The sequence below is a fragment of the Mycoavidus sp. HKI genome (assembly GCF_020023735.2).
Lineage (GTDB): Bacteria > Pseudomonadota > Gammaproteobacteria > Burkholderiales > Burkholderiaceae > Mycoavidus.
On the sequence record NZ_CP076444.2, the window covers coordinates 1,596,913 to 1,654,583 of the forward strand.

A 57,671-nucleotide genomic window follows, 5' to 3' on the forward strand; every position below is an offset into this window, starting at 1 on the left:
GCCGCCGGCAATTCTGCCCCCACTAACGCGCACGGCACCTTACAACCAACCGCAACATTGGGCGCACCACAGACAATCTTCAGTAATTCGCCCGTACCAACATCAACTTGGCACACATTCAGCCGATCCGCGTCAGGGTGTTTAGTGACTTCTCGTATCTGACCAACCACCACCTTTGAAGTCGGTGGCGCAACAGCACGCAGCGCCTCAATTTCAAGCCCTGCCATAGTAAGCGCATGGGCCAATAACTCAGCCGACAAAGGTGGGTCAACAAAGTCCCTTAACCAGGAATGCGGGAATTGCATGAAAAACTCAGCTTAAAAGTGGGAATAAATAGGTAGAAAGTTACGCAAACTGCTGCAAAAAGCGCAAATCGCCTTCAAAAAAGAGCCGCAAATCTTGTACGCCATAGCGTAACATCGTCAGTCGCTCCAAGCCACTGCCAAAGGCAAAGCCGGTGTAACGCTCTGGTGCTAACCCCATATTACGGATCACATTTGGATGGACTTGGCCCGCGCCAGAAATCTCCAGCCATTTGCCGGCATTTTTACCGTGCTCAAACATCATATCGATTTCAGCAGAAGGTTCGGTAAATGGAAAGTAAGAGGGGCGAAAACGCACACGTAAATCATCGCGCTCAAAAAAGCGCCGCAGAAATTCCGTATAGACCCCTTTCAGGTCAGCAAAGCTAATGTTCTCATCAATCCAAAGCCCTTCAACCTGATTAAACATCGGCGCGTGAGTTGCATCGCTATCGACACGATAGGTCCGCCCAGCCGCAATCACCCTGATTGGCGGGCGATTCATCTGCGCATAGCGCACTTGCATCGGGCTGGTGTGCGTGCGCAATAGCAAGAGTTCGCCATTGGCATCGCGCGCATCGATATAAAACGTATCATGCATTGAACGTGCCGGATGGTTAAGCGGGCTATTGAGTGCGGTGAAATTGTACCAATCCGTTTCAATTTCAGGGCCGTCGGCTAGATCAAAGCCAATTGAGCGAAAGATCTGTTCAACCCGCTCCCAAGTATTCATCACCGGATGCAGGCTGCCTTTACTGGCGCCTCTTGCCGGCAAAGTCACATCAATCGCTTCCGCCGCCAGGCGCTGCTGCATCAGCTCATCCGCTAATTGCTCGCGGCGCGTGCGCAGCATCTCTTCAACCTGCTGCTTGGCCAGATTAATCCGCGCCCCCTCAAGCTTGCGAGTATCCGCATCAAGCTTGCCAAGGGCTTTTAAAAGTTCAGTCAACTGCCCCGCTTTCCCTAGAAAACGGGCTTTCTCGTTTTCTAGGGAAACCGCATCTGCCGCTTGTGCGAAAGCATGGCGAGCATCGGCAACAATCTGCTCCAAATTCATCGGTTTTCCAAAATATAACTTTAATGCAAGCGCCACAATGAAAATGGGGTTCAGTGAGAACCCCATTCTTAACGCGATAGAGAGTGCCCCAACACGATGGTGCGAGGCCTCTCAAACTAGGGTAACAAACTAGTTTACAACCACTGTTCTAACCTGCTCAACAATCGCTGCAAACGCGGCTTTGTCCATCACCGCCATATCGGCTAAAACTTTACGATCCAACTCGATCGCTGCTTTTTTAAGGCCATTGACGAACACGCTATAGGTCATATCATGTTCGCGCACAGCTGCATTGATCCGGGTAATCCACAAAGCACGAAAAACGCGCTTTTTATTGCGACGGTCACGATAGGCATACTGCCCAGCTTTCATGACAGCCTGTTTGGCTACTCGATAGACATTTTTACGACGGCCACGATATCCTTTAGCGGCATCGATGACTTTCTTATGACGGGCCCGCGCGGTGACCCCACGTTTAACTCTAGGCATGGTTTTCTCCTATTTATGTGAGTGTGAGATCAAGCGTATGGAAGCATTGCACGTACAGAGCTAACATCAGCTGCATGTACTTCGGTCGTGCCACGCAGATGACGTTTACTTTTCGTCGACTGTTTGGTGAGAATATGGCGCTTAAAGGCTTGGCCCCGTTTAACGGTGCCTCCTGGGCGCACCACAAAGCGCTTGGCAGCGCTTTTCTTGGTTTTCATTTTAGGCATTAAAACTCCTGTTTTTTGAACGTGAAACATAGGTGTACGGCTCATGTGCGCCGTCCTTATATGACCTCTGTTCACTTATACCGGCAATCAACTCGCCGAACCTTTCGGCCCCTACGCAAACCCTCTGCGTAGTGGCCAAAATTTTGTACTACCCAAACTTTGTACTAGATAGCCGTTAAGCTAGGCCAGTTACTTTTTCTTCTTAGGCGACAACACCATCACAATCTGGCGCCCTTCCATCTTCGGCATTTGCTCGACCTGGCCATGTTCTTCAAGGTCTCCACGCAAACGCTCAAGCATCCGCATACCAATTTCTTGGTGAGCCATTTCACGGCCCCGAAAACGCAAAGTGATTTTGGTTTTATCGCCTTCTTCAAGAAAACGCACCAAATTACGCAACTTAACGTTGTAATCACCCTCATCCGTTCCCGGACGGAATTTGACTTCTTTAAGCTGGATAACCTTTTGTTTCAGCTTTGCCTCGTGCGCTTTTTTGGCTTCTTGGTACTTAAATTTCCCATAATCCATTAAGCGGCAAACCGGCGGCGCCGCTTGCGGCGCAATTTCGACTAGATCGATCTCGGCTTGTTCTGCTAAACGCAAAGCTTCGGCCAGCTTCACAATGCCAATGGCCTCGCCATCCACACCCATCAAACGCACTTCAGGCGCTGTAATTCCGCTATTTAGGCGGTGTGAAGATTTATCTGTAGCGATGTTATTTCCTTTTTCAATTAAAAAAACCAACTATGCTTAGCGCGCTCACCTCAACCAAGCGCTTTGCATAGCCATCCTATTTTATAAAGCGGGCTTTTTAAACCATATTATTTAAAGCACGACACCTCATTACGTAAACTTTCAAGAAAGTCGCCAATGGGTATCACACCTTGGTCTACGCCACCACGGGCGCGTACTGCAACCGTTTGAGCATCACGTTCCCGGTCACCTACAACCAACAAATAAGGGATCTTCCGTAACGTATGTTCGCGTATTTTATAGCTAATTTTTTCATTGCGCAAATCGGCCTCAACTCTAAAGCCTTGTTTTTGCAATGTTTCAGCGACCTCGCCCGCATACGCTGCTTGACTTTGGGCGATATTTAGCACCATCACCTGAACCGGCGCCAACCATGCTGGCAATGCGCCAGCGTAATGTTCAATTAAAATCCCAATAAAGCGCTCCAGCGAGCCCAATACAGCCCGATGCAGCATGACTGGCCGGCGGCGGCTATTATCTTCTGCCACATATTCAGCATCCAGTCTTTCCGGCAACACAAAATCCAGTTGCAATGTGCCGCATTGCCATGAGCGGCCTAACGCATCTTTAATATGATATTCAATCTTCGGCCCGTAGAAAGCGCCTTCGCCCGGCAACTCTTGCCAGTTTAGGCCGCACGCAGATAAAGCCTGGCGCAAGCCTTCTTCTGCACGCTGCCAAACTTCATCAGACCCGGCGCGCTGCTCAGGACGCAGCGATAATTTGACCTCAATGTCCGTAAAACCAAAATTTTTATAAATATCCATCGCCAATGTATGAAAGGCGATTGATTCAGCAACCACTTGCTCTTCGGTACAAAAAATATGCGCATCGTCTTGCACAAACCCCCGCACGCGCATTAACCCATGCAACGCACCTGAAGGTTCATTGCGATGACATGAGCCAAATTCCGCCAAGCGTAATGGCAAATCTCGGTACGAGTGGAGTGTGTGATTGAAGACTTGGACATGCCCCGGGCAACTCATCGGTTTGATTGCATAATCACGTTTTTCCGATTCAGTCGTGAACATGCCGTCGCGATAGTTCTGCCAATGGCCTGAGCGCTCCCACAGCGCCCGATCAATCACCTGCGGCGTGCGGATCTCACGATAGCCTGCGCTGGTAAGTCGGGCCCGCATATATTGTTCAACCTGCTGCCAGATTGACCAGCCCTGCGGGTGCCAAAACACCATACCCGGCGCATTGTCTTGCAAATGAAAAAGGTCAAGCTGCTTACCGAGTTTACGATGATCACGCTTCTCGGCTTCTTCTAGCCGATATAAATAAGCGTCTAATTCCTCTTGACTCGCCCAAGCAGTGCCGTAAATGCGTTGTAATTGCTGATTACGCGCATCGCCCCGCCAATATGCCCCCGCCACCTTCAGTAATTTGAAAGCCTTCAATTTACCCGTATTAGGAACATGCGGGCCACGGCATAAGTCGGTAAAACCGCCATGCGAATACAGGGAAATGGAGTCGCCCGGCGGAATGGATTCGATAATTTCAGCTTTGTAATGCTCACCGATATCATTGAAATAGCAGATCGCTTGCTCGCGCGGCATGACCTGGCGCGACACGGCTTCATTGCGCTTAACCAATTCGCGCATGCGTTTTTCAATTGCCTCAAGGTCCTCTAATGTAAATGGGCGGCTATAAGCAAAATCATAATAAAAGCCATTTTCGATCACCGGTCCAATTGTCACCTGAGCTTCTGGAAATAAATCTTTGACCGCATAAGCGAGCAGATGCGCGGTTGAATGGCGGATGATCTCTAGGCCATCTTCATTCTGGCTAGTAATAATGGCTAACGAGGCATCACGCTCGATGATTGCTGAAGTATCGACTAGCTGCCCATCAAGGCGCGCGCCAAGCGCAGCTTTAGCAAGCCCGGGACTAATTGCAGTCGCAACTTCAGCCACCGAGACTGGGCGCTCGAACTCCCGCACTGAGCCGTCAAGTAAATGTACCGAAATCATCAAACGCTCCTAGCCGCGATTCAGAAGCTAGCTGCCTCTGGCGTAACCATACAAAAAAGAAGGACAAAAAAATGCGGCCTCAACAACGTCTGGTTAAGGCCGCATTAATATCAATTAAATGAAAACATTCGTTGGTAGGCTCGATTGGACTCGAACCAACGACCCCCACCATGTCAAGGTGGTGCTCTAACCAGCTGAGCTACGAGCCTAAAGAAGCAAGCATTTTAAAGGCTTTTTGTATAAAAGCCAAGGCCTTGCCTTGCTATTCGAATAATTCAGCGTGCGTGCCGGCTCGTACAAAGCTTACTTGCTGCTGTTTTTTTCCAGATCATCGAACAATTCGGTAGCAGTTGCAAAGCGCGCATGGTGCGTACGCACAACCTCGTCAGCCTCAGCCATCGCGGCACGCGTTTCTGCGTTCGGCACCTTGAGTGCGAAAGGAAGTTGCTTTTCTGCGACGATGCGCATCAGAAATACACGTATAGCATCGGATATAGATAATCCCATCGCGGCCAGCGTTTCCACGGCCTGCGCCTTCATTTGTTCATCTACGCGGACATGAACCATTGTAGTAGTAGCCATTACAGCCTCCCTTGATCAGTTGAGATACATTGTATCTCAACTATTTAATTACGCAAGGCTCACAGTCAGTTGTGTGAAGAGCCATGATCCGCCCAACCTATAACAAACCAAGCAATGAGTGCTGAAACTACAAATCGAAAAAATTGGATCCTTATGACACCGATACTTAACGACCCATCTTCACTCCCCACCCCACGCTAAGACAGCGCCTCTTTGGAGCAGAAAGGAGATATCGTTTTTAAAACGTGTATTATTTTTTGCCGGCTGGACGAGACTGAGTAGTTACATTCGGCTTGGCGGGAACAGGCGGCTCTACGGCCGTGCCAATCATCAGTCCCTCTTGTTGGAACTTAGCCACTGACCGCTGGCCTAAGCCCTTCACGCGTGCGGCTAAATCAGCCGCATCCTTATACGCACCATGTTGATCACGCTCTTTAACAATGGTCTCCGCTTTGACAGAATTAATCCCTTTTATACTTTGCAGAGTTGCGGCATTAGCAGAGTTGACATCAACTCCCGCATACGCGGGATGAATCACGATAGTAGAGGTCAGCGCCAGTACAGATACAATAAATAGCAGATTTTTGAGCATTTTAGCTCTCCTTTAAGGGGTGTTAACACGACACATTTGCTCATTTGCATCGCTTCAGGAGAACCAGTGTATGGCATCTACACGGCTAATTATAGCTGGCCAATTAGCCAATTTACATAACGTGCTACACCTTGCTCGACATTCAAAAATGGCGCGTTGTAGCCCGCTTTGCGCAACTGTGTTAAATCAGCTTGGGTCAGGCATTGGTATTTGCCGCGCAGCGCATCTGGAAAAGGAATATATTCAATCAGGCCCTGCGCCACCAGTGCTGCAAGCGGTAAGGCGGCTTCACCGCCCAGCGTGCGCAAGGTATTGACTACGCTCACCGCAATATCATTAAAGGGTTGTGCCTGGCCGCTGCCCAAATTAAAAATACCCGACTGCTGAGGATGATCAAAAAAATGCAAATTGACCTTGACCACATCTTCAACCGAGACAAAATCACGCTGCTGTTGGCCGGCTGCATAGCCATTATATTCGCCAAATAATTTCACCCGGCCCTGCGTACGAAACTCATTAAAATTGTGCAACGCGACCGAAGCCATACGCCCTTTATGGGCTTCGTTTGGCCCATAAACATTAAAATAGCGAAAACCAACAATCTGCGTTTGCGCCGTGGGCAATTTGCGGCGGACGAATTGATCGAATAAGAATTTCGAATAGCCATAAACGTTCAGTGGGCGCTCGCAAGCACGCGTTTCAGCAAAGGTGCTAGACCCGCCATAGATCGCGGCGGATGAGGCGTATAAGAAAGGAATCTGCTGTGCGCCACATATTTCTAGCAAGGAGCGGCTATACGCAAAGTTGTTCTCCATCATATAGCGGCCATCAGCCGCCATCGTATCCGAGCAGGCGCCTTGATGAAAGACCGCGCGTATTTTGCCAAAGGCGCCACGCGCAAAGCGTTCGATAAATTCAGCTTTATCGAGATAATCGGAGATTTCGCACTCGACTAAATTCTTGAATTTTTCAGCGCGCGTCAGATTGTCAACCGCAATGATGTTATGTTCGCCACGTGCGTTTAACGCTTTTACCAGGTTACTACCAATAAAACCGGCTGCACCAGTCACAATCAGAGTCATCAATATATTCCGTAGATTAGTTTAAGCTCATCGTAGTGACGGTATCTGTTCATCTACGTGGCATCAAACTTGATTTGCTTTTTTATGAAAAAAGTTCATCGTATTTTACAGCCGCGGTACCGAGCTTGCCAACGACAATGCCGGCCGCTCGATTCGCATGGATGACCGCATCAACCAGCGGCACACCCGCGGCTAGCAGCGCCGCCAAGGTAGCGATCACGGTATCTCCCGCGCCGGCTACATCATAGACTTCACGGGCTACCGTATTAATATGAAGTGCGCTGTCAGCATAATAAAGCGTCATGCCTTCTTCTGAGCGCGTGAGCAATAAAGCGTCAATATCCAGCGCTAGGCGCAACTGCTTAACGCGTTGTTTAAGATCCTCTTCCGACTGCCAACTGCCCGTCACTGCGCACAATTCGGTGCGATTTGGTGTGATCAAACTGGCCCCGCGATAAGGCGTCCAATCGTCGCCTTTTGGATCCACCAATACCGGCTTGCCAGCAGCACGCGCGGCGGCAATCATCTCTGCCACGTGGGCCGTTAAGTACCCTTTGCCATAATCAGACAGTAATACTACATCTTGCGTAGCAAGCAATGATTTAAAGCCCGTCAACCCAGCTGGTGGCGCTTCATGGGTTAATTTCTTTTCAAAATCAACGCGTAATAATTGCTGCTGGCGCGACACAACGCGTAGTTTCACTGTAGTCAGTCGTGCGTCATCCTGCTCAAGGTAAGCACCGACACCACTTTCAGCAAGTAACTTAAGCAGCTGGCGGCCCGCTTCATCATCACCAATCATACCAATCAGGTTGGCTTGTGCGCCAAGCGCCGCAATATTGCGCGCAACGTTGGCCGCCCCACCCAAGCGTTCCTCACAATGCTGTACATGAACTACCGGCACCGGCGCCTCAGGCGAGATGCGGGTTGTATCGCCAAACCAATAACGATCGAGCATCACATCCCCCACCACTAACACGCGTGCTGGGACTAAGTGTTCTCGTAACACCGGCGCGCGGTGGTCAATTTGCACAGGCAATGCCTTATCTACAGCCACCATATAGATCTCCTTGAGCGGCACAGGTAGCAGGTAAGTTAAGTGACTCATCAGTACGCCCGATTGCATGATATTCAATCTCTAGCGCACCCATCGCAGCAGGCTCATATAAATTACGGCCATCAAAAATCAACGGCGTTTTCAGTTGCGCGCATAACAGCTGGAAATCAGGGCTCTTGAATGCATCCCATTCTGTCACCACCACCAGCGCATCCGCGCCCTCGACAGCCTGCATGGGTTCAGCCGCAAATGACAAACGTGCAGATGCGGTCGGCTCAGCTTGCAAATCAAGCGCAAAAACGCGCTTGGCTTCGTCCATGGCAACCGGATCGTAAGCCACCACCGTAGCGCCACGCGCCAATAAGGCAGCAATCAAGACTCGACTTGGGGCTTCGCGCATATCATCGGTGTCAGGCTTGAACGCAAGCCCCCAAACGGCAAACCGAAAAGCGGATAAATCTGCGCCCAAGCGGGCGACAATTTTCTGCGCTAGCACCTGCTTTTGCGCATCATTGACTGCTTCAACCGCAGACAGGATATGTAAAGGCTGATCATGTTCGCTAGCGGTACGAATCAAAGCTTGTACATCTTTTGGAAAGCAAGAGCCGCCATAGCCGCAGCCCGGATACAGAAAATGATTGCCAATCCGCGGGTCGGCACCGATACCGCGGCGCACCGCATCAATATCAACACCAATGCACTCAGCCAAATTAGCCAGTTCGTTCATAAAAGAAATACGAGTGGCCAACATTGCATTGGCCGCATATTTGGTCATTTCGGCCGAGCGTACGTCCATTTGCAGCAAGCATTCATGATCGCGGTTAAAGGGCGCATATAGGCTTTTCATCATGTCAGCTGCGCGCATGCCATTTTGATCATTCTCGCAACCGAGTACAATCCGGTCCGGCCGCATAAAATCATCAAGCGCGGCCCCTTCTTTCAAGAATTCAGGATTTGACACGACTGAAAACGGATGCTCTACCGCGCGCTCTGCTAGCTCAGCGGCAATAGCGTGCTGGACACGCTGCGCCGTGCCAACTGGCACCGTCGATTTGTTCACAATGACCTTAAAGCCATTCATGTGCTGGCCAATATTGCGAGCTGCGGCTAGCACATATTGCAGATCAGCCGAACCGTCTTCGTCTGGCGGCGTACCCACTGCAATAAATAAGATGTCTCCGTGCTCCGCCCCTGCCGCCAGATCAGTCGAAAATTGAATCCGCCCAGCCGCCCGATTGCGCGCAATCATTTCTCGCAACCCTGGCTCGTAAATAGGAACGCCACCATTATTCAGCAGGTCAATCTTATGCGCCGCGACATCAATGCAAAATACGTGATTACCCGTCTCCGCCAAACAAGCTCCGGTGACAAGGCCAACATAGCCCGTGCCGATAATAGTAATTTTCATGCGTTTTTATTTAATTTGATAAAATTCAATAGAGTGAATACAGTCGGCTGCAGGTTTAAATCCTAACCTAGCTATGTGCCATAGGTTCTGTACGGCATGACGCGTAGGTTTCCCAACCGCGGCAGCCTGGGCATTGCCAATAAAAAAACCGGGCGCGAAAACCACAATCCCGGCAGATATAACGCGGCAAATTTTTTGTGCGCTGAATTAATAGCCTGCGCATTAACTCAAGCTCGCTACGACGCTCCATTTCCGCGTTGGCAAGTTGCGCCTCAAGCAATCTAATCATGCCCGTTAGGTTTGGCGCTTTTTGCATTTGCGCGCGCGCCAGTGCATGGGCGGCCTCAACCCCTTGATGCGCAGCAATATACGGGTAAGCAAGATCCAATAAATCATGCGATGCATGACGCTCAAGATAGTCAATCAATAAGCGACTGCCTTGTTCCGCCAGGCCCAGTTTCTCATGAGCGCTCATCAGCTTTTCAGCGACCAGGGGTAAATACGTCGCGTTCTCTTTCTCAATCTGCATCCAGGCGTCAATCGCCGCGGTTAGGTTGCCCAACGCGAGTTCAACTTGACCCTGTAAAATCATGGCGCGCGCATTGGCCGGATGAGCCACCAGCGAGCGCTCAAGTTCACTACGCGCCTGCTCGAGCTGTTTACGCTGCAACGCCTCTTCAGCCAGCTCACAATAAAACTGTGCGATCTGTTGGCGGCAAGACTGTACGCCCAGCACTTCGAGTCGCTCGGCAATCGCAATCGCCCGCTGCCAATCTTTTTGAATACTATAAATCGTTAATAAGCTACGCTGCGCTTCGCTGGCATATATTCCTGCTGCCAACTGCTCGAATGCAGTTTCGGCGCGATCGAAAAGGCCCGCCTTCAAAAAATCTTGGCCCAATTCATACAGCGCATGATCTCTTTCCACTACTGGCAAATCAGTGCGATTGAGTAAGTTTTGATGGACGCGGATGGCGCGCTCGGTTTCACCCCGGCGGCGAAATAAATTACCTAGCGCGAAATGGAGTTCGGTAGTTTCTGGATCGAGTTTGGCAACCTCAATAAAAGCATCAATTGCTTTATCATGTTGCTCACTCAGCAGAAAATTAAGGCCACGAAAATAAGAGCGCGGCAGGTTTGTGCCTTCTGCCAGCAAATGTTTGAGATCAAAACGCGCTGCCATCCAGCCCAAACCGAAAATCAACGGAATAACCAGTAGCCACCAGAAATCAAGATCCATGCGTCAACTCTTACTTACTTTTGTTATTAGATCAGCGGCGGCGGCAATTCATCGCGTGCCATCGATAGCTCGCGCGCACGCTTGAGTTCGCGCTTAAGACGCCCAATTTGAAACTGCCGCTGAAAATTTGTAGGAAGAGTAAAAAGTAACCCTGCCAATATACCCACGACAAAAAAAGCAAAGCCGATAATAATCAACGGCGCCTGCCAGCTGTAACCCGCGAAGACATTCAGTGTTACGCTTTGCGTATTAGCCAGGGCTAATAATAACAACACTGCAAAAACAAGAAGGCGAACCAGCCAGACTAGAAAGCGCATGCGAATCAGCTCATGAATGCTTCGGTTATGAAAACAGACAGGCTTTAATCGCCCATCAGCGCGGGTAGCAGAAACGTATTATAAACGAAGCGGCTACCGTCTGGAGGACAGCAAAGCTCAATATTGCCAGTCACTGTAGCTATCATGAAGATATGTTCACGCGCTATGAGGATAATTATTGATTTTACTAATTGAAATTAAAAATTGATTATTCGATAGGAAAATCGAATCGGAGGGGAGTGCTGCCAGCCCGGCGATCAACTTGCTCACGCAACGCTTTACCTGGTTTAAAGTGCGGCACATATTTCTCTTGCACGAGCACTTGTTCGCCTGACTTTGGGTTACGGCCAACTCTTGGGCGACGACAATTCACAGAAAAACTACCAAAACCACGAATCTCGATACGATGGCCTTGAGCGAGCGCTCCAGACATCGCATCGAGCACCGCGCTTACCGCAAGACTTGTGTCTTTAAGCACAAGCAGCGGAAAGCGCGTAGCCAACTGAGCGACCAATTCAGATCTGGTCATGCTCGTTTACTGATTTTGACTATCCAGCTTGGCTTTAAGCAGTGCACCAAGATTGGTCGTACCGCTTGCTGCCGAGCTATTGTCGCGTTGGTTTTGGTTTACGTCTGGCTGTATACCGGCCTCTTTCGCCTTAACAGACAGATTAATGCTACGCGTTTTACGGTCAATATTGATGATCATCGCATCGACAGCGTCGCCTTCTTTAAGGGCAGTGCGGGCATCTTCAACGCGCTCACGGCCGAGTTCAGATGCGCGCAAGTAAGCTTCAACCTCGATTGCAAGCGTCACAATAGCGCCTTTGGCATCAACCGATTTAACTGTACCTTGCACAATCGAACCTTTGTCGTTCATGGCAGTATAGTTATTGAATGGGTCGCCTTCAAGCTGCTTGATACCGAGTGAAATACGCTCTTTCTCAACGTCAATGCCCAAGACAATCGCTTCAACTTCATCACCTTTCTTGAATTTGCGCACAGCCTCTTCAGCCGACTCGTTCCAGGATAGGTCAGACAAGTGCACCAAGCCGTCGATCGCGCCAGGCAAACCAATAAAGACACCGAAATCAGTAATAGATTTAATCGCACCTGAAAGCTTGTCGCCTTTTTTGTAGTTGCGGCTAAAGTCATCCCATGGATTAGGTTTGCACTGTTTCATACCAAGGCTAATCCGACGACGCTCTTCATCAATTTCAAGCACCATCACTTCAACCTCATCACCCAGCTGTACAGCTTTGCCCGGGGCAACGTTCTTATTGGTCCAATCCATTTCGGACACATGCACCAAGCCTTCAATCCCAGACTCAACTTCAACAAATGCGCCATAGTCGGTAATGTTGGTCACTTTACCAAATAAACGTGTGCTAGATGGGTAACGGCGTGCAATACCTTCCCATGGATCGCCACCCAGTTGTTTAACACCCAGCGAAACGCGGTTCTTTTCTTGGTCGAATTTGAGAATCTTGGCAGTGATAGTTTTACCCACTGTCAGTGCCTCGCTCGGATGACGCACACGACGCCATGCGATATCAGTAATATGCAATAGACCGTCAATGCCGCCCAGATCAACGAATGCACCGTAATCCGTAATATTTTTAACCACACCTTCAACCACTGCGCCTTCTTGTAAGGTTTCAAGCAGCTTCGCGCGCTCTTCACCTTGCGAAGCTTCGATCACAGCACGGCGTGATAGAACCACGTTATTGCGCTTGCGATCTAATTTAATCACGCGGAATTCAGTTGTCGTCCCTTCATAAGGCGTTGTGTCTTTAACTGGACGGGTATCAATTAATGAGCCCGGCAAGAAAGCACGGATGCCGTTGACCATGACGGTCAGACCACCCTTAACTTTGCCGGTGATCGTGCCGGTGACCAGCGCGCTATCGTCCAGGGCTTTTTCAAGCGACAGCCAAGAAGCCAGACGTTTAGCTTTATCACGCGACAAAACGGTGTCGCCATAACCATTTTCCAGCGCATCGATGGCGACGGAAACAAAATCACCCACTTGCGCCTCAAGCTCGCCGTGATCATTCAGAAATTCTTCGAGCGCTATATACGCTTCGGATTTGAGGCCTGCATTGACAACCACAAAATTGTGGTCAAAACGTACCACTTCGGCAGAAATCACTTCGCCCGCACGCATATCCTGGCGGGTAAGTGATTCAGCAAACAGCGCAGCGAAGGATTCGGTGGGAGGAGCAGAGGTTGAGGTTTGCAAATCGGACATAAATTTAAAGGTGTACTACGCGCACTATGTTGAGAATTGCTTAACGCAAAATTGTGCACGGGGTTAAGGGTTAATTATCAAGCCACTGTCTTCATAACAGCAGCCAACCTAAGCATGACCGTACCTATGGACCCGCCTATACATGGATATGGGCGTGAAACACGGGGACCGATAATGCAGCAAACCACTCGAGTATCTTGTCAGTCACTTGATCAGCGCAAAGACGAGAGGTATCGAGCACTCTTGCATCTTCAGCAGGCTTAAGCGGCGCGTTCACACGCTGAATATCACGTGCATCGCGCTGAGCTAAATCTTGCGAGAGGGTTTCTATACTAGCAGGAAAACCTTTTTCTATCAATTGTTTATAACGCCTTTGCGCGCGCGCCTCAACGCTGGCCGTTAAAAAAATCTTCAAATTCGCGTCTGGAAAAATCACCGTACCCATATCCCGACCATCGGCCACTAGGCCCGGTAATGTGCGAAATGCTCGCTGGCGGGCAATCAGCGCCTGCCTTACCGACGCATGCGTGGCAATTTCAGAGGCTCGATTGCCAATCGCTTCCGCGCGGATTTCATCAGATACGTTAGCGCCATCCAACTTGACATAGCCCTCTCTAAAGACGACATGCAGCTCGCGGGCTAATACAGTGAGGGCCGCAACATCCTCTACCGCAAGCTGGCGCCGCACGCTCGCCAACGCAAGCAGGCGGTACAATGCGCCGCTATCCAGGTAATCAAATCCCAAACGCGTGGCCACCCGCTGCGCAACCGTCCCTTTACCAGAGGCCGTTGGCCCATCAATCGCAATCACTGGCACATGCAGTTTTGTATGCTGTTTTGCGTGTTCTCTAACTGTTGTCATCGTACGACTGCGCCAAAGCGCTCAAAATAATCAGGAAATGTTTTTGCAACACAGTTGGGATCGTTAATTTTAATCGGCACCCCAGCCAAACTCACGAGCGAAAAGCACATTGCCATGCGGTGATCATCATACGTATTAATCTCGGCCCCGGCGGTGAGCGTGGCGGGTGGAGTAATCCGCAAAAAATCGGCTCCGGCGTCAACTGTGGCGCCTAATTTACGCAGCTCTGTCGCCATCGCGGCTAGCCGATCCGTCTCTTTCACGCGCCAACTGGCGATATTGCGCAAAGTGCTCGTGCCTTCGGCAAAAAGCGCGAGCACAGCAACTGTCATGGCAGCATCAGGGATTAAATTAAAATCCATATCAATTGCCTTGAGCCGGCGCGGGCTATTGGTAACACCACTGACTTCAATCCAGTCAGGCCCCATCATGACGTTAGCACCCATCTCGGTCAACACATTGGCAAAGCCAATATCGCCCTGGATACTCTCGGCCCCAACCCCGGTTACTCGCAGCGGCCCCCCGCCGATGGCACCGGCGGCCAGAAAATAAGAGGCCGATGAGGCATCGCCCTCAACTGCGATCTGGCCTGGCGCTTGATAAGATGAACCTGCGGCTAGAGTGAAACGCTGCCAGCCCTCACGTTCTACTTGCACGCCAAAGCGCGCCATCAAACTGATCGTCAGGTCAATATAGGGCTTTGAAATCAATTCTCCATCAACTTTAATAATGACGCTGCGTTGCGCCGCCGGCAGCAATGGTAGCGCCATCAACACCGCACTCAAGAACTGACTCGAGACATCGCCCCGCACCGCGAGTTGCTGATGAGGCGCGATGATAGAAGTGGCCGGATCTGCTTTGCCTGCCACGGCCTCATGCCTCTTTTGCATAGGTCCGATCATCAGCGGCGGAAAACCTTCGCGCCCTGAATACTCAATCGATGCACCTAGCACACGCAAACTATCGACTAAATCCCCGATGGGTCTTTCATGCATCCGCGGTACACCTGAAATCTGATAGGCGCTGTCGCTCTCCCCCGCCTGCAGAGCGAGCGCGGCACTTAACAAACGCACCGCCGTACCGGCATTGCCAAGAAAAAGCTGCGCTTTTCTGAGCGGGAAAACACCCCCAACTCCAGCCACGGCATAACCCTGATCTTGCCGCAGACAATGCACGCCAAGCGTAGCTAACGCCTCTAACATCACGCGCGTATCATCCGCCTCTAACAAATTAGTGATGAGCGTTTTTCCATGTGCCAGCGCCGCTAGCAAAAGCACGCGGTTCGAGATGCTTTTTGAGCCCGGTAACTGCACCGTACCCCTTGCCTGGGTATACGGTCCTAAATCAAGATGCATATCAATGCGCCCGTGGGTAAGAACCGAGGATTTTAATAAAGGCTGCGCCTTGCTCTAATTCTGCAAACGCGGCCGCTAACGGGGCATCGGCATAATGTCCTTCAAGGTCGATATAAAAATAATATTCCCAAGCGCCGCTTTTGGCTGGCCGCGACTCGAAACGCGTCATCGAAACGCCATGACGCGCCAAGGGTTCGAGCATCCGACACACCGCCCCCGCTACATTTTTCACGGCTAAGATCAGTGAAGTTTGATCACAACCACTGGGCGTACTCGAGCGCCCACCAATCACCACAAAGCGAGTACGGTTATGCGGATCGTCTTGCATCATCGCCTGCACGGTCACTAAATTATAATGGGTAGCGGCCCGTTCGCTCGCAATCGCCGCCACGCTCGCATCAGCCGCCGCCAATTGAGCAGCAGCAGCATTGCTAGCCACGGCTTGCCGCTCGAGCTGCGGCGCATGCATCGTCAGCCAATGCTGGCATTGCGCCAGTGCTTGTGCATGGGCGCACACACGCGAGACGCCAGCCAACGTACCCGTGCGCGTTAATAGGCTATGCTGGATTGGCAAGACCACTTCGCCAGTGAGCGCCAGCGGAGAATGTAACAGCAAATCAAGCGTGCGCGAGACTGCACCTTCAGTTGAATTTTCAACCGGAACGATACCAATATTGGCCGCGCCCGCTTCCACTGCTCGAAAGACTTCATCGATCGACAGACAAGGCAAGCCCTCTACCGCAGAGCTACTATATTTATGCAGAGCCTCTTCACTATACGTGCCAACCGGCCCGAGAAAAGCCGCCGTGAACGGCTTTTCAAGAGCTCGGCTGGCCGCCATGATTTCTCGCCAAATCACAGCGATGTGCTTAGCCTGCAATGGCCCTTGGTTGAGCGCTTGCAAACGCGTGAGTACCGACAATTCACGCTCAGGGCGAAATACCGGCGTCTTAAAATGCTTCTTGATTTCACCGACTTCAAGTGCCAGCGCCGCACGTTGGTTTAATAACGTGAGCAGCTGCCCATCGATCAAATCGATACTATCTCGTAGAGGCTGCAAAGCCGGCTGTTCATCATCCATGCTATATCAAAATATTAAACGGCAAGAGAAAAGGCAGGGTATGGATTCGGTTGACATCCGTTGGCTAACCCTCCTAAGCGTGGCGTTGCTCAAAGGCTTGCATATAATCAACCAGCGCCCGCACTGCTGCGAGCGGGACTGCATTATAAATTGAGGCGCGCATGCCGCCAACCGAAGCATGTCCTTTTAAGTGCAGCAGGCCGCAGGCGCGCGCGCCCGCCAAAAAATCATCGTTGCGTGTTTCATCCGCAAGATAAAATGGGACATTCATGCGCGACCTGACTGCCGGCTCGACCCGGTTAATATAAAAGTCGCTGGCGTCAATCGTTTGATAGAGCAGTTGCGCTTTCTCAATATTGCGCGCCTCTATCGCCGCGAGCCCACCTTGCCGTTTAAGCCATTTGAATACAAGACCCGCGATATAAATAGCATAAGTAGGCGGCGTGTTATACATTGAATTATGCGCGGCAACGGTCTTCCATTCAAACGCCGAAGGACAAATCGGCAGTGCCCGATCCAATAAATCTTCACGTACAATCACTAAAGTAACGCCGGCCATGCCTATGTTTTTCTGCGCGCCCCCATAAATTACGCCATATTGGGTGATGTCCAACGGGCGCGATAATAGATGCGATGAAGCATCCGCCACCAGCGGCACCTCGCCTAAATCCGGGATCTCAAAAAACTCAACGCCATTCACGGTCTCATTGGTGCAGATATGGACATAAGCCGGATCAGCAGACAAATGCCAGTCAGTAAACGCAGGAATACCAAGCCGCTCTCTATTTTGCGGGGAATTGAGTCTGCTTGTTTCATTCGTCGCAGCAATATGCGCTGCGCAGTAACGGCTTGCTTCCAATTGCGATTTACGCGACCATGTACCCGTCACCACATAGTCCGCCGCTGTGCGCGCGCCCAGCAGATTTAATGGGACCAAGGCATTTTCGGCAAGCGCTCCGCCTTGCAAAAAAAGCAGGCGGTAATTTGCCGGCAGCATCAGTAATTCAGCCAGATCAGCCAATGCAGTTTGATGAATTGATTCAAATTCACGGCTACGGTGACTCATTTCCATCACACTCGTGCCTGTGCCTTGCCAATCCAACATCTCATCGGCGGCTTGCTGAAGTACTTCAACGGGTAGGGCCGCCGGACCGGCAGCAAAATTAAATGGGCGCATCTGCATCACTCGTATTCAAGGGCGTTTCAGGACAATCGTTTTTTGTCGATAGGATTGTCGAGCCACATAACGCAACCTCATCCTGCGTCATTTAAAACCGCATGACTGTTATCTGTTCTTGTGCCACCGAGGAAATCAGAAGGCAAAAACAAGCCCGCTTTAGGACCTAAATTAAATAATTATGGCCGTTTTGCACGGGTATGCAAAACGGCCATTCTTTTTAAAAACTCATCAACCGCGTTACTTGGCCGTGCTATTCGCCTTGCTTGCAGGTTTTTTAGAAGTCCGTGACTTAGCGACCAATGCAACTTCTTTATCAGCCTGCTCGCGCGCCGCTTGGATCGACGGCGGCATGTACTTTTGCATTAAGCTGTTGAGCACATAACCACCAACTTGGTCTTGCACTTGCAGAAACTTAATGCCTGCTTTACTTTTATAGAATTTAGTTAAATCTTTAATTTCACCGGCGGTGTAATACTTCGCATAAGCATCGCGCTGTGCTTGCAGCGCATCCTGATGAAATTGCGGCGTTGTAAACAATTGGCCGGCTTGCTCAGCAAGTTTAGCTAATGCGCTTTGCCGCAACTGTGGCACAGCTGCGCGCTTTTGTGCATCAGTGAGCTTTTTATTCTCCGACAATGCATCGGACAAAATAGCCGGCACTAATTGTTTCATTTGCATCTGAGCGCTGTTACCAATTGCCGTAGCATGCTTATCCGCGTCGATAGCCTCTAGCAAATCTTTAATGGCCGCCTGCTGAGCCGGATCAAGCGGGGCTGCGGCAGGAGCGGCGGAAAGCGCCTCACCTTGCAGCGTCAGCGGCTGAGCAATAGAAAAAGCTGGCGCCAACAAAAACCAAGGGGCTAGCAACATCCATGACTTAAACTTTATTTGCATTGATTGCTCCATAAAAATCAATCGTTTTCAAGGCTAGAACCTGCCTCAGGGTTGGTCTCGGTATTAGCATCGACCTCTGACTCGGTGTTAGCGTCGACCTCTGTCTCGGCATTAACGTCGACCTCTGTCTCGGTTTCAGCTACCTGTTGCAGTCCCGATAACGTGGTTCCTTTGTCCAGGGTAATGAGTGTAACACCTTGTGTGGCGCGGCCCATTTCTCGTATGCCGGCAACACGCGTACGGATCAATACCCCCGCCGTTGTAATCAGCATAATTTCGCTTTCCGGCTCAACTAATATTGCCGCCACCACTTTACCGTTACGCTCGCTAGTTTGAATCGCAATCATCCCTTTGGTACCGCGCCCATGACGAGTATATTCAGCAATTGGGGTACGTTTGCCGAAGCCATTTTCAGTGGCTGTCAACACCGACTGCCGCTCATTCTCCGCCACCAGCAAGGCGATGACCTGCTGCCCTTCTTCTAGCCGCATACCACGCACACCACGGGTACCACGCCCCATCGGCCGCACATCATTTTCGCTAAAGCGCACTGCCTTGCCGCTATCTGAAAAGAGCATGACATCGTGCTCACCATCGGTAATCGCCGCGCCAATTAGATAATCGCCTTCATCCAGATTGACCGCAATAATCCCTTTTTTGAGGGGGCGGCTAAAGGCTTCAAGCGGTGTTTTCTTGACCGTGCCAAGCGAGGTTGCCATGAAGACATAACGCTCAGGAGAGAATTCCTTCACCGACAGCACGACCGTGATCCTTTCACCCTCATTCAATGGAAACATATTAACGATTGGCCGCCCCCGCGCATTGCGCGAACCTTGCGGCACTTCATAGACCTTAACCCAATACACACGGCCATGATTGGAAAAGCACAGAATGTAATCGTGCGTATTCGCAATAAACAAGGTTTCAATCCAATCGTCTTCCTTCATCGAAGTTGCTTGCTTACCACGCCCGCCACGCTTTTGCGCGCCATATTCGGATAAAGGCTGCGCCTTTACATAGCCGCCATGCGACAGCGTCACGACCATGTCTTGCGGCGTAATTAAATCTTCTGTATTGAGCTCAGTTGCATTGAATTCAATATATGAGCGACGCGCATCGCCAAACTCTTTTTTAATGGCTGTCAGCTCGTCACTAATAATGGTGCGAAGACGCTCCGGTTTCGCCAAAATATCAAGCAGATCGGAAATTTGCTTCATCATCTCGCGATATTCCGCCAAAATCTTATCTTGCTCGAGTCCGGTCAGCCTCTGCAAGCGCATTTGCAGAATTTCTTGCGCTTGCACATCCGATAATTTATAGCGGCCGTCAGGCTGCATCCCAAAGCTTGGGTTTAAGCTTTCTGGCCGATACGCGGCGCCACCGCCCGGCGTATCGCCCCCAGCTCGCAGCAACATGTCACGCACGAGCGGCGAATCCCACACACGCCCCATTAACTCTTGCCGCGCGCTCGGTGGTGAAGGGGCCGCCTTGATGATGGCAATAAACTCATCGATATTCGCTAAGGCAACCGCCAGTCCTTCCAAGACATGCCCGCGCTCACGCGCCCGGCGCAATTCATACACCGTGCGGCGCGTAATTACCTCACGCCGGTGTGCTAAGAAACACTGCAGCATCTCCTTTAGATTAAGGAGCTTTGGCTGGCCATCGACCAAAGCGACCATATTCATGCCAAAGGTGTCTTGCAGTTGGGTATTTTTGTAGAGGTTATTCAGTATCACCTCTGGCACTTCGCCGCGCTTGAGCTCAATGACCGCGCGCATCCCGCTCTTATCCGACTCATCGCGGATATCGGAAATACCTTCAATGCGTTTTTCGTGCACCAGCTCGGCAATGCGCTCAAGCAACATTCGTTTATTGACTTGATACGGCAGCTCGTCAATGATGATCGCATTACGCTGGCCACGATCGATTTCTTCAAAATGCGTTTTACCCCGCATCACGACACGGCCGCGGCCGGTGCGATAGCCATCACGCACGCCAGCAATGCCATAAATAATGCCCGCAGTCGGAAAATCAGGCGCAGGAATCACCGCAATTAAGTCATCAATCGATGCCTGTGGATTTTGCAGCAGAAGCTGGCAACCATCCACCACTTCGTTCAAATTATGGGGCGGAATATTCGTGGCCATCCCAACGGCAATGCCGGATGAGCCATTAATCAACAAATTGGGCATGCGCGCGGGCAAGACCACGGGCTCACTTTCACTGCCGTCATAATTGGGCTCAAAGTCGACCGTCTCTTTATCCAGGTCAGCCAGCAATTCATGGCCGATTTTAGCCATGCGGATTTCGGTATAACGCATCGCCGCAGGGTTATCCCCATCGACCGAACCAAAATTACCCTGACCGTCAATCAGCATATAACGCAACGAAAAATCCTGCGCCATCCGCACAATCGTGCCGTAGACCGCGGCATCGCCATGCGGATGGTACTTACCGATGACATCCCCAACAATCCTGGCGGACTTTTTATAAGCACGATTCCAGTCATTGTTTAACTCGTGCATTGAATACAATACACGCCGATGTACGGGCTTAAGACCATCATAAACACTGGGCAGCGCCCGCCCTACAATCACACTCATGGCGTAATCGAGGTAAGAGCGGCGCATTTCTTCTTCAAGCGAGATGGGTAGAGTCTCTTTGGCGAATTGATCCATTTATCAGGCTAGTTTGTTCTATGGCAAAAAACCGCGCGAGCGGCGATTGCATTAAAGATAAGGGGCTGTATCAAGAGCCAAGTTAAAGATGAATAACGCGTAATTTTAGCATGCGCAGCTTGCTGTCATGGCCCAGTTGCCTTGACTCAGCTGTTGCGCGCTTGCCACAGTTACCGAATCGCACCCCTCTTTAGAAAAAATGTTCACCGGCTTAGCGATGCGATATGGCAGAATAACTCTGCGCAAACAGACATTGCAATGCAATTTATTGAGTATTTTCAGCTTGCTTTCAATGCCCTTCTGCGAGCATCATTTTTCTAATCATCAGACGCGCAGAAAACCTGCGGTAACTTCAAACTCGAGAGGAGAAATATGAACACACTTTCCAAGCTCGCTGTCATCGCAGCTGCTGCAGTAATGGCTGCCTCCGCTTCGGCGCAATCCGTACAGCTTTCACCCCAAGTAAACACCGACAACTGGGCCAACGGCAGCCAAGAATATGTGTGGACGAATGGCACCAATGAGCTATGCTGGCGTAGTTCGCCTTGGACGCCCGCGACGGCCAATCCAAAATGCGATGGCGCTCTTGTCGCTCAAGCCACAGAAACACCCCTTATCGTGCCACAAATCACCAGCCAAAAAGTCACCTATCAAGCCGATACGTTGTTTGACTTTGATAAGGCCATCTTGAAAGCTAGTGGTCAAACTGAACTTGATGCACTCGCCCAAAAAGTCAAAGGGCTGAATCTTGAAGTCATCGTCGCCACGGGCTATACCGATAAAATCGGTCATGACCGTTATAACGATAAGCTTTCGATGAAACGTGCACAAGCCGTGAAAGCATATCTAGCGAGTCAAGGTATTGACGAAAACCGCATTTACACCGAAGCTAAAGGCAAGCGCAATCCTGTAGTCACCGATTGCCACCAAAAGACACGGAAAGATTTGATTGCCTGTTTGGCTCCAAACCGCCGCGTTGAAGTTGAAGTGGTAGGCACAACCACGCCAGCCAATCAGCCTGCTTATTAAGCTAAGCGGCATATCATGATGTGAAAGCCCTGCTGCTGCAGGGCTTTTTTTACGGTCCAGATTAAATCGATGATCAACGCTGATCCACACGAACTCAGAAAATTTAGCGCTCTCGCCCATCGCTGGTGGGACCCTACGGCTGAATTCAAACCCCTGCACCAACTGAACCCGTTGCGGCTTGATTGGATCAACTCCTATACGCAACTGAGAGACAAACGCATCCTAGATGTAGGGTGTGGCGGAGGTATTTTGGCTGAATCAATGGCTCAGCTTGGCGCGCAGGTCAAAGGCATCGACCTCGCTTCTGATGCATTGAGCGCCGCTGAATTGCATCGTCTCGACAGTGGCGTCATGCTAGAGTATGAAGAAGTTTCAGCCGAAGCCCTCGCCCTGCGTGAGCCTGGCGCCTATGATGCGGTGACCTGCATGGAAATGCTAGAGCATGTGCCCGATCCTGGCTCCATTGTGAGCGCTTGCGCTAAGCTTGTTAAGCCTGGCGGCTGGGTATTTTTTTCAACCCTTAACCGCAGTTTGAAATCTTATCTATTTGCAGTCATCGCAGCAGAATATATTGCCCAAATGCTGCCGCGCGGCACCCACGACTACGCACGGTTTATCCGCCCTGCTGAATTAAGTTCATACGCGCGTGCTGCTGGGTTGCGTTTACACGCATTTAAAGGCGTAAGTTATGCTCCAATGAGCCAACACTTTACACTTTCCAATGACACCAGCATCAATTACATGCTGGCTTGTGTCCGTGTATGAGCGATACCTCATTTATCTCACCCAGCGCCGAGCGGGCAATCCTTTTTGACCTTGATGGCACGCTGGCTGACACAGCGCCCAATCTTGCGGCGGCAGTCAATAAAATGCGCCATGCACGTGGCATGCCAATGCTACCGCTTGGACAATTACGACCATTTGCTTCTGCCGGTGCGCGCGGGCTGCTCGGCGGCGCGTTTGGGATTGATGCAACACATCGTGATTTCGTGGCAATGATTGAAGAATTTTTAGCCAACTATACCGCTGATCTTGACAGTGCAACCGTGCTTTTTCCAGGTATTGAGGCGTTACTTGCTGAACTTTCAGCGCATCACGTGCGCTGGGGCATTGTGACGAACAAAATTGCTCGCTTGACGCAACCGTTGGTAGAACGGCTGGGCCTGAATCACGCAAGCTGCGTTGTCAGCGGAGACACGACAGCTCACGCTAAGCCACACCCAGCGCCGCTTTTATACGCGGCTCAGCAACTGCAGCTTACGCCCACTCAAATTGCCTATATCGGTGACGATTTACGCGATATCCAAGCTGGCCGAGCAGCCGGGATGAAAACCATTGCTGCGGCTTATGGTTATAGTGAACACTCATCTGAAAAATGGCAGGCCGACTATATTATTGACTCTCCCGCGGCATTACGGACTTTATTGTTTAAGAGTGAAACTTCGGCCTGATAATAAACACACTTAAAATTTCAACCTAAGCCGCGCCCACACCATCCGCCCTGGCTCGTGGATTGGCACCGAGTTATCCGCCGGATAACCAAACCCTGCATTCCCTGCTCGATTTAAATGCTCTGCATAATTCTTGTTCAACACGTTCTCAATACCCACGGCCAACTGAGTAGTTTTATTGATTCGATAACCCGCATTCACTGACAATAAACTAAAGTCCGCACTCGGCCCCCAATCCTTGCCAACCACATTGCCTTGCTCTAAGGCGTATCGATGCTGCGCGGCAACCACCCGCCAGATTGCTCCAGCCGATAAACGACTATCATCATAACGCAGCCCAAAACGCATCTCTAACGGCGGCATCTGAGGCAGCGGCTTGTTATCACGCGTATTTTCACCCCAAGCATAGGCCAGGCTATTCTCCACACGCCAATGCGTCGCTAACTGCCAATTCGCCCCCAACTCGCCGCCCATCATGCGGCCATTGATATTAGTCGCCTGTGCGTCTCCCGCTTTTGCATTCAGTGCTTTAAACACAATAAAATTATGCACATAACCCAAATAAGCCGAAGTCCATACTTGTAGCCGATCCGTTGCATAGCGCGCACCTAAATCAAGCTGGGTGGTTTTTTCAGGCTGAATACCGTCAAATGCATTAAACGAGCCAGTCGGGCCTAGCTTAGGCGAAAAAAGCTCCCAATAATCAGGAAAACGCGCAACGTGACCCACCCCTATATACGCCATAGCAGGCAAACGCTTTAAATCACGTTCATAACGCATAAATGCACTGGGCAAAACGGCATGGCGCTGCTGATTAGCAGTGGTAGACAACTGTCGGTGATCTTTAGTCTGTATCCAGTCTAGGCGAGCACCGCTCACCATGCGCGTTTGCTCGGTCATATACCAGGTCAGTTCGTTAAAAAACCCTACCTGGGAAAAACTGACTTGTTTGGCCCATGGTACGCTTTCGTCAACTTTAATAGCACGTGATTGGCGTTGATGAATCTGCGCATCCAGACCGCTCACCAGTTTAACGTCATTGCCCCACGGTAAAGTAGCGGCAAAACGCGCGCCTACAATCTGGCGTTCTAATTCAGAAGCCATGGGTTTGCCTTGTGGCGGAACCTGGCGCAATGTATAGTTATCCATTACGTGGTCTGCTTGATTGTAATAAATCTGTGCTTCCAGCGTATCCAATAAACCACTTAAATGGCTTTTCTCAAAACGCAAACCAAAACTATTGCGCCTAAAGCGCACCCCATCCATACCACGCCCAGCATACCGGGCCGCGCCATCACCCGTACCTGCGCTCAACTCTAAGCGCGTATGGTCCGCGGGCGTCCATCCTACCGCTAGATCTGTATTCCATTTATCCCAGCCAGATGGCACGGACCTACCAGCGCCATCTTCATAGTCACCTGCATGCGCCTGGTTCACCATCAGCCGCAGATACCCTTCTGGGGTACCCACCGTTAAATCTGCTCTTTGCTCGTTACGGCCCCATGCCCCACCTAGCACACTGCCATCAAAACGCATGCCTGCGGTATCAAACCGTTGTGGGCGGCGATCAAAACGAATCGTACCAGCTGAAGCGCCTGGACCTCCGGTGACGGTTTGAGGCCCTTTAATGACCGTCAGTTCATCATAGTTTTCAGGCGCAAGATAAGAAGTCGGTGCATCCATTCTGTTACCACATGCACCCAATAACGTGCTGCCATCTATCAGAATATTTAAACGCGAACCAAACATACCGCGCAATACAGGATCCCCATTCGCCCCACCATTTCGGATCAGCGAAAACCCAGGAATTTTTTTTAAGTAGTCCGCGCCATCGCTCACCGGGGCCTGATTAAATTCCTTAGGGTCCGCCACCACCTTCAGCGGCAGAGTGGGCCGGACAGCCGTCACCACTACTGCCCCATGCGTTAAACCATCGCGTATTTTTTCTTCGGGCTGTGCGCTGACCAGTAGCGGCAAGGCGGTAGCAAAAGCCATAATAAAACTAGCGGTGTATCGATGAGAGTGCTTCATTAAAAATCTGCAAAATTAAAAACGCGAAGCATAGCATTGATCTCGCTATAACCTTAACCAGCAAGCCTCAGAGCCATCATAGAAAACTCTCTCTAAATCGGCTACTGCGGGTGCTAGGCGCTTACTTCGTATTTGGCTCACCGCATAAAGGAATCGAACTGCTAGAATATGCGGAAACAGATATTGCACGCTTTTTGGTTAAGCATGCGGCACCGATTGCCAATTTTGTCGGAACGCTACTGAGTTAGTTTAATAGTGCAAATGCAACCATTACGCAGCCATTTTTTTAGCAACAAGGCAGAGGCTGAGCGCGCGCTTGCCTTTGACCACATTAACAAGAATAGAAATTGATAGATTCCAACCTTAGCACTACAGATTTAGCCATGCGTCGCGTGCGCAGTTTTGTTACGCGCGCTGGGCGTATATCAAACGCCCAGCAACGCGCATTTGACACTCTTGCACCACGCTTTGTCTTACCTTGCCCGCCCACCGCCACAGCGCTTGATTGGCCAGCTATTTTCGGACGGGACGCACCCTGTGTATTGGAAATTGGCTTTGGTATGGGAACCGCGACGGCGGAGATTGCCGCCCATTTACCCGCTACTAACTTTTTGGGTATTGAGGTCCATCAGCCCGGAGTGGGCGCATTGTTAAAGTTAGTCGACGACCACCAGCTTGAAAATATCCGTATCATCCAACACGATGCGGTCGAAGTCATGGAACGCATGATTAACCCTGCGAGCTTAGACGGCATTCATATCTTTTTTCCGGATCCATGGCATAAAAAACGGCACCATAAACGCCGTTTGATACAAGCCCCTTTCGCCGACCTGCTCGCCTCTCGTCTTAAACCCGGCGCTTACTTGCATTGTGCGACGGACTGGCAAAACTACGCTGAGCAAATGCTCGAAGTACTCAGCGCCCAGCCTTTACTCGAAAATACCGCGAACGACTATGCGCCCCGCCCGGCTTATCGCCCAGTCACAAAGTTTGAGGAGCGCGGGTTGCGACTCGGGCACGGCGTATGGGATTTGGTCTTTCAGCGGCGCGCAGATTAAACCCGCTAGCGTGCCGCTTGGACTGGACTGCATCAAATGATCATGCAGTCCATTTAATTACGCCGGTATAGGCTGTCAGTAAAATCAATAAGCCAAAGCCAATCCGATACCAGGCAAAAACTCTAAAATCGTGAGTTGCGATATAGCGCAACAGCCAGCGCACACAAATAAATGCGCTGCCAAAAGCCGCCACCAACCCAAGGATAAAAGCGCCTATATCCACCGTATCAAAAAGCGCACGCATTTTATACAGTTCGTATACGGTGGCGCCAAACAACAAGGGGATTGCCAGGAAAAAAGAGAATTCCGTCGCAATCCGCCGCTCAAGCCCAAATAACATACCGCCAATAATCGTTGAGCCCGAGCGTGAAGTCCCTGGAATCAAAGCAAAACATTGCGCTAGACCCACTTTAAGCGCATCTGCTACCGTTAATTCATCTAATGCCTGCACACGCGGCACCTTACCCCCATTAGATTGTCGCCACTCTGCCCACAGAATCACGAGCCCCCCAATCACCAGCGCTAACGCAACTGACACCGGCGTAAACAGCAGCGCCTTGATCTGTTTATCAAAAGTCAGCCCGACTACCACGGCGGGTATGCACGCAACTATAATATTCAAGGTGAAGCGGCGCGCGCTTGGGCGGCTCACGATACCGGTCGCCAACTCTACAATCTTGCGGCGGAATTCCCAACTGACCGCGAGAATCGCACCAAACTGAACCACCACATAAAATGCTTTGGCTTGCTCACCGGTAAAGTTAAGCAGGCTACCGGCAGCAATCAGATGGCCGGTACTTGAGACTGGCAAAAACTCGGTCAATCCTTCAACGATGCCAAGCAGTAGTGCTTTAAAAGCAAAGATCCAATCAATATTCAAATCACATTCCTTTTTGCCAGGGTAGGTTAATAGCCATTAGATGATACCTGATCCAACTGTGCCCTTCTGCCCAAACGCTATTTAAGCCGCACCTGACACAGTTGATATGGGCGCTTAGCTTGCCCAACAAACCCGCACTCAAGGCAATCGATCCTGGAAAAATAGAAGTAGGCATTGGCTGAATTTGGGTAGCGTGAGGAAGCAGAATATGCCAAAAATACAGAACTCTTAACAGCGATGGTTTAACGCTCGACCAGTTGTACCCGAACACCCTCTGGCACAACGGTGATCGTACCGGGTTCATAAGCAATCTTAGCAAACAACAATTGATCAGATTTAAAAGTGTAGATTGGATAATTATCCAACAATTGCGTTGCAAGCAATGCAGCGGCGGTGTTGATTTGCCGCTCAAATTCATCCGCCATACCCTCAAACTGTAAATGCTCGACTTGGGGGTGCTTAAGCACTACAGAGCGGCTGATACGATCATAGGAAAGCTCACTGTTGAGAGTGAATTGACCATTCACTGGCTGCGCAATAAAAGGACTGCTAATTTGCGCGTCTAGTGCAATGGCAAGGCGATTTGCCTTTGGCTGCAAAGTGATTTGAGGATGGGAAAATTTAAGCTTAAAAATTTGTAAGATCTGCTGGTCATATGGAAATTTCTTTTCAACCGCAGTCTGGATTTCCCGTGCCGAAAAAGTATATTGACCAGAAATAAATGGAAAGATAGAGTTGCTACAGGCGCCAAATAAGAGCGCCAGAACAAAAAAGCCCACTGATCCCAAGATCAAGCGACGACGCATAGCCGTAGTAAAAGGATAGCTCATGGTTTCATCAGTTTGATACAATACTCGCTGTCATAAGCTTAACAGCCGCTTTTGCGCTGCTTATGCTCAGTGCTCAGTTTTTTGGCTGTTTTTTTCTACTGCGTTTATCTATTTTTCTCATCATACTTCGGCCTCCGTTAAATAGCCAACTTTTATTATGAATCTCGAACAGGCACGTCGCAATATGATTCAACAGCAGATCCGTCCCTGGAATGTATCTGACCAGGATGTACTGAATTTGCTTGAAATCATTAAACGCGAGAATTTTGTACCGCCCGCCTACCAAAATATTGCCTTTGCCGATCTTGAAATTCCGCTGCCCTGCGGGCAGCATATGTTATCCCCAAAAATCGAAGCGCGGATCTTGCAAGCCCTCCAACTGAAACCGCATGAATCCATACTTGAAATCGGCACAGGCAGCGGTTATATGGCCGCATTACTCTCCTATCTCAGTCAACACGTATTGACGATTGAAATCCATGCCGAACTTGCCGCACTCGCACAAGAAAATTTGCTTAAAAACACTATCTCGAAGGTAAGCGTGGTCACGGGTGACGGTGCGCAAGGTTGGCCACAGCAAGCACCCTATGATGTCATTGTGGTCTCTGGTGGGCTACCTGTCTTACCGCCAACGTTACTCACGCAACTCAAGCCAGGAGGCCGTCTGTGCGCTTTCGTTGGCACCGCACCGGTGATGCAAGCGCAACTCATTACCTGTGTTGATAAAAACGAATACCAAAGCGAAGTTTTATTTGAAACTTGGGCCCCTCCTCTAGTTAACGCAATAGAGGCGCCACGCTTTAGCTTCTGAAATAGTGTGGGACTTTAATTTGAGTGGAGCAACGCCATTAGCGCTGCCACCGTACGGCGCGTTGCGCCACGGTGGCGGGCAGCAAACGCGACTGCTGCGGTACTCATTGTAGTGCGTAGATTCGAGTCTATAAGCAGCGTGCGCAATGCTTTACCAAGCGCGGCCGGGTCAGCCACGCGCCGCGCCGCGCCTGCCATGATTGCATCCGCACTTGCTTGTTCGAAATTAAAGGTATGGGCGCCAATTAAGACCGGCACCCCAGCAGCACATGCTTCGATCAAATTCTGTCCACCAAATGGCAACAAACTGCCACCAATAAAAGCCACATCCGCTGCCGCATAATACGCCCCCAATTCACCCATCGAATCGCCCAACCATACCTGAATATCAGGCCCAAGCAATGGCTGGTTTGCGCGGTTTATTTCTTGATTTGACAAATCATTTTCAGCAGTCTCGGAGGGGGGGGTATGCCAAGCAGAACGCCGGGCAAAACGCCAACCTTCTCGCGCAAGTAATGCCGCCACCTCGTTAAAGCGTTGCGGGTGGCGTGGCACTAAAATTAACACAGCATTTTCAGCCAGCCCGCTACGTTTAAATGCATCTAGTATGAGTGCTTCCTCGCCAGCGCGCGTGCTAGCTGCTACCCATACTGGGCGCGAGCCAAAACCTAAGCGCCAGGTTTGGCCGCGGGCGATCAGTGCGGCAGGCGGCGCCATATCAAACTTCAGGTTGCCCAGCACCGTTACAGGGCGGGCGCCTAACGCACTGAGTCTCTCTGCATCAGCTAGGCTTTGCGCAAAGACACGAGTAAAACCACCAAAAACTTCACGCCCGGCCTGCCCGAATTTAGCCGCTCGCCGATATGAACGTACTGACATACGAGCATTCACTAATGCAAGCGGCACGCGAGCCCGACGGCACTCATCAATCAGCGTTGGCCACACTTCCGTTTCCATCACCACCCCAAGCGTGGGCCGATAGCGTGTTAGAAAACGCCGCACGGCAAACGGCATATCGTAGGGCAAGTAACAGCGCCATACGCGCGCGCCAAACAGCGCCTCACCCGTTGCCCGGCCGCCTGGCGTCATATGGGTGATCAATATGCGCGCCTCTGGGCAGGCCGCTATAAGAGCCTCGATCAGCGGCTGCGCCGCGCGCGTCTCACCAACCGACACTGCATGCACCCAGAGCAAAGGCGCACCATCATTTAAAAAGCCAGGCAAATGCCCAAAACCAAAACGTTCCCCAATATGCCGGGCGTAACCCGGCTCGCAGCGAGAACGCCATAAAAGCCGCAGCACCGCAACGGGAGCCACAAGCCACCATAAAGCACGATAAATTTGGCGTAGCATCAGAGAGATTTAACCGAAAACCGTAGCAAGGGTTGCTAAGATTGCCCACCACTTAATCATGCACAGGCATCACAGACAAAAAATGGTTGAACATAGACGAATTACAAGACACCGAAATCAACCAACGCACGCCGTACATCGGCAAGTCGCGCAGGCTGTTGCGCCCCGCCCAAATTAATGATGTCTGGCGCCCAATAACCGCCCGTGCGCCAAGCCGTATCAAAATTGTAAAGCTCAATGGTTGGCCGCTTGAGGGCCGCAGCTATATGCACCAGCCCGGTGTCAACGCCAACCGTTGCCGCAGCACCCAGCAGTAACCCAGTGACTGCTGGCAAGGTTAAAGCGGGCGGCACATAGGCTGCAGCGCCTGCCCTCCCCACCGATGTGAGACGAGCATTGAGCCACCCGCTGATTTTTTCACTCACCGCCCGCTCAGTCGCCTGCCCCCACGGCAATACCAGCGAGATACCCGCACGCAGTAATATTTGCCCCAGTTCGAGCCACCGTTCTTGCGGCCACTGCTTATCTGCGCGCGAAGTGGCATGCACTAAAACCACATAGGATGACGGCAATTTAAAGCCCGTTTTCATCAATGCCGTCTCAGCCGCCTGCGTATCAAGACCAAAATCGATCTCTCCTGATAACACAGCAGAGTCTCCGAGGGCCGCCGCAACCAGTTGACGCGAACGCTCTAGCACATGAGTGTGCGGCTCGATCGCAACACGCTGATCATAAAAAAAGCGTACCGGCCATTCATAACTAGAACCCTCTGTGCGATTACCCAGACCACTCACCCGAGCACCCGTCGCGCGTGTCCAATGCGCCGCCCAGGCCGTTTTTATGAGGCCCTGACAATCAATCACTTGATCATAAGCTTCACTCGCTAGCCGCTGCCGCAACTGACGGATTTCACTCCAGGTTGCCGGTGAGCATAATCGTTTGCGCCAGCGGCGTAGCGAAAATGGAATCACGCAGCGCACACCGGCAACAAGACGCACAAGATCAGCAAATCCCTCTTCAACCAGCCAATCAATCTGCGCCGCCGGATACTGACGCCGAATATCGGCAATCACAGGCATCGTATGCACAACGTCGCCGAGTGATGACACTTTGACAATTAATATTTTTTGCATCTGAATCAAATAGCGAGCGCCCTAAACTTAAACGTAATTATATTAGGGCGCTTTTTTTGTTAACAGCACTTAAAAAGGCAATTTAGCGTCAGGCTTTTGCGCCAGAATCACACGACGAAAATCTCGTTGAATCCTCTCCAGCGCCTCTTCATCATCTGCTTCAAAGCGCAGCACAACCATAGGCGTAGTATTAGACGCCCGTGCCAGACCAAAACCATCTGGATATTCAACCCGCAAACCGTCGATCATCACCACTTCATCGGCGCCACTAAAACGCGCAGATTTTTGCAATTGTTCAATCAGCTTGAAATTTTCTCCCTCGCTTAATTTTATTTGCAATTCAGGCGTTGCAATCGAATCCGGTAGCCCATTGAGTAACGCACTCGGGTCATCCGTGCGAGACAGTAGTTCAAGTAGCCGCGCCCCCGTATAAAGACCATCATCAAAGCCGTACCAGCGATCTTTAAAAAAGATATGCCCGCTCATTTCACCGGCAAGCGGCGCACCGGTTTCACGCAGCTTGGCTTTAATCAGTGAATGACCTGTTTTCCACATCAGGGGCTCGCCGCCATGTGCCCGCACCCATGGCGCAAGTTTACGCGTGCATTTTACGTCGTAGATAATCTGCCCGCCTGCATGACGGGATAACACATCACGCACAAACAACATCAGCTGACGGTCCGGATAGATAATCTGGCCATCTTTGGTGACTACGCCTAGCCGGTCACCGTCGCCGTCAAACGCAAAGCCAATTTCTGCATCGCCTGCCGCCAAGGCATCAATGACATCTTGCAGATTCTCAGGGCGAGCCGGATCTGGGTGATGATTCGGAAAATGACCATCCACCTCACAAAAAAGCTCATGCACTTCGCACCCAAGCGCTCTAAAAAGACGCGGCGCAATCGCACCTGCGACTCCATTGCCACAGTCAACGACCACTTTTAATGGGCGGGCCAGCTTAATATCGCTGACAATCCGCTCGATATACGCGGCTACACAATCATGCGTCTGATAGCTACCCTGCCCTGCAGTAAACTCTTTCGCCACAATGCGTTGATACAGCGCTTGAATTTGCTCGCCATAGATCGCTGCGCCACGCAGCACCATCTTAAAACCATTGTAATTAGGCGGATTATGACTACCCGTTACCACAATGCAAGAATCGACTTGACGGCCATTCAGCGGCACATGGGTGGCAAAATAGCCAAGCGGTGTTGGCGCTAAGCCCAAATCGATGACATCGACCCCGGCCGCGCGCAAGCCATCGGCCAGCGCTTTGGACAACTCTGGGCCGGATAGACGGCCATCGCGGCCGATAGCAACTGCATCGCCGCCATGAGCGCGCACTTCGCTACCAAACGCCAAGCCAATGCTATGCGCTACGCTCGTATCCAGCGTCTGACCAACAATGCCGCGAATATCGTACGCTTTGAAAATCGAGTTTGAAATCATGGAATGAAAAAGCCTTAAAAAGCAAATAAAAAACTACATTTTCAGAAGCTAATGGGCATGCAATTTATAATACAGCCTCAACTCATATCTATCTCTCTGAAATAGAATTCATGCACTGTGCGAATCATAGCCTAATGTACTTTTATCTACCTCTTTTTAATTTAACTAACAAAGAAATATGCTAGCAAATCATAAAGGAACCATTTTAGTCACAGGTGGCGCAGGGTATATTGGCTCACACACGTGTGTTGCACTGCTGAATGCCGGTTACGAGGTAGTTGTGGTTGACAATCTGAGCAACAGCAAGCGTGGAGCGCTTAAAAATACTGAACATATCACTGGCAAAACTTTACCATTTTTTGCAGCCGATGTACGCGATCGGGATACCCTCACGCGCGTGTTCAAAACGTATTCAATTCAGGCCGTGATTCATTTTGCTGCACTAAAAGCCGTCGGTGAGTCGGTGGCGCAACCGCTCCAATATTACCGCAATAATATGGACAGCCTGCTCACCTTGCTTGAGACAATGAATGCATACAACGTCAAGCATTTTGTCTTTAGCTCGTCGGCGACGGTCTACGGTAATCCGCACGCTGTACCTATTGACGAATCCTTTCCATTGTCAGCAACCAATCCTTATGGACACACTAAAGTGATGGCCGAGCAGATATTGCGTGATTTGGCTGCAGCAGATACAACCTGGAAAATTGCTGCTTTGCGTTATTTCAATCCGGTAGGTGCGCATGAGAGTGGGTTAATGGGTGAAGATCCAAACGATATCCCTAATAACCTGATGCCTTATATAGCGCAAGTTGCCATTGGCAAACTCAAGCAATTGAAAGTTTTTGGAGGGGATTGGCCAACGCCTGATGGCACAGGTCTGCGTGATTATATTCATGTAGTTGATCTTGCACGCGGGCATCTTGCTGCGCTTGATACGCTCATCAAACGCGAGATAGGATTCACCGTCAATCTTGGCACTGGGCGTGGCTATAGCGTACTTGAAATCATCCGTGCATTTGAGGCGGCAAGCGGACGTAAGATCCCTTATGAAATTGTCGCGCGGCGAGCGGGTGATATTGCTGCATATTATGCCAACCCTGAGGCTGCGCAGCGCGTCATGGGCTGGCGCGCTGCGCATGGGATTGAAAGGATGTGTGTTGATCAGTGGCGCTGGCAGGTGAATAATCCTCAGGGGTATTTGGAATAAAAAGCCATCTTAATGTCCAATAGCTAACCAGTGGATATGCCATCCTCTATCAGTATCTCCACTATGATTGAACGTGCGTAATGTAACTTCTGTTTTTGATCGACTTCCGCCCAGTTCCATAACGATTGCGGGCCCTCCTCCGCTATGAGTTCCATGAATACCTAGGCAGCTTGAAGGAAATTCGGTTGGAAATTTGATTTTCGTCTCGCCATTCATTTCAGTTATAGCAAACCCCCATTGCATAATCAGCCCGCTCGAGAACTCTTGGTAGCCATCTCGACCAATAAAACCTTTAAAATCAGTGATACCATACCCACTTATGGTAGTAGGTTTTCTAGTGATCTTATTCCAATCAACTTGCCCATCTTTCGGATGAAAGCTGTCATTAAATATAGTGAGCCTGCTTTCAAAGTCTTGAATTTGCTTCGATTGGTTAGTAAGTTCACCTCGCAAAGTGTCGATGGTCCTAAATTTTTCATTCTCAAAAGAATGAAAGCGACTATCAAGCGCAGTAAATTTGTCTCGAAAATCCTCTTGAATTCGCTCAGATCGGTTATTCCACTCATCCTGCAAAGTGCGAATCATCTTAGATTTTTCATCTTCAAAACCCTGGCTCATTCTTTCCAGCTTTATTTCAAGTTCGTTAAGTTTTTTTTGCAAACCTTCGTTCTGTAAATGCTGGTTATTGGACTTTCTCCATAAAATTCCCATTACATAGAGACACAGAAACAAAGAAAAAGAGAATAAAGAAAAAACTAGGTGATGATTTTTCGACTCTGGCTGATTGAATTGTACAGAAATCCGATTAAGTTTTTCTTCTATCAAAGCTAAATGATTAACCATGCTACCTTCTATTTTATCAGATAGCCAAGAAGGAGAATTTAACTCATGTCCTTACACACAACTATAAACAGCCAAGTACAATAAACCTTTAAAAGAAAGAGATGACAGGCAGAGATGAGCTGGGCAGCGAAAGAATTTAAGACAGTAGATTTAGGTGACAAGCGGTTAAACAAGAGGCTGATGTTGCTTGCAGAGCGTCTTGGGGAAAAGCCGACGGCGAGTCTGCCTGGGGCATGTAAAGGGTGGGCGGAAACCCAGGGGGCGTATCGATTTTTATCTCAAGAGGATATAGGTTGGGAGTCTATTTTAGAGCCGCACTGGTCCTGTTCGCGTGCGCGCTTACAAGAGCAGCGTACCGTTTTGTGCATCCAAGACACCACGGAACTGAACTTCAACGGACAATCGATAGAAGGCTTGGGTCCCCTGTGTTACGAAGCGCAACGAGGTATGTACCTGCACCCGACGTATGCGGTATCGTTGGAGCGTGAACCGTTAGGCGTATTAGATGCGTGGATGTGGGCACGTGCATCCAAAGAAGACGTAGAGAATCGGTCTGGGATCAAGGAAAGTATACGCTGGATCGAAGGGTATAGCCGACTGGCAGAACTCTCAGCCGAGTTACCCGAGACACGTTTGGTGTATATGGCAGACCGTGAATCCGACATGCTAGAACTGATATGCAAAGCCTCCGAACTGGGGAATCCGGTGGATTGGTTAATTCGCTCGTGTCACAACCGGGTGCTACCAGATGGTGCTCGCCTGTGGGAGGCAGTCGGTGCGCAGGCAGCGGTAGGCGAATTGCATTTTATGATGCCCTCACGGCATGGCCAAAAGGCTCGAGCGGTACGTCAGCAAGTCAGAATGAAACGCGTTGTCCTTGATGATAGAAAGGGCTCCCCGTTAGAAGTGACCTGCGTAATAGCCCAAGAAGTGGAGGTACCGTCTGGCTGTAAGCCTGTGGAGTGGCGCTTGCTCACTAATCGCGTGGTACTTGATTTCGACGCAGCAGTGGAGTTGATTGACTGGTATCGGGCTCGCTGGGAGATTGAGATGTTCTTCCACGTTCTCAAAAACGGCTGTCGCGTCGAGGCGCTGCAACTAGGGGCTATCGAAAAGTTAGAGAGGGCGCTGGCGGTCTATATGGTGGTGGCTTGGCGAATCGCTCGCTTGATGAGACTAGGCCGTACTTGCCCTGATCTGGAAGCAGAACTGCTGTTTGAGCCAGAGGAATGGCAAGCCGCGTATCTTCTCATGAAAAAACCTGTGCCAAAAAAGACGCCTCGACTCAATGAAGTAGTGCGGCTTATTGCGATGTTGGGTGGATTCTTAGGCCGAAAAGGGGATGGCGAGCCCGGCGTAAAAACCATCTGGCAAGGATTACAGCAGGTTACTGCCTTTGCTCAGGGTCTACGCTGGGCGCGCCAAAACCAGATATTTTGAGTTGTGTATAAGGATATGAATTTAACTGCCCCCAAAGGCTAGCTAAAATTTTCGTAGATTGATGATTAGACTTCCCCTGCAAAAAGCCATTTTCATAAATAGAAAAGGACAATGAAACAACACATGCAGAAAAAGCTAAGCAAAGAATCTTTGGATCTAACTGACTACACTGCCCATAAATACGATTTATATTTGATCTTATCAAATCTAGATGATTAAGAACGTTGCTTTCTGTTTGCCTTAGTTGTTGCGATATTTGTTCTGCTCTTAATCCTTCGACATCTTCCGTATTTTGCATCATCCTCATAGCTGAATCAATATTTTGCTGCGTTGAAGATTGGAAAGTTTCATTTTTAAGAATTTTTATTGACGGATCTGATAATTGCCGCTCCTCTAGTCCTCTTTCAGCATCATTAGAATTAGAGAGTGGAAGAAATTCCAATTTTGTTGTTGAAGCAGCAGCAGCAGAAGAAGAAGAAGAAGAAGAAGAAGAAGAAATTTGCATTATGAGATCCTGTATAAGGTAGGAAATTTAGTACAAAGACAATGTATTAATAGAGCTGGCCCTGTGATTAATTAAATGCAACCTAGATTCAGTGACCGAAGCCTAAGTTAATTTTTCTAGGCAGTGCAGTAACAATAAAATAAAAAACGCATCTAAATCCCCCAATAAAAACCGCTATCAAACTATATATTTTTTCAAAAATTAGTACTGTATTCTCCTAACTAATCTATTTTTTTAGTTTTTAGCAGATTTTTTAAATTAAAAAATTTTTATTACGAATGCTCACGTTAAATAGTTTTTCGCAAGAATTGGGGCGCTATTTATCTAGCACACTCACTCTTGCTAGATTCTAGTTGTAGCAGATTTTTTTCAAGATTACAAATTTTTCTAATTATTCAATGATTGATTTTTTTGATTTGTGATCTAGATATTCCATGACTATGGTGTGTGACCTGGCATACCTTCGCAGAACCACACCAATATAAGTGAGATGGATGGCACTGTTAAGCAAGACAAGAGTTAGCGAACTGCTGAGTATAGTTTATCTGGTCAATGTAAATTTTACTGAGGAGTAGTATGACGTAAATAGGCAACATAGTTGTCTAGCTTGGTGTTTCTACATTATTTTTCCACAAATAAAGCCAAAGCTTAGTGTTACGATTAGCTTACTAAACAGGAGTAAATTGAGTACATGGTGTAGCTAGGAAATAGAATAGTTCAATGATAAAAAATTGACAACTCAAAGAACATCTGCTAAAAACCATAACTAGTAAGAATGAGTACACGATTTATCTAGTTCGCTCATTCTTGCAAAAAACTATTAAATTATTTTCGAACTTTATAGCTTGATTATTATTTTACAAGGAGACTAAGATGAGGGTTTCCCTTCTTTTTTAATTCGAGCAATGGAGTTCCAGCATTAATTACTGAATGGTAACGGATGCAATTATCCATAAAAGCTACCACCTTAATGCGTTGTTTTTACGTTGATTTTCTGATATTTTACCGGAGATTATAATGCAGATTCTCTCTTCGCAATCCTCACCTCCAATATCCCGGTTACCATCTCCTCCACCACTTAATTCTAAAGAGGTGGAAAGAAACACGGAAGAGACGCAATTATCGAATCAGCGGATAGAAGGCTTTATAGTTGAAACTGCCCAGTCTTCAGATCAACACAATATCGACTCTGCCATAAAGATGGGCCGCGACCCTCAAGTCGATCAAGCCTTCCCGTGGCTGGCACAAACAGAAAACAGCATTCTTAAATATCTAGATTCAATAACAGCAAACCTCAACCGAGTGTATGGGGGGCTCGATCAGTTAGAACCGAAAATTCTATATCTAGTGCTTCCTGTATGTATGCTTTCGCTGTCCTTTTCTATTTATGCAATGAGTACTTTGCAGAGAAAGCCTAATCATCAATCTACGCAAATTTTAGGTAACCTTTTGGGGCAGATAAATCAACGTGAGCAAGCGTACAGCAATATACCTAATCGTCTAGATTTGATAGAGGCAGAGCTCAACCAGATGTCCAGATCGCTGCATCAGTCAGGATCGAAAGATCTGTATCCAGCTTTTTCTATCCATGCTTTTTTTCTGTTTCTTTCCGTCTGTGTCATTAGTGCTTTGTGGAAAAAATTGAATAACCAATCCGAATACATCCAAGCCTTGCAAAAAAAATTGATCGAATGTGAAACAAAGCTAAGAGAAATGGTTCAAGATTCCCAAGATGAGAAATCTAGAATGATCAATACCTTTGATAATAAACTTAGTAACCAATCTGAATACGCCGAAGCCTTGCAAAATAAGCTGACTGAACTTGAAACAAATCTAAGAGAATTGATTATAAGTTCTGTTAGTAATTTGAATCAAGGGCTTAATAGCCAATCCGAACAAATTCAAACATTGAGAAGCGAATTTAATTTACTAGATAATCGCTTTCATCTAAAAAACCAGATGTTTAACTGGAAGAATATCGACGGAAAACCGACTACCTTAAGCGGATATAGCCTCGATATAGAGGTGCTTCATGCATCGATCGATGACAGTTTCTTTTTGACTGATATCAATTGGGTTCGTGGAATAGCTCGCAACCACGCTGGTTTTTTTATACCGCACAATGAAAAGCTTGTTCGTGAATATAAACCCGGAAGATTTGTGAAATTTTCCAATGGCGAGATGCGAAAGATTATTCGCACTGAGCCTTCAGGTAGCGTGTATTTAAATATATTCCTCGAGGGCAATCCGCTCGATCCAGAAAAAGTTGGACTGCCGAGTTCCTACTCTATTGTTAAGTTTGGTGAACCACCTACTTTAGAGGTAGGTAACCTGAGTTCGAGTTGTGCGACCTGAAATCGCCTGTATTTCTGTTTCATAATAGAGTATAAACGATGAAACCAGTTGCTCCATCAACTGCTCCCTACTCGGACATGCGGGGCTGGTAACGGCCCTGTGTGAGTGCGACCTGAGGTCGTTTAAAAGTGTCCACGAAAAGTAGTCAACTCCAACCGACTACGGCAAGCAGCGTTGCCTTTGCGCCCAGTGCCGCAACATTCCTTGCCACATTTGCCGCACCGCCCAAGCGATCCTCTTTCTTCTGCACATGCACGACGGGGACCGGCGCCTCGGGCGAAATGCGATTTGCGTCACCGACCCAGTAGCGGTCAAGCATTACGTCGCCCACGATGAGCACACGTGACGCGGCCAGTTCAGCTCGAGACACCATCGGTTGCTTTATGGTTTCAGCACTGAACGCCATCTTCATTGTCCTCTGGCCAGTCACCATAGCCGAGCTTGCGTTCGACCATCGCACAGAAGTGTGCTGTCGTTATGTAAATGTAAGGCTTCACGGCAACTGTCGGCTCGTAGCGCCGATACGAGCGTTCGCGCTGTTGAGTTCATCTTCGTAAATGCCGAGCATTTTCTGCATATGCTCGCGCATTGTCTGGATACGTGCGCCGTGCTGCCAGAATTCGTCGAGGATCGTCCGGTCATTAAAGATTGCCGTTATCTTGTTCGCGAGTTCTAGAGGCTTGTCATGATGGAAAACGAACGATTTTTCACCCCCTTCAATCAATTCCTGCGCTCCGCCAAGGTCGGAACAAATGAACGGGACGCCGTGACAATAGAACTCGAAAGCAACTTGCGGCAGATTGTCCTCCCACTGAGGTGGAACAACGCCGAGATCGACATTCGCCAGAAAGTGATCCTGATCTTCCCGCGTATAGCCATTACAGACTTCGACCGACTGAAACCGCTTACCAATACGACTGAGTTCTCGAGTGTAACGGTCCGAGATCTTTCCAGCGATGACGATTGCGATGTTGTGCGTAACTTCGCGCGACAGTAAATTAAGGGCTGACAAAAACACCTCAAACCCTTTTAGCTTGCTAGGGTAACCCATGAAGCACAGCGTTAAAGGCCCATTCGGGTCGACTTGCTTGATGTTCGGGTGTCCGTCGCGGAGCAACTCGGCCGCGTTGGTGCCAATATACTCAAGCCGGAAGCGTGACACGTCGTAACCATGGTGTTGATACACTTCCATTGTGCGCCGAGATACCGGAATAAAAAGATCGATATTCTTTTCCAACACATCGCGGATATGCTCCCGCCTCATCTTGAAGCTCTTCACGAGCCTTGGATCGAATACGAAGAAATGGTCGACCGTCGACTGTCGGATTGACGTGCGAAGCTTGCGCAAATAGAGTCTCAAGCGGCGCAGACCAGTGGTCAGGCGCCATATAGCCTTGGCGAGCGAGACCAGGCGTGCGTACGAAATCTTGGAGCGCACGCCGATTCGTCGTGCGATATAGTCCATATAGTATTTCTTTCGCAGGCTACTGTAGTCAAACTGGTAGCACCCAACGCAATTGCGTCCCGCGTCGTAGTTGTTGCAGTTCAGTCCTTCGTGTTCCCGGTACAGATCAACCTTGGGGCACAAGTCGTGATAGTGATGCAACGAGTAGATGATACGTGTGGATGGCCAATATTCCTTGATCAAACCAAGTATCGAATAGGGCATGCCTTCCATCGATTGTATGTGAACGATGTCAAACGGCCCCTGCTCGCGCATGAATTTCATGAATACGCGCTCAGTCGGTTCGTGGCTGAAAACATCGGTGAAATTGTTTTTAATGAACATTGCAGGCGCAATTACACCTGCGTTGACAATGGCATAGCTCGAGATTGCAGGGTCTTCCGATCGATTTTTCTCAATCCACGTACGGGACGTAAAAGGCGAGTACAGGTGGCCGGACGACAGGCATGTCACTTTATGGCCTAGTTTGGCGACCTCTTTGACAAGATCGTGCATATACACGCGTATCCCGCCCATGCGCTGCTCCAGGTCATCATAGGGAGCCCATGCCAGATAAAGGACGTTCATCGCTGCGTGTTCCTTGCAAGCAAGGTTCTTAGTTCATCGATGCAGCCATCCAGGACTGCAGATTCATCGAACGCAATACAATGGGGGGAGCCCGCTGGACACTTTTCGTGAAACTCGCGCGAATGATATTCGCACAGCGCGCAATCAGGGTGTTTTGCTACGATCCTCGGGTAGGCGCCGGGATGAACCACATTCTCGCGAAAATCGCGGCTCAGGATCAGCAGAAAATCATCACGCAAAAATTGCGCAACGTGAGAGACGAAGCTGTCTGCAGTCACGATAACTTTAGTCTGCAAGACTGATGCCAGGATTTCATCAACCGATTCCAGCGCACCAATCTCGAGCCCCTGTGCAACATACTTTTCCATCCAGGCGTCACCTAGTGGCAAGATGTACGTGAGTGCGGTATCCGGTACGGAGTCCTTGATCTGCCGGCAAAAAAAAGGTGGTAAGGTCTGGTACGACTTGCCTGCCGGGAACACGATACATTCTGCCTTCTGAGTGAACTGCACGTTGCCTGCATAGGCCCGAACATGTTGCCTCAAAGGCTCTAGCGTGTTCTTAAGCATCACCAGGAACTTTGCCTGAGGAATATCGTGCCGCCGCGCGATGGGCGACCAGATACGGGATCCGATATAGTCGGGATAGGCCGAACGCCAATCGATCCGACCGTGCAATATGGTTTCGGAAACCTGCAAACGCACTTTCTGCCGAAACGACATTGGTTTTTGATGATAATAGGAGCCCGTCTTAACCCTATCAATCGCTTCCGCCCAGTTCAGCCACCAGTCATTGCCCATATAGACGCTCTTGAATTGTTGCACGGTCGTTGGCGCCTGTGGCGTCAGTACAGGGCTCCGGTATTCAACAGCGTCATTAAACGACGCGCCTTCGACTTGCAGATCCCACTCTCGGAATATTTCCGAGGCGAGCGGCGCGATTGCCTTGGGCACGTACATTGTACAATCCGGTGCGCACACCGAGTATCCATATTTGAGCAGCGCGTAGAGACCGGCCCAGGCCATCAAGTTGTCGCCAAGACCGATCTTTACGAAGTCAATGGTCTTGAGGGGAGAGAATTTTCTATATGGAATTTTCATGCAATTTGTTTGACCTTGCCTCGTTTTAAGGTACAGTGAAGTATCACAGCCAACGCCACCCGAAACGGTTAAAAAACCGATATGTCGACATAGCAAACATACAAATATGACACCAACCTTTTTTCGACGCACCACCGCCAAAATGGACAACGCGCACGGCAGGCACGTATGCGATGTTGGCTACTGCACTCGCACGCAAGCTTAAATCATAGTCTTCAAAATACAGAAAATAGCGCGGATCAAAACCACCTATTGTTTTGAGCACGCCCATCCTAAACATCATGTAGCAACCGCTAATGATCGGCGGTGAAATGAATGTATCCATGGTTTGGCCAACTCGCTCATGCACGGTTGGTTTAGATCCAATCAATTCGCGCAATTCATAACGTGCGAGCCGGCGAGCAAATAGAGCTTGCGCTTTACCTCGCAAAAAACCACGTGCAAATAAATCTAACACTGTTGGATAACGTCGGCACAGATATTGAGTCATACCATCCTCACCTGACACATGAGGAGCAATCGCTGCAACAGCAGAATGTTTATCAAAAAAATTCAACGCTTGAGCCAGCGCGTCCTCGGCCATCTCAACATCCGGATTCAAAATAAGATGGTAATCACTCGTTAAATATTCGATCGCAAGGTTATGGCCTCGGCCATAGCCGATATTGCCGTGACCAACCATTAAATGATATTCAATTGCATCCTGCTTAAAAGCGCTAGCCCATGTATCAGAAATAAAGTCAGCGCCGTTATCGATTAGCACAACGGAAACTGACAGCGCATGGCCGCGCTGCGCGCGTAAATTAGCAACTGAACAGCGTAAGCTATCGAGTGTACGCTGCAACAAAGCGAGATTAGGCTTAAAGATTACTACCGATACAGATAAATAAACATGCCCCGACTCGGGCCTGTCGAGTAGTGATTCATTAATCAGCATCGTTTGTGAAATTCCGCATGCCATATCACCAGACGATGAATAAATCATTTTATATAGTAACCCTATGGCTATCGCGCCAAGCACGTTTCCAAAGCCTCAATGAGGCAACCCGTGCATCAAGCAAAGCTAAAATACCGTGTTTTATAATCGGAGCAGAGATGCGCCAAGCTGATGCTTCACCATAATGCCGATAAACTACAAGTTGATTGCGCAAATTGTAATAATGCTTAGTGCCATAGGGACCGTCCCGCAAACGGCCCTTAACGCTCCGCTTATGATCGACAACACTTGCTGGCGCGAGCCAGAGTGGCCAACCCGCTCGGTGTAGCCGAAGTGAATATTCAGTGTCGTCATAAGCAATAAAGAAGCTAGCATTAGGCTTGCCGACTTCGGCTGCTGCCTTACAGTTAAGCAGGAACCCAACAAACGACGCCGTGTGAATAGGGACAACCACGCCGCTGTATGCATCCAACGGCACCACTGGTTCGTGTAACGTTTTCGGTTCAAAAAAACGACGGTGCATCAAAGCAACCTCACCATGCTCTACCACCGATGTACAAATCGCACCTACAGGTTCCGGTAATTCGGATAATGCCTCGATGAGCTTTTCTAACGCATCCGCACGAGGTACGGCATCATCGTCAAGTAACCAAACCCAATCTGCATCGGAAGCCAAAGCGCATTCAACTCCCTTAGCAAAACCACCAGCTCCCCCCGTATTTTGCTCAAAACGTATGACTTCTAAGTCATTACATTGATTCAAGAGCGTCTGCGTTTCAATTCCGCTTACATTATCGACAACCATCAAACGTGTTAATGGGTAAGTTTGATTGCGTAGAGCATCTAGTACCTCCTGCAATAACTGAGGCCGGTTATGCGTAACAACTGCTACAGCTATTTTCATTAGAGCGGATTAACGATGAATGGAGGAACCATGGTTCCTGCTGCCCGTGCGGCCAGAAAACTATCAGCCGTTTCGAATAACTGAGGCCGGTTATGCGTAACAACTGCTACAGCTATTTTCATTAGAGCGGATTAACGATGAATGGAGGAACCATGGTTCCTGCTGCCCGTGCGGCCAGAAAACTATCAGCCGTTTCGAGCGCCTCTTGGATCGTTACATGCATATCAAGGTATCGATATGTGCCTAAGCGACCCACAAAAGTAATGTCTCGCTCCTGTTGAGCTAGATCAATATAACGCGCAAGTAGAGATTTTTCCTGAGCGAGACGAATTGGATAATAGGGAACATCGTTTTCGCCGCAAAAACGACTATATTCTTTAAAAATAAGCGTCTTTTCGTGAGATTCCCAAGGTGAGAAATGCTTATGCTCTGAAATACGAGTCCAAGGAATATCGGCATCACAATAGTTAATAACTGCATTGCCCTGAAAATCACCATCGTGACGAGAAGTCTCAAAATCAAGTGTGCGATAACCCAGCCTTCCCTCAGAAAAACCAAACCATCCATCGATTGGACCGCTATAAAATATATGCTGAAAATCTGCTGCCATGCTACGGTCGAACTTCGTGTTCAGCATGACATGAATATTCGGGTGGTCCAACAGCCTCTCGACAATATAGGTATACCCATTCTTCGGCATACCCTGGAACGCACTGTTGTAATAGTTATCATCGTAATTAAAGCGAACCGGCAGTCGTTTTAAAATGCTCGCCGTTAATTCTGATGGATGCATACCCCACTGCTTCATCGTATAGCCTTTAAAAAAGGCGTCATAAAGATCTTTTCCTACAAAACGCAATGCCTGCTCTTCAAAATTCTTTGGCGCAGTAATTGATGAATCGCCGATTGATTCGAGAAATTGCCGCGCTTCGCTAGGTGAAAATGCCTTACCGAAAAACTGATTAATCGTCAGCAAGTTAATCGGGAGCGTAAAAACTTTCTCTTTGACAACAGCTTTAACGCGGTTGACGAAAGGCATAAATTGGTCAAATTGATTGACGAATTGCCATACGCGCTCATTGCTTGTATGAAAAATGTGTGGGCCATAGACATGCACCATCACTCCTGTCTCGGCATCACGCTCAGAGTGGCAATTCCCTGCCAGATGAGGGCGACTATCAAATACATCGAGTACATAACCTGCTCTCGCCAATTGATGTGCAATGACAGCTCCAGAAAAGCCTGCCCCTACTATTGCAATTTTTTGTATCTTACTCAAGAGATTTACTCAAAAAAGATTAGAACACTCAGTTGCAGCCCTTAATGAACCTCTGCTGACTCTGACTATAGAAAATGATTCCTCAGCCAAAAAGGCTGCCGCCGAGCAAAATAACAAAATATCAATAACTACTTCGGCAACTCGGCTGTACTAATCTCCATCACACTACCATGCTCAAGTCTAAAAAACCGGTTGCAATAACTACGAATTAAATCCGTGTCATGAGAAGCAAAAACAAAGATACCGACAGATGAAATCAGCGCCTCCATCCGTTCTTTAGCCTTAACTTGAAATTCAGCGTCACCCGTTCCAAACACCTCATCAACCAGTAAGATATCCGGCTGGGTCGAAGTCGCGACAGCAAACATTAAACGCGTCGCCATACCTGCCGAATACGTTCTAACGGGTAAATTTAAAAAACTCCCTAACTGAGTAAATTGCTCAATTTCCTGGGTTTTCTTTTGAATTTGCGCAATCGACATGCCCATTAATACCGCGATGCGAATGATGTTTTCATAGCCGGTAAGCTCAGGATCCATGCCTGCGCCCATCTCAAGCACAGTCGCCACGGAACCTTGTCGTATAATTTCGCCAGCAACCGGTGTATAAATTCCTGCCATGGTGCGCAGCATTGTGCTTTTACCCGCACCGTTATGGCCAACAAGCCCAACTGCATCACCTTTTTTAAGCTCAAAGCTAACGTCTTTGAGCGCGGTCACAATTTGAATGTGTCCGGCCTCGCTCTCAATCCGCCCACCTGTACTCACCCGCACCAGTTGATTGCGTAGCGATTGGCTGCGGCTGTTATAGATCGGATATTGAACCGTAACGTTTTTAAATACTAAGCTGGCCATAAACAACTGTCATGTATTAAGCTGTTATACCCAAAGCGCCACGCGCGTTTTTTTCTTATTAAAGAATATGAGCGTCATTGACCAGCCCAATACACACATAGCAAGATTGATATATACAACAAATAAAGAGGGCGGCATACCCAATAAAGGGGCGCGCACTATTTCAATCAAATGAGAAAACGGATTAAGCCACATCAATTTCTGACTAAAAGGTAAATAATTAGGCCGATACATCACGGGACTTAAAAACATCAAGATCGGCATAACCGCCGCCACTAAATATTCAAGGTCCCGCAATCTAGCGCCTAATAAGCCAAGCATTAAAGTAATCCAAAGTAAATTGGCTACGACCAACAACAAGCAAGGCACTACCAGTAATGAATAATAAGTGAATTTAACGTGAAATACTATAGCTACCACAAAAAAAACTGGTAAATTATGCGCCAAGTTAATTAAATGCTTCATCACCAACTGAATCGGATGAATCGAAAGCGGCAAAACTAAATTGCGAATAATCGCTGCTTGACGGCTAAATGTAGTGGGAGACTCGGTAATACAGCCCGTAATAAACTGCCAAATGATCAAGCCAGAAGTTAACGTAGGAATAAAGGTATTGCGATCAATTTTAAATAGTTCGCTCCAAATAAAGCCAAGCCCTACGGTGCCGACTGCTGTGCCTAACGTTAACCAGAATGGACCCAGCACACTACGCTTATAGCGGGCGCGGACATCACTCCATGCCATAAAAGCAATAAGCGTTGCTTTTTGCATCGCTTCGCTGATATCCTGCAGTGCAGGAAAATGTTTTATATTTGAGAAGATTGCCATACAAAGTAATAAGTTGATTTATACGGAATTATTCGTTTACAACCGGAATATATGCACTAGGTTCAGGCACGTTTGGCCAGTGTAGGCCCTACTTGCGGCGAATATTCTGGGACCCAACGCCGCAAATCGCGCCGCACTTCAGCGTCAGTTAAAATCCGGCGCTGCATCAGCCACGGCAACACTTCATCAAGTAACGCGCTAGGGACCTCCCGGGCACGCGCGATACGTAGTTTTATATGAGGCGTTGGCAGGGTTGTCTCATCACATGCGAGCAGTTCTTCATATAATTTTTCACCAGGACGCAAGCCCGTGTATATGAGTTTAACTTGCTCATCGGCAAACCCATAAAGCCGAATTAGGTCACGCGCCAAATCAACAATCCGTACCGGTTGCCCCATATCGAGAATAAAAATCTCGCCGCCCTGCCCCATGCTTGACGCTTGCAATACCAATTGCGACGCTTCGGGAATCGTCATAAAAAAGCGCGTAATTTCTGGATGCGTAACGGTAACGGGGCCGCCTGTAGCAATTTGCTTTTCAAATTTTTGCACAACACTGCCAGCGCTGCCCAGTACATTGCCAAAACGCACCGTCTCAAACTGCGTAAACTGAGTAGTCTGTTGTAATGCCTGACACGCCATTTCAGCCAAACGCTTACTCGCGCCCATGACATTCGTCGGATTGACCGCTTTATCAGTTGAAATCAGCACAAAATGCTTGATGCCCCAACGAATCGCTGCCCGCCCAACCCGATAGGTACCCAGCACATTATTGCGTACTGCTTGCCAGGCATTTAATTCTTCCATGAGGGGTACATGTTTATACGCCGCTGCATGAAAAACAATATACGGGGCATAGCGCTGCATGACCTGATCAAGCAATAAGGAGTCTTTTGCGTCGCCAACGATTGGCACCACGGATAGCCCAGGAAACTTGTCGCGCAACTCCTCGGTCAACGTATACATCGCATATTCGGAGAACTCAAACGCAATCAATTGCGCGGGGGCAAAACGCAAGATTTGCCGGCATAGCTCGGAACCAATCGAGCCACCCGCACCGCTCACCATCACGACTCGATCTTTGAGCAGCATTTCAACATGGGCAGTATCAATTGTAATCGGCTCTCTGCCCAACAGATCCTCTAGATTAATCTGCCGGATCCGCGACAAAAAAGCTTGCCCTTGCGTCAGCGGCGTCAAGGCTGGCAACACCAGCGCACGGACCCCCGCCCGCACGCACAGAGTAGCAACCTGCCGGTGGATCTCAAGCGGCGCCGATGGCATCGCAATAATCACGTGCTCGGCCTTAAGTTCAGCTGTCCAGCGCTGCAACTCACTAATCGGCCCAAGGATTTTATAACCCTGAATCTCACGACCGCGCTTAGCCGGGTCATCATCGAGCAAGCCAACTAGCCGCCACTCGCTTGAACGCGTTAACTCACGCACTAGGCTCGCACCTGCGTTCCCCGCGCCCAACAGAAGCACCGGTTTACCCTGGGCAATCAGGCCACCATAACGATAAAACTCCCTTGTCGTACGATAGAGCGCCCGTGCCCCGCCCATAATCAGAAACAGAAAAACGGGGGCCACGATAAACACCGAGCGCGGTATGATCGGGTTTGGCTGCAGCATCGCCGCGCCGATCATCACAGCCAGGGTACTGGCGCCAACCGCGCGCACGATGCGCAGTAAATCCGGCAAGCTCGCAAAAACCCAGATACCACGGTATAAGCCAAATATACGAAAAGCCAAGCCATGAATAGGCAGCGACCAGACCAATGCCCACAGCGCACTTTCTTTAAAATCTGGCGGTACTTCGCCATTAAAGCGAATCAGATAAGCTGCTAGCCAAGCGACGACAACCGCACTCAGATCAAAGAAGAAGACAATCAAAGCAAGCCAAGTGGTCTTAAGTCGAAACATCAGCGAGTTCCTTCCCGAATATATTGAAGCCAGCGATAATCGATGCGCGCCCCCAATAAAATTAATATCAGCGCCCACACGGCAAGCCCTGTCCACTGCATGTCTACTGACACGTGCAAGCCAATCAGCGCTAAGCCCGCACTAGCCGCCATTAAGCCACACGCAACTCGGACTGGAGCCAGATGGTTGCCATTCATTTGGATCATCCGCTGATAATAATGTGTGCGATGCGCTTGCCAAAATTTCTCGCCACGCAACAAACGCTTACATAATGTCACCGACGCATCCGCAATAAATGGCGAAAACACGAGCGCTGGAAACCAAAACGGCCAAACTTCACGCAGCCAACCTAAAAAACCTAGCGCGCCAGCTAAAAAACCCAATGGCACAGATCCTGCATCTCCTAAAAATACACGTGCCGGCGACCAATTAAACACCAAAAAACCGACGGCGGCGCCCGCAACTAAGGCAGCAGCGCCCGCCAAATCAGGAGCAGCTGCTGCGGCGGCCATGGCATACGCACCAAACCCAAAGAGCGCCATGCCGCCTGCTAGGCCATCAGCACCGTCCATAAAGTTGTACAAATTGATCAGCCATAGTAGTAAAAACGAGATCAATACAAACTGCCAACCCGCCAGCGATAGAGAAAATCCTAGCATCACCGTCAGCACTGCCAGTCCATGGGCCGCAAATCGCACACGCGCAGAAAGACCACGCCGGTCATCAAATTGCGACACGAAAGCCAGAAATAATGCAGCAAAGGCTATTGGCCACAAGGTCCGCGTCCAAAATATCATGCCTATCACGATAGTAGGCACCATCGCCCACCCGCCAATACGGGGCGTAATCTGGGTATGCAATGAACGATGATTCGGCACATCAGGAGCAAACTGCCGGCTCTTGTCCAGCGCCAGCAAACACCGCAAAATGACCGCAACCGTCGCCGCCGCAACTAACGCCAAACCCGGCAATTGAAACCAAATCGAGGATACGTCGAGCATATTAGATAAGGTCATATAAAATCACGCAAAATTGGCTAGGCATCCGTTCACTCTTTTTATTTTTGTCGGCGCCAACTCTGATTCATTTTACTACGGTCTCCGCAGACTCTTGATGCCAAGTTGCGGTGCGCAACAATCCTGCCTCAATGGCATACGGCGGCGACCAATTTAAGGCCGTACGCACTTGCGTGATATCAAGTCGTAATGGCTGAAGCAAGCGATTGATCTGCATCGTGCGGCCCGTCAAACGGCCAAGCCAAGCAAGCCAGGGCAACGGCACGCACCATAACCGAGCAGGCGTGCCCAGTGCACGGCCAAGCGCCGCCGCCAGTTGTGCGGTGGACAAGTCAACGCCATCGCTGACATGAAAAACCCGGTCGGCCGCGGCTGGGTGTGTGACACACTGAGCAATAACATCGGCCAGGTTTTCTACATAGATAAAACTGCGCTGGGCTTGCGCCTTACCTAACGGTAGTGGAAAACCACGGTGAATCGCACGCATAAGCTGCAGAAAATTAGCGCGTACACCCGGACCATAGACCAGCGGTGGGCGCACAATCACGATTTCCATCCCCGTCTCACGACCCAGTACAATCAATGCCGTTTCAGCTTCGTATTTTGAAATGCCATAAGGATCCGTTGGCGCGGGCGTATCTTCTTCACGCCATGGCCTGCCAGGTTCCGCCTCACCCAGTGCTTTGACACTGCTCACAAAAATAAAGCGTCGAGCCCCAGCACGCACCGCAGCGTGTGCAACCCGCAATGTGCCGATAACGTTAGTTGCACGAAATGCCTCTAGCGGCGCTGACGATGAATCGCGCAATAAATGTACGCGAGCGGCCAGGTGAATCACTACCTGCGGCGGTGCAGCGCCAGCCAAAGTATTTTCTATACCGGCAAAATCCGCTGCCTCATGCACCAGCTCCGGCAAAACGCTACCGCCAATACTGGCGCGCCGCACCAGCATACTGACTGAATGCCCTTCAGTTGTAAGCCTGCGGCACACCGCACGACCAATAAAACCGTTAGCGCCAGTGACAAGAACATTCATTTATTAATTGCGCATTAAGGCGGGGAAATTATGGAGTATAAGCCCAAATTATGTTAAAACGCCTCATGTAATAGAGACATATAAATCAACACTTAGAGGCATATAAGTCAACGCTTGCGGGGCAGCGTCTCAGTTGTTGGCAATTGCTTAATTTCTGTAATAACCTGTTGAAACTCAGCAATATCTTCAAAGCTCCGATACACTGATGCAAAACGCACATAGGCTATTTTATCGAGCTGGCGCAGTTCATTCATGACCAGTTCACCCAGCTTATCGCTATAGATTTCTCGCTCTCCTGTACTCAACAATTGATATTCGATCCGTGCAATGGCATCGTCTACCGCCTCTGCGCTGACCGGGCGTTTACGCAGCGCCAGTTGCATACTCGCAGCCACCTTATGGCGATCAAATTCGACCCGGCTACCCTCTTTTTTAACCACCGTGGGCAACGTGAGCTCGACTCGCTCATAAGTTGTAAAGCGTTTATCGCACTCAGGACAGCGCCGGCGGCGACGAATGACAGCGCCATCCTCCGCCACACGGGAATCAGCCACTTGGGTATCTTCATGCTGGCAGAAAGGACAGCGCATAGCGGCTTAAAGATAAACTGGAAAGCGCTTGGTCAACGCGGCGACCTGGCTCCGCACCCGTTCAAGCGTGGCACTATCATGAGGCGCATCCAACACATCGGCCACCAAATGACCCACTTGCTCAGCTTCGGCAGTTTTGAAACCACGCGTTGTCATGGCCGGAGAACCTAGGCGGATACCACTTGTCACAAAGGGCTTTTCAGGGTCATTAGGAATCGCATTTTTATTCACCGTGATATGCGCCTCACCTAATGCAGCTTCGGCCACCTTACCCGTAATGTGCTTAGCACGCAGGTCAACCAGCATCACGTGACTTTCAGTACGCCCCGAAACAATCCGCAAGCCTCGTTTCACGAGGGTTTCCGCCAGCACGCGTGCATTGTCTAGCACTTGCTGCTGATATTGCTTGAATTCTGGCAACAGTGCTTCCTGAAACGCGACCGCTTTAGCACCAATCACATGCATCAACGGGCCACCTTGAATGCCCGGAAAAATGGCCGAATTAATGGCTTTCTCGTGTTCGGCTTTCATCAAGATGACACCACCGCGCGGACCACGCAAGCTCTTATGCGTAGTCGTCGTCACAAAATCGGCATGCGGCACTGGATTGGGGTAAAGACCTGCGGCAATCAAGCCGGCGTAATGAGCCATGTCCACCATAAAATAAGCGCCGACCGACTTCGCGATACTCGCCAGCCGGGCAAAATCAATCTGCAATGAAAATGCTGAGGCGCCGGCAATGATTAATTTTGGAGAATGTTTTTTAGCCAGTTGGGCCGCTGCTTCATAGTCGATATCTTCAGCATCATTTAACCCATAACTCACCACATTGAACCATTTACCCGACATATTGACAGGCGAACCATGCGTTAAGTGTCCACCATGCGCCAAACTCATCCCCATAATGGTGTCGCCCGGCTTTAACATGGCAAAAAACACCCCCTGATTGGCCTGCGAGCCAGAATTAGGTTGCACATTTGCCGCCTCAGCGCCAAATAGCATTTTGACCCGATCAAGCGCCAGTTGCTCAACCTTATCGACATATTCACAGCCGCCGTAATAACGCTTGCCCGGATAACCTTCCGCATATTTATTCGTCAATTGCGACCCTTGCGCTGCCATCACCGCCGGGCTGGTATAGTTTTCCGATGCAATCAGCTCAATATGCGCCTCTTGCCGCTGGTCTTCTTGTTGGATTGCCTGCCATAATTCAGGATCGATACTTGCAATGGTGTACTTCGTTTTGTCAAACATGGAAATGTCTTTAATGAGTCAAGATAACTGGATCGAAAAAACCGCTTTGAAGTACAAGCGGGCAAACGTTTTGAGAGGATTAATTGATCATCTTACACAAAATTTTTGATAGTCTTTAATTATGCAGGGCTTTTCCTTTAGTAGCAAAAACCTGCCCTAAGCAAACTCAACGCTATACTATGCTCGCTATATAAAGCACTCCCCGCCTTTGCTCTACCCATCTAGAGAGCAATCTGCATAGCAAGCGGAGAAAACCTCAATCATACAATAAGGTGCACAATAAGATGATCGTACTCATTACTGGCGCTTCCGCCGGCTTTGGTCAGGCCATTGCGAAAACCTTTGCGCGTGCAGGCCATCGCATCATAGCAACCGCCCGCCGGGCTGACCGCTTACAAGCGCTAGCCGATGAAGTTGGCGAGCACTTACTGCCGATCACGCTTGATGTACGTGACCATGACGCCATCGCCGCCCTACCTAGCTCACTGCCCCCGGCCTTTGCCGAGGTCGATGTCCTCGTCAACAATGCCGGCCTAGCGCTCGGCTTGGCGCCGGCGCAACAGGCTGACCTGAATGACTGGCAGACCGTCATAGACACGAATATCAATGGCCTGGTACGAATGACCCATGCCTTTTTGCCTGGGATGGTTGAACGTAACCGAGGCCATATCATTAATGTGAGTTCAATTGCCGCCAATTACGCCTATCCAGGCAGTAATATCTACGGCGCCAGCAAAGCTTTTGTGCGGCACTTCAGCCTCAATTTACGCGCTGACCTAGCCGGCACCGCATTACGCGTGACAGATATTCAACCCGGCTTATGCGGCGGTACCGAGTTTTCAAATGTGCGTTTTAGGGGCGATGATGAAAAAGCCACCGCGCTCTATCAAAATGCACAGCCGTTAACGGCAGAAGATATTGCCGAAACAATCTATTGGATCGCCAACCGTCCCGCGCATGTTAACGTTAACACCATCGAACTGATGCCCGTTACGCAATCATTTAGCGCCTTAACGGTGCACCGGGAATAGCCCTCCCCCAATTCGTACGCTTACCTCACCTGCTCTTTGCGCTTTATATTATGTCTGCCACCCAAGATTTATCAATCTTTTCTCTCGTTCTGCATGCTAGCGTATTGGCGCAAGCCGTTATGGCATTACTGCTCGCGCTATCGTTAACGTCATGGACATTTATTTTCAGAAAATGGTTTGCTTTACGCAACGCGCGCGCGCAAACCGAGCGTTTTGAACATAATTTTTGGGCCGGAGGGGATTTGCAGGCGCTCTATCATAGTACCGTTGAGCACCGTCATAGCACCGGCGCGCTGGCCCGGATTTTTGAAACCGGCATGCGCGAATTCTTAAAAGCAAAAGAAAAAAATATGACTGACGCCAGCGCCATTCTAGACAATGCCCGGCGTGCAATGCGGGCGGCTTTTCAGCGCGAAATGGATGCGCTTGAAGCCAATCTCTCTTTTTTAGCTTCAGTAGGTTCTGTCAGTCCGTATATCGGCCTGCTTGGCACGGTGTGGGGCATTATGAATTCATTTCGCGGCTTAGCCAACGTCCAGCAGGCCAGCCTCGCCAACGTTGCGCCCGGCATTGCCGAAGCACTGGTCGCTACTGCGATTGGTTTATTTGCGGCCATTCCAGCAGTCGTTGCCTACAATCGCTACGCGCATGATATAGACCGGCTATCGATGCGCTTTGAAACTTTTATTGAAGAATTTTCAAATATTTTGCAACGACACACTCACGCCTAGCCTTAGGTTTGCAAATACCCTTGTTTTTAAGAGAACGTCCCAATGCCCGCCACTTCTATCCGATCTACGAGGCGTAGCCGCCGCGCCATGGCTGAGATTAATGTCGTGCCTTATATTGATGTGATGCTCGTATTGCTTGTCATCTTTATGGTGACAGCACCACTTGTCGCCCCTTCAATCATCCATTTGCCAAGCGTTAACAACGCTACACCCGCACCCCATGCGCCACCTATTATCGTCAATATCCGCGCTAACGGAGAACTATCCGTACGCTATAAAAGTGGCGGTAAGATGCGCGAAGACACTCTGTCCAAGACTGAGTTGGATACCTTCCTACAAAAACAGCAGCACTTAGTGCCCGAACAACCCGTGGTGATTGCAGCCGATAAAAATACCCAATATCAGACCGTGATGACCGTCATGTCCGATCTAAAAACTCGGGGTATCAAACGCGTCGGCTTATACGTTCAAGCTTCCAAATGAAACACGACACTCTATCTCCATTTCACCCACCGCGCGAGCGCGGCACCCGGCGCGCCCTGGTGTTTGCAGTGCTGACGCACGCTTTATTATTTGCCCTTTTATTCTACGGCATCAGTTGGCAAAGTAACCCGCCCGCGGGCGTCGAGGCTGAGCTATGGAGTTCAATGCCAGAAACAACGCCTGACGCTGCGCCGCCCCCCGAAGTTGCAGATAAAGCGGAGTCGGCTCTGCCTAGCCCCTCTCCCAGCCAATCTGAGCAAGCCGAGATCGCCCTCCAACAAGCCAAACGTAAGCTAGAAACGCAGCAGCAGCAATTAACCCAGCTTCAGCAACAACAAGAAGCCCAAAAGATAAAAGAACGCCAACAACAGGCCGCTCAAGAAAAAAAAGCCCGAGAAGCAGAACGTAAGCAGCAGCTAGCCGAACAACAAAAAATGCTACGTGCTCAGCAACAGGCTCAAGAATTAGCCAAGCAACAACGCCAAGCACGCCTGTCAGCACTCCAAGGCATTGCGGGCCACAGCCCGTCTACCGATGGGCTAACCAGTGCCGGTAAAGACGCCGGCAGTGGCGGCCACAGCTCGCCTGGCTATGTCGATAAAGTACGACGGCATGTTAAATCGAATATGGCCTTCAACGCAGACGCAACCGATGGCAACCCACAAGCGGTGGTAGCCGTTCAATGCGCCCCCGATGGGTCGATCCTAAACGCACAAATCATACATGCAAGCGGTAACCCCGCATGGGACGATGCGGTCTTGCGCGCAGTCCAAAAATCAGACCCTATGCCACGCGACAGCAATGGCAAAGCACCGTCTAATTTTACTTTTACGTATCGCCTGAATGATTAAGCTAAGTTTTGTCCCTCTAACCGAACTCAGAGCCCTATATGCAAACATGCAACGCTTTCGCAAAGCTAACTGCCATGCTATTTTGCTACCTGTTACCATAGACCTGTAGTTGAGACGAAATACAAACCTAAATTCATTATGAACTCAATCATCCAGCGTATTCTCAGAGCAGTGATAGCAGGCTGCTTGCTTGTCACGACCGCTACCGCCCACGCGCAACTTAAGATTGATATTACTGGCGTCGGCTCAAACTTTTTACCTATTGCCGTCGCAGCTTTTCGCGATGAAAGCGCAGCGTCTCAGCAAGTTAGCGAAATTATTCGCGCCGATTTAGCGCGCAGCGGTCGGTTTTCAAACATCCATGCAGGCCTGGCGCCGATTGCCGAAACCAACATAGTTGACTTAGGCAGCTGGCGAGCAAAAGGGGCGGATGCCCTGGTGACTGGCAGCGTCGCTCATTTGGCAAATGGTCATTATGAAGTGCGCTTTCGACTCTACGATACAGTCAAACAGCAGGATCTCAGCGGGCTTGCGCTCATCAGTCCAGCCAGTGAGCTACGCCTGAGCGCCCACAAAATCGCCGACTATATTTATCAGAAATTACTTGGCGAGCGCGGTATTTTTGCAACCCACCTCTCCTATGTGGCACACACTGGCGGCCAGTATCAACTACAACGCGCCGACTCCGACGGGCAAAACGCACGTACCGTTCTGACCAGCTCCGAGCCCATCATTTCGCCTGCTTGGTCGCCCAATGGCACTAAAGTGGCTTATGTCTCATTTGAGCACAAAAAACCCGTTATCTATGTACAGGATTTGCTCTCAGAGCAACGTACCGCGGTTTCAAATCAAAAAGGAAGTAATAGCGCGCCCGCCTGGTCCCCCGATGGCAATCAGCTTGCCGTTGCCCTTTCACTAACTGGCAACACACAAATTTATAGTATCAACGCCAATGGCACCGGTTTACGGCGCCTCTCAAACAGCAGCAGTATTGATACCGAGCCACGCTTTTCTCCCGACGGACACTCTATTTATTTCACCAGTGATCGCGGCGGCG

The 57,671-nt window shown here is 49.6% G+C and carries 55 protein-coding genes, 1 tRNA gene and 2 pseudogenes (2 of these 58 only partly in view); 14 read left to right on the forward strand and 44 right to left on the reverse strand.

Going from position 1 to position 57,671, the window contains the following annotated elements:
* From pheT to gyrA, 22 genes are all read right to left on the reverse strand, one after another.
* On the reverse strand, positions 1-305 hold the 5' portion of the coding sequence (gene pheT / locus KMZ15_RS06285; RefSeq protein ID WP_223691724.1) for a phenylalanine--tRNA ligase subunit beta. 2,125 nt of this gene lie to the left of the window's left edge; only the first 305 of its 2,430 coding nucleotides appear in the window; the start codon lies at positions 303-305; its stop codon lies off the left edge, out of view.
* A gap of 40 nt (positions 306-345) precedes the next feature.
* The gene (pheS, locus tag KMZ15_RS06290; RefSeq protein WP_223691736.1) at positions 346-1,359 is read right to left on the reverse strand and encodes a phenylalanine--tRNA ligase subunit alpha; all 1,014 of its coding nucleotides are present in this window, start codon (positions 1,357-1,359) and stop codon (positions 346-348) included.
* 129 nt (positions 1,360-1,488) lie between these two features.
* Entirely contained in the window at positions 1,489-1,848 is a 360-nt protein-coding gene (rplT, locus tag KMZ15_RS06295; protein WP_223691738.1) for a 50S ribosomal protein L20, read from the reverse strand.
* Positions 1,849-1,877: 29 nt separating this feature from the next.
* Positions 1,878-2,075, reverse strand: coding sequence for a 50S ribosomal protein L35 (gene rpmI, locus KMZ15_RS06300; RefSeq protein ID WP_223691740.1), 198 nt, complete (start codon positions 2,073-2,075; stop codon positions 1,878-1,880).
* A gap of 189 nt (positions 2,076-2,264) precedes the next feature.
* Positions 2,265-2,819 (reverse strand): translation initiation factor IF-3, encoded by a 555-nt coding sequence (gene infC / locus KMZ15_RS06305; RefSeq protein ID WP_258134741.1) that lies wholly within the window; start codon positions 2,817-2,819, stop codon positions 2,265-2,267.
* Between the two features lie 77 nt (positions 2,820-2,896).
* Complete coding sequence (gene thrS, locus KMZ15_RS06310; protein ID WP_223691748.1) at positions 2,897-4,804, reverse strand: threonine--tRNA ligase; 1,908 nt, start codon at positions 4,802-4,804, stop codon at positions 2,897-2,899.
* Positions 4,805-4,936: 132 nt separating this feature from the next.
* Positions 4,937-5,013: transfer RNA gene (locus tag KMZ15_RS06315), tRNA-Val, on the reverse strand.
* Positions 5,014-5,107: 94 nt separating this feature from the next.
* Positions 5,108-5,386, reverse strand: coding sequence for a type II toxin-antitoxin system RelB/DinJ family antitoxin (locus KMZ15_RS06320; protein WP_223691750.1), 279 nt, complete (start codon positions 5,384-5,386; stop codon positions 5,108-5,110).
* Positions 5,387-5,636: 250 nt separating this feature from the next.
* Entirely contained in the window at positions 5,637-5,978 is a 342-nt protein-coding gene (locus tag KMZ15_RS06325) for a helix-hairpin-helix domain-containing protein (protein ID WP_223691752.1), read from the reverse strand.
* Between the two features lie 89 nt (positions 5,979-6,067).
* A complete protein-coding gene (rfaD, locus tag KMZ15_RS06330) occupies positions 6,068-7,060 on the reverse strand; it encodes an ADP-glyceromanno-heptose 6-epimerase (protein WP_223691755.1) in 993 nt (330 codons plus the stop codon).
* An 82-nt stretch (positions 7,061-7,142) separates the two neighbouring features.
* A complete protein-coding gene (gene rfaE1 / locus KMZ15_RS06335) occupies positions 7,143-8,120 on the reverse strand; it encodes a D-glycero-beta-D-manno-heptose-7-phosphate kinase (RefSeq protein ID WP_223691764.1) in 978 nt (325 codons plus the stop codon).
* Positions 8,104-9,525, reverse strand: coding sequence for a UDP-glucose/GDP-mannose dehydrogenase family protein (locus tag KMZ15_RS06340; RefSeq protein WP_223691766.1), 1,422 nt, complete (start codon positions 9,523-9,525; stop codon positions 8,104-8,106). Before KMZ15_RS06340 ends, rfaE1 begins: the two co-directional genes overlap by 17 nt.
* Before the next feature lie 67 nt (positions 9,526-9,592).
* Positions 9,593-10,765 carry a lipopolysaccharide assembly protein LapB gene (gene lapB, locus KMZ15_RS06345; RefSeq protein ID WP_223691768.1) on the reverse strand — a complete coding sequence of 391 codons (1,173 nt, stop codon included), beginning with the start codon at positions 10,763-10,765 and terminating at the stop codon, positions 9,593-9,595.
* Between the two features lie 26 nt (positions 10,766-10,791).
* Positions 10,792-11,082 carry a lipopolysaccharide assembly LapA domain-containing protein gene (locus KMZ15_RS06350; protein ID WP_223691770.1) on the reverse strand — a complete coding sequence of 97 codons (291 nt, stop codon included), beginning with the start codon at positions 11,080-11,082 and terminating at the stop codon, positions 10,792-10,794.
* Positions 11,083-11,290: 208 nt separating this feature from the next.
* Positions 11,291-11,611: an integration host factor subunit beta gene (locus tag KMZ15_RS06355; RefSeq protein ID WP_223691772.1), complete on the reverse strand. Its 321-nt coding sequence runs from the start codon at positions 11,609-11,611 to the stop codon at positions 11,291-11,293.
* 6 nt (positions 11,612-11,617) lie between these two features.
* Positions 11,618-13,333, reverse strand: a complete 1,716-nt coding sequence (gene rpsA / locus KMZ15_RS06360; RefSeq protein WP_223691774.1) for a 30S ribosomal protein S1 — start codon at positions 13,331-13,333, stop codon at positions 11,618-11,620.
* 136 nt (positions 13,334-13,469) lie between these two features.
* Positions 13,470-14,195 (reverse strand): (d)CMP kinase, encoded by a 726-nt coding sequence (gene cmk, locus KMZ15_RS06365; protein ID WP_223691781.1) that lies wholly within the window; start codon positions 14,193-14,195, stop codon positions 13,470-13,472.
* On the reverse strand, positions 14,192-15,550 hold the full coding sequence (aroA, locus tag KMZ15_RS06370) for a 3-phosphoshikimate 1-carboxyvinyltransferase (RefSeq protein WP_223691782.1): 1,359 nt from the start codon (positions 15,548-15,550) through the stop codon (positions 14,192-14,194). Before aroA ends, cmk begins: the two co-directional genes overlap by 4 nt.
* A gap of 1 nt (position 15,551) precedes the next feature.
* Positions 15,552-16,631: a prephenate dehydratase gene (gene pheA, locus KMZ15_RS06375; RefSeq protein WP_223691783.1), complete on the reverse strand. Its 1,080-nt coding sequence runs from the start codon at positions 16,629-16,631 to the stop codon at positions 15,552-15,554.
* Between the two features lie 73 nt (positions 16,632-16,704).
* Positions 16,705-17,808, reverse strand: a complete 1,104-nt coding sequence (gene serC, locus KMZ15_RS06380; protein WP_223694759.1) for a 3-phosphoserine/phosphohydroxythreonine transaminase — start codon at positions 17,806-17,808, stop codon at positions 16,705-16,707.
* A 240-nt stretch (positions 17,809-18,048) separates the two neighbouring features.
* Positions 18,049-18,705 (reverse strand): DUF2059 domain-containing protein, encoded by a 657-nt coding sequence (locus tag KMZ15_RS06385; RefSeq protein ID WP_223691784.1) that lies wholly within the window; start codon positions 18,703-18,705, stop codon positions 18,049-18,051.
* A 17-nt stretch (positions 18,706-18,722) separates the two neighbouring features.
* Entirely contained in the window at positions 18,723-21,386 is a 2,664-nt protein-coding gene (gene gyrA / locus KMZ15_RS06390) for a DNA gyrase subunit A (RefSeq protein ID WP_223691786.1), read from the reverse strand.
* Positions 21,387-21,758: 372 nt separating this feature from the next.
* On the opposite strand from gyrA, the gene ompA reads away from it, so the two are divergent.
* From ompA to KMZ15_RS06405, 3 genes are all read left to right on the forward strand, one after another.
* Positions 21,759-22,415 carry an outer membrane protein OmpA gene (gene ompA, locus KMZ15_RS06395; protein WP_223691788.1) on the forward strand — a complete coding sequence of 219 codons (657 nt, stop codon included), beginning with the start codon at positions 21,759-21,761 and terminating at the stop codon, positions 22,413-22,415.
* A 69-nt stretch (positions 22,416-22,484) separates the two neighbouring features.
* Positions 22,485-23,180: a bifunctional 2-polyprenyl-6-hydroxyphenol methylase/3-demethylubiquinol 3-O-methyltransferase UbiG gene (gene ubiG / locus KMZ15_RS06400; protein ID WP_223691791.1), complete on the forward strand. Its 696-nt coding sequence runs from the start codon at positions 22,485-22,487 to the stop codon at positions 23,178-23,180.
* Positions 23,177-23,866, forward strand: coding sequence for an HAD family hydrolase (locus KMZ15_RS06405; RefSeq protein WP_223691794.1), 690 nt, complete (start codon positions 23,177-23,179; stop codon positions 23,864-23,866). The genes ubiG and KMZ15_RS06405 overlap by 4 nt, the downstream gene beginning before the upstream one ends.
* Positions 23,867-23,878: 12 nt before the next feature.
* Here the strand turns inward: KMZ15_RS06405 and KMZ15_RS06410 are convergent, their stop codons facing one another.
* Entirely contained in the window at positions 23,879-25,897 is a 2,019-nt protein-coding gene (locus KMZ15_RS06410; protein WP_223691796.1) for a TonB-dependent copper receptor, read from the reverse strand.
* Positions 25,898-26,007: 110 nt separating this feature from the next.
* On the opposite strand from KMZ15_RS06410, the gene KMZ15_RS06415 reads away from it, so the two are divergent.
* Positions 26,008-26,145 (forward strand): hypothetical protein, encoded by a 138-nt coding sequence (locus KMZ15_RS06415; protein ID WP_223691798.1) that lies wholly within the window; start codon positions 26,008-26,010, stop codon positions 26,143-26,145.
* Between the two features lie 138 nt (positions 26,146-26,283).
* Positions 26,284-26,955: pseudogene (trmB, locus tag KMZ15_RS06420) on the forward strand (tRNA (guanosine(46)-N7)-methyltransferase TrmB); the annotation flags it as partial.
* A gap of 40 nt (positions 26,956-26,995) precedes the next feature.
* Here the strand turns inward: trmB and KMZ15_RS06425 are convergent.
* A complete protein-coding gene (locus tag KMZ15_RS06425) occupies positions 26,996-27,829 on the reverse strand; it encodes an undecaprenyl-diphosphate phosphatase (protein WP_223694761.1) in 834 nt (277 codons plus the stop codon).
* A 248-nt stretch (positions 27,830-28,077) separates the two neighbouring features.
* Positions 28,078-28,665, reverse strand: coding sequence for a DUF1439 domain-containing protein (locus tag KMZ15_RS06430; RefSeq protein ID WP_223691800.1), 588 nt, complete (start codon positions 28,663-28,665; stop codon positions 28,078-28,080).
* A gap of 157 nt (positions 28,666-28,822) precedes the next feature.
* Between KMZ15_RS06430 and KMZ15_RS06435 the strand changes: the two genes are divergently transcribed.
* Entirely contained in the window at positions 28,823-29,476 is a 654-nt protein-coding gene (locus KMZ15_RS06435; protein ID WP_223691802.1) for a protein-L-isoaspartate O-methyltransferase, read from the forward strand.
* 14 nt (positions 29,477-29,490) lie between these two features.
* Here the strand turns inward: KMZ15_RS06435 and waaA are convergent, their stop codons facing one another.
* The 3 genes from waaA to KMZ15_RS06450 all read right to left on the reverse strand — a co-directional run bounded on the left by waaA (position 29,491) and on the right by KMZ15_RS06450 (position 33,413).
* Positions 29,491-30,828 carry a lipid IV(A) 3-deoxy-D-manno-octulosonic acid transferase gene (waaA, locus tag KMZ15_RS06440; RefSeq protein WP_223691804.1) on the reverse strand — a complete coding sequence of 446 codons (1,338 nt, stop codon included), beginning with the start codon at positions 30,826-30,828 and terminating at the stop codon, positions 29,491-29,493.
* A gap of 101 nt (positions 30,829-30,929) precedes the next feature.
* Positions 30,930-31,961 carry a lipopolysaccharide heptosyltransferase I gene (gene waaC / locus KMZ15_RS06445; protein ID WP_223691806.1) on the reverse strand — a complete coding sequence of 344 codons (1,032 nt, stop codon included), beginning with the start codon at positions 31,959-31,961 and terminating at the stop codon, positions 30,930-30,932.
* 69 nt (positions 31,962-32,030) lie between these two features.
* Positions 32,031-33,413 carry a phosphomannomutase/phosphoglucomutase gene (locus KMZ15_RS06450; RefSeq protein ID WP_223691808.1) on the reverse strand — a complete coding sequence of 461 codons (1,383 nt, stop codon included), beginning with the start codon at positions 33,411-33,413 and terminating at the stop codon, positions 32,031-32,033.
* 178 nt (positions 33,414-33,591) lie between these two features.
* On the opposite strand from KMZ15_RS06450, the gene galE reads away from it, so the two are divergent.
* Positions 33,592-34,623: a UDP-glucose 4-epimerase GalE gene (gene galE / locus KMZ15_RS06455; RefSeq protein ID WP_223691811.1), complete on the forward strand. Its 1,032-nt coding sequence runs from the start codon at positions 33,592-33,594 to the stop codon at positions 34,621-34,623.
* 9 nt (positions 34,624-34,632) lie between these two features.
* Here the strand turns inward: galE and KMZ15_RS06460 are convergent, their stop codons facing one another.
* On the reverse strand, positions 34,633-35,466 hold the full coding sequence (locus KMZ15_RS06460; RefSeq protein WP_223691813.1) for a hypothetical protein: 834 nt from the start codon (positions 35,464-35,466) through the stop codon (positions 34,633-34,635).
* Between the two features lie 114 nt (positions 35,467-35,580).
* Here KMZ15_RS06460 and KMZ15_RS06465 point away from each other — a divergent pair, with 114 nt between their 5' ends.
* Complete coding sequence (locus KMZ15_RS06465; RefSeq protein ID WP_223691058.1) at positions 35,581-36,906, forward strand: IS4 family transposase; 1,326 nt, start codon at positions 35,581-35,583, stop codon at positions 36,904-36,906.
* Here the strand turns inward: KMZ15_RS06465 and KMZ15_RS06470 are convergent.
* Positions 36,854-37,411: a hypothetical protein gene (locus KMZ15_RS06470; protein WP_223691815.1), complete on the reverse strand. Its 558-nt coding sequence runs from the start codon at positions 37,409-37,411 to the stop codon at positions 36,854-36,856. The genes KMZ15_RS06465 and KMZ15_RS06470 overlap by 53 nt on opposite strands.
* Positions 37,412-38,428: 1,017 nt before the next feature.
* Here KMZ15_RS06470 and KMZ15_RS06475 point away from each other — a divergent pair.
* On the forward strand, positions 38,429-39,766 hold the full coding sequence (locus KMZ15_RS06475; protein ID WP_223691818.1) for a hypothetical protein: 1,338 nt from the start codon (positions 38,429-38,431) through the stop codon (positions 39,764-39,766).
* Positions 39,767-39,920: 154 nt separating this feature from the next.
* On the opposite strand, the pseudogene KMZ15_RS06480 reads toward KMZ15_RS06475, so the two are convergent.
* The 14 genes and pseudogenes from KMZ15_RS06480 to glyA form a co-directional block, all read right to left on the reverse strand.
* A pseudogene (locus KMZ15_RS06480) lies at positions 39,921-40,178 on the reverse strand (PfkB family carbohydrate kinase); the annotation flags it as partial.
* A gap of 81 nt (positions 40,179-40,259) precedes the next feature.
* A complete protein-coding gene (locus KMZ15_RS06485) occupies positions 40,260-41,798 on the reverse strand; it encodes a glycosyltransferase (protein WP_223691820.1) in 1,539 nt (512 codons plus the stop codon).
* Complete coding sequence (locus KMZ15_RS06490; protein ID WP_223691823.1) at positions 41,795-42,898, reverse strand: hypothetical protein; 1,104 nt, start codon at positions 42,896-42,898, stop codon at positions 41,795-41,797. The genes KMZ15_RS06485 and KMZ15_RS06490 overlap by 4 nt, the downstream gene beginning before the upstream one ends.
* 43 nt (positions 42,899-42,941) lie before the next feature.
* On the reverse strand, positions 42,942-43,835 hold the full coding sequence (locus tag KMZ15_RS06495; RefSeq protein WP_223691825.1) for a glycosyltransferase: 894 nt from the start codon (positions 43,833-43,835) through the stop codon (positions 42,942-42,944).
* A gap of 49 nt (positions 43,836-43,884) precedes the next feature.
* The gene (locus KMZ15_RS06500) at positions 43,885-44,739 is read right to left on the reverse strand and encodes a glycosyltransferase (RefSeq protein WP_223691827.1); all 855 of its coding nucleotides are present in this window, start codon (positions 44,737-44,739) and stop codon (positions 43,885-43,887) included.
* Entirely contained in the window at positions 44,739-44,861 is a 123-nt protein-coding gene (locus tag KMZ15_RS06505) for a hypothetical protein (protein WP_258134742.1), read from the reverse strand. The genes KMZ15_RS06500 and KMZ15_RS06505 overlap by 1 nt, the downstream gene beginning before the upstream one ends.
* Positions 44,861-46,009, reverse strand: a complete 1,149-nt coding sequence (gene glf, locus KMZ15_RS06510) for a UDP-galactopyranose mutase (protein ID WP_308710640.1) — start codon at positions 46,007-46,009, stop codon at positions 44,861-44,863. The genes KMZ15_RS06505 and glf overlap by 1 nt, the downstream gene beginning before the upstream one ends.
* A gap of 137 nt (positions 46,010-46,146) precedes the next feature.
* Positions 46,147-46,872: an ABC transporter ATP-binding protein gene (locus KMZ15_RS06515; RefSeq protein WP_223691831.1), complete on the reverse strand. Its 726-nt coding sequence runs from the start codon at positions 46,870-46,872 to the stop codon at positions 46,147-46,149.
* Positions 46,873-46,896: 24 nt separating this feature from the next.
* Complete coding sequence (locus tag KMZ15_RS06520) at positions 46,897-47,700, reverse strand: ABC transporter permease (protein WP_223691833.1); 804 nt, start codon at positions 47,698-47,700, stop codon at positions 46,897-46,899.
* Between the two features lie 62 nt (positions 47,701-47,762).
* Positions 47,763-49,622: a nucleoside-diphosphate sugar epimerase/dehydratase gene (locus KMZ15_RS06525; protein WP_223691835.1), complete on the reverse strand. Its 1,860-nt coding sequence runs from the start codon at positions 49,620-49,622 to the stop codon at positions 47,763-47,765.
* Positions 49,622-50,623, reverse strand: coding sequence for a glycosyltransferase family 4 protein (locus tag KMZ15_RS06530; RefSeq protein ID WP_223691836.1), 1,002 nt, complete (start codon positions 50,621-50,623; stop codon positions 49,622-49,624). The genes KMZ15_RS06525 and KMZ15_RS06530 overlap by 1 nt, the downstream gene beginning before the upstream one ends.
* Before the next feature lie 82 nt (positions 50,624-50,705).
* Positions 50,706-51,674, reverse strand: a complete 969-nt coding sequence (locus tag KMZ15_RS06535) for an NAD-dependent epimerase/dehydratase family protein (protein WP_223691837.1) — start codon at positions 51,672-51,674, stop codon at positions 50,706-50,708.
* 107 nt (positions 51,675-51,781) lie between these two features.
* Positions 51,782-52,264 carry a transcriptional regulator NrdR gene (gene nrdR, locus KMZ15_RS06540; RefSeq protein WP_223691842.1) on the reverse strand — a complete coding sequence of 161 codons (483 nt, stop codon included), beginning with the start codon at positions 52,262-52,264 and terminating at the stop codon, positions 51,782-51,784.
* A gap of 6 nt (positions 52,265-52,270) precedes the next feature.
* Positions 52,271-53,518: a serine hydroxymethyltransferase gene (gene glyA / locus KMZ15_RS06545; protein WP_223691843.1), complete on the reverse strand. Its 1,248-nt coding sequence runs from the start codon at positions 53,516-53,518 to the stop codon at positions 52,271-52,273.
* Positions 53,519-53,802: 284 nt separating this feature from the next.
* Here glyA and KMZ15_RS06550 point away from each other — a divergent pair, with 284 nt between their 5' ends.
* The 5 genes from KMZ15_RS06550 to tolB all read left to right on the forward strand — a co-directional run.
* Positions 53,803-54,549, forward strand: coding sequence for an SDR family oxidoreductase (locus KMZ15_RS06550; protein ID WP_223691846.1), 747 nt, complete (start codon positions 53,803-53,805; stop codon positions 54,547-54,549).
* 50 nt (positions 54,550-54,599) lie between these two features.
* Complete coding sequence (gene tolQ, locus KMZ15_RS06555) at positions 54,600-55,280, forward strand: protein TolQ (RefSeq protein ID WP_223691848.1); 681 nt, start codon at positions 54,600-54,602, stop codon at positions 55,278-55,280.
* A gap of 42 nt (positions 55,281-55,322) precedes the next feature.
* Complete coding sequence (tolR, locus tag KMZ15_RS06560) at positions 55,323-55,763, forward strand: protein TolR (RefSeq protein ID WP_223691850.1); 441 nt, start codon at positions 55,323-55,325, stop codon at positions 55,761-55,763.
* Positions 55,760-56,614, forward strand: coding sequence for a cell envelope integrity protein TolA (locus tag KMZ15_RS06565; protein ID WP_223691852.1), 855 nt, complete (start codon positions 55,760-55,762; stop codon positions 56,612-56,614). The genes tolR and KMZ15_RS06565 overlap by 4 nt, the downstream gene beginning before the upstream one ends.
* A gap of 138 nt (positions 56,615-56,752) precedes the next feature.
* Positions 56,753-57,671, forward strand: the 5' portion of a protein-coding gene (tolB, locus tag KMZ15_RS06570) for a Tol-Pal system beta propeller repeat protein TolB (protein WP_223691854.1). The gene runs 377 nt beyond the window's last position; only the first 919 of its 1,296 coding nucleotides appear in the window; the start codon lies at positions 56,753-56,755; its stop codon lies off the right edge, out of view.

Bases quoted from the DNA above. Each gene is read 5' to 3' on its own strand.
- pheS (WP_223691736.1), bottom strand. From the start codon at position 1,359: ATGAATTTGGAGCAGATTGTTGCCGATGCTCGCCATGCTTTCGCACAA.
- rplT (WP_223691738.1), bottom strand. From the start codon at position 1,848: ATGCCTAGAGTTAAACGTGGGGTCACCGCGCGGGCCCGTCATAAGAAA.
- rpmI (WP_223691740.1), bottom strand. From the start codon at position 2,075: ATGCCTAAAATGAAAACCAAGAAAAGCGCTGCCAAGCGCTTTGTGGTG.
- thrS (WP_223691748.1), bottom strand. From the start codon at position 4,804: ATGATTTCGGTACATTTACTTGACGGCTCAGTGCGGGAGTTCGAGCGC.
- KMZ15_RS06320 (WP_223691750.1), bottom strand. From the start codon at position 5,386: ATGGCTACTACTACAATGGTTCATGTCCGCGTAGATGAACAAATGAAG.
- KMZ15_RS06325 (WP_223691752.1), bottom strand. From the start codon at position 5,978: ATGCTCAAAAATCTGCTATTTATTGTATCTGTACTGGCGCTGACCTCT.
- rfaD (WP_223691755.1), bottom strand. From the start codon at position 7,060: ATGACTCTGATTGTGACTGGTGCAGCCGGTTTTATTGGTAGTAACCTG.
- rfaE1 (WP_223691764.1), bottom strand. From the start codon at position 8,120: ATGGTGGCTGTAGATAAGGCATTGCCTGTGCAAATTGACCACCGCGCG.
- KMZ15_RS06340 (WP_223691766.1), bottom strand. From the start codon at position 9,525: ATGAAAATTACTATTATCGGCACGGGCTATGTTGGCCTTGTCACCGGA.
- lapB (WP_223691768.1), bottom strand. From the start codon at position 10,765: ATGGATCTTGATTTCTGGTGGCTACTGGTTATTCCGTTGATTTTCGGT.
- KMZ15_RS06350 (WP_223691770.1), bottom strand. From the start codon at position 11,082: ATGCGCTTTCTAGTCTGGCTGGTTCGCCTTCTTGTTTTTGCAGTGTTG.
- KMZ15_RS06355 (WP_223691772.1), bottom strand. From the start codon at position 11,611: ATGACCAGATCTGAATTGGTCGCTCAGTTGGCTACGCGCTTTCCGCTG.
- rpsA (WP_223691774.1), bottom strand. From the start codon at position 13,333: ATGTCCGATTTGCAAACCTCAACCTCTGCTCCTCCCACCGAATCCTTC.
- cmk (WP_223691781.1), bottom strand. From the start codon at position 14,195: ATGACAACAGTTAGAGAACACGCAAAACAGCATACAAAACTGCATGTG.
- aroA (WP_223691782.1), bottom strand. From the start codon at position 15,550: ATGCATCTTGATTTAGGACCGTATACCCAGGCAAGGGGTACGGTGCAG.
- pheA (WP_223691783.1), bottom strand. From the start codon at position 16,631: ATGGATGATGAACAGCCGGCTTTGCAGCCTCTACGAGATAGTATCGAT.
- serC (WP_223694759.1), bottom strand. From the start codon at position 17,808: ATGCGCCCATTTAATTTTGCTGCCGGTCCGGCGGCCCTACCCGTTGAA.
- KMZ15_RS06385 (WP_223691784.1), bottom strand. From the start codon at position 18,705: ATGCAAATAAAGTTTAAGTCATGGATGTTGCTAGCCCCTTGGTTTTTG.
- gyrA (WP_223691786.1), bottom strand. From the start codon at position 21,386: ATGGATCAATTCGCCAAAGAGACTCTACCCATCTCGCTTGAAGAAGAA.
- ompA (WP_223691788.1), top strand. From the start codon at position 21,759: ATGAACACACTTTCCAAGCTCGCTGTCATCGCAGCTGCTGCAGTAATG.
- ubiG (WP_223691791.1), top strand. From the start codon at position 22,485: ATGATCAACGCTGATCCACACGAACTCAGAAAATTTAGCGCTCTCGCC.
- KMZ15_RS06405 (WP_223691794.1), top strand. From the start codon at position 23,177: ATGAGCGATACCTCATTTATCTCACCCAGCGCCGAGCGGGCAATCCTT.
- KMZ15_RS06410 (WP_223691796.1), bottom strand. From the start codon at position 25,897: ATGAAGCACTCTCATCGATACACCGCTAGTTTTATTATGGCTTTTGCT.
- KMZ15_RS06430 (WP_223691800.1), bottom strand. From the start codon at position 28,665: ATGAGCTATCCTTTTACTACGGCTATGCGTCGTCGCTTGATCTTGGGA.
- KMZ15_RS06435 (WP_223691802.1), top strand. From the start codon at position 28,823: ATGAATCTCGAACAGGCACGTCGCAATATGATTCAACAGCAGATCCGT.
- waaA (WP_223691804.1), bottom strand. From the start codon at position 30,828: ATGCTACGCCAAATTTATCGTGCTTTATGGTGGCTTGTGGCTCCCGTT.
- waaC (WP_223691806.1), bottom strand. From the start codon at position 31,961: ATGCAAAAAATATTAATTGTCAAAGTGTCATCACTCGGCGACGTTGTG.
- KMZ15_RS06450 (WP_223691808.1), bottom strand. From the start codon at position 33,413: ATGATTTCAAACTCGATTTTCAAAGCGTACGATATTCGCGGCATTGTT.
- galE (WP_223691811.1), top strand. From the start codon at position 33,592: ATGCTAGCAAATCATAAAGGAACCATTTTAGTCACAGGTGGCGCAGGG.
- KMZ15_RS06460 (WP_223691813.1), bottom strand. From the start codon at position 35,466: ATGGTTAATCATTTAGCTTTGATAGAAGAAAAACTTAATCGGATTTCT.
- KMZ15_RS06465 (WP_223691058.1), top strand. From the start codon at position 35,581: ATGAGCTGGGCAGCGAAAGAATTTAAGACAGTAGATTTAGGTGACAAG.
- KMZ15_RS06470 (WP_223691815.1), bottom strand. From the start codon at position 37,411: ATGCAAATTTCTTCTTCTTCTTCTTCTTCTTCTTCTTCTGCTGCTGCT.
- KMZ15_RS06475 (WP_223691818.1), top strand. From the start codon at position 38,429: ATGCAGATTCTCTCTTCGCAATCCTCACCTCCAATATCCCGGTTACCA.
- KMZ15_RS06485 (WP_223691820.1), bottom strand. From the start codon at position 41,798: ATGAACGTCCTTTATCTGGCATGGGCTCCCTATGATGACCTGGAGCAG.
- KMZ15_RS06490 (WP_223691823.1), bottom strand. From the start codon at position 42,898: ATGAAAATTCCATATAGAAAATTCTCTCCCCTCAAGACCATTGACTTC.
- KMZ15_RS06495 (WP_223691825.1), bottom strand. From the start codon at position 43,835: ATGCTGATTAATGAATCACTACTCGACAGGCCCGAGTCGGGGCATGTT.
- KMZ15_RS06500 (WP_223691827.1), bottom strand. From the start codon at position 44,739: ATGAAAATAGCTGTAGCAGTTGTTACGCATAACCGGCCTCAGTTATTG.
- KMZ15_RS06505 (WP_258134742.1), bottom strand. From the start codon at position 44,861: ATGAAAATAGCTGTAGCAGTTGTTACGCATAACCGGCCTCAGTTATTC.
- KMZ15_RS06515 (WP_223691831.1), bottom strand. From the start codon at position 46,872: ATGGCCAGCTTAGTATTTAAAAACGTTACGGTTCAATATCCGATCTAT.
- KMZ15_RS06520 (WP_223691833.1), bottom strand. From the start codon at position 47,700: ATGGCAATCTTCTCAAATATAAAACATTTTCCTGCACTGCAGGATATC.
- KMZ15_RS06525 (WP_223691835.1), bottom strand. From the start codon at position 49,622: ATGTTTCGACTTAAGACCACTTGGCTTGCTTTGATTGTCTTCTTCTTT.
- KMZ15_RS06530 (WP_223691836.1), bottom strand. From the start codon at position 50,623: ATGCTCGACGTATCCTCGATTTGGTTTCAATTGCCGGGTTTGGCGTTA.
- KMZ15_RS06535 (WP_223691837.1), bottom strand. From the start codon at position 51,674: ATGAATGTTCTTGTCACTGGCGCTAACGGTTTTATTGGTCGTGCGGTG.
- nrdR (WP_223691842.1), bottom strand. From the start codon at position 52,264: ATGCGCTGTCCTTTCTGCCAGCATGAAGATACCCAAGTGGCTGATTCC.
- glyA (WP_223691843.1), bottom strand. From the start codon at position 53,518: ATGTTTGACAAAACGAAGTACACCATTGCAAGTATCGATCCTGAATTA.
- KMZ15_RS06550 (WP_223691846.1), top strand. From the start codon at position 53,803: ATGATCGTACTCATTACTGGCGCTTCCGCCGGCTTTGGTCAGGCCATT.
- tolQ (WP_223691848.1), top strand. From the start codon at position 54,600: ATGTCTGCCACCCAAGATTTATCAATCTTTTCTCTCGTTCTGCATGCT.
- tolR (WP_223691850.1), top strand. From the start codon at position 55,323: ATGCCCGCCACTTCTATCCGATCTACGAGGCGTAGCCGCCGCGCCATG.
- KMZ15_RS06565 (WP_223691852.1), top strand. From the start codon at position 55,760: ATGAAACACGACACTCTATCTCCATTTCACCCACCGCGCGAGCGCGGC.